The 55,045-nt window shown below is 63.7% G+C and carries 57 protein-coding genes and 2 pseudogenes (1 of these 59 cut by a window edge); 28 read left to right on the top strand and 31 right to left on the bottom strand.

Translation table 11 applies throughout. The features are described 5' to 3' along the window. A protein-coding gene (locus ACFOMF_RS02530) for a CoA pyrophosphatase (protein ID WP_386360888.1) crosses the window boundary here: on the bottom strand, positions 1-116 show its 5' end (the start). The gene continues 496 nt to the left of window position 1, outside the view; the window shows 116 of its 612 coding nt (coding positions 1-116); its start codon is at positions 114-116; its stop codon lies off the left edge, out of view. Positions 117-236: 120 nt separating this feature from the next. Between ACFOMF_RS02530 and ACFOMF_RS02525 the strand changes: the two genes are divergently transcribed. Next, the gene (locus ACFOMF_RS02525; protein ID WP_386360887.1) at positions 237-788 is read left to right on the top strand and encodes an NUDIX hydrolase; all 552 of its coding nucleotides are present in this window, start codon (positions 237-239) and stop codon (positions 786-788) included. A 28-nt stretch (positions 789-816) separates the two neighbouring features. Then, complete coding sequence (locus tag ACFOMF_RS02520) at positions 817-1,323, top strand: L,D-transpeptidase family protein (protein ID WP_386360886.1); 507 nt, start codon at positions 817-819, stop codon at positions 1,321-1,323. A 4-nt stretch (positions 1,324-1,327) separates the two neighbouring features. Here the strand turns inward: ACFOMF_RS02520 and ACFOMF_RS02515 are convergent, their stop codons facing one another. Continuing rightward, entirely contained in the window at positions 1,328-1,705 is a 378-nt protein-coding gene (locus tag ACFOMF_RS02515; protein ID WP_386360885.1) for a hypothetical protein, read from the bottom strand. A 157-nt stretch (positions 1,706-1,862) separates the two neighbouring features. Between ACFOMF_RS02515 and pyk the strand changes: the two genes are divergently transcribed. After that, complete coding sequence (pyk, locus tag ACFOMF_RS02510; RefSeq protein WP_386360884.1) at positions 1,863-3,314, top strand: pyruvate kinase; 1,452 nt, start codon at positions 1,863-1,865, stop codon at positions 3,312-3,314. Between the two features lie 16 nt (positions 3,315-3,330). On the opposite strand, the gene ACFOMF_RS02505 is transcribed toward pyk, so the two are convergent. Beyond that, positions 3,331-4,245, bottom strand: a complete 915-nt coding sequence (locus ACFOMF_RS02505) for an iron-sulfur-binding ferredoxin reductase (protein ID WP_386360883.1) — start codon at positions 4,243-4,245, stop codon at positions 3,331-3,333. 165 nt (positions 4,246-4,410) lie between these two features. Here ACFOMF_RS02505 and ACFOMF_RS02500 point away from each other — a divergent pair, with 165 nt between their 5' ends. After that, positions 4,411-5,934: a fumarate hydratase gene (locus ACFOMF_RS02500; protein ID WP_386360881.1), complete on the top strand. Its 1,524-nt coding sequence runs from the start codon at positions 4,411-4,413 to the stop codon at positions 5,932-5,934. Between the two features lie 84 nt (positions 5,935-6,018). On the opposite strand, the gene ACFOMF_RS02495 is transcribed toward ACFOMF_RS02500, so the two are convergent. From ACFOMF_RS02495 to ACFOMF_RS02485, 3 genes are all read right to left on the bottom strand, one after another. Then, on the bottom strand, positions 6,019-6,384 hold the full coding sequence (locus ACFOMF_RS02495) for a hypothetical protein (RefSeq protein WP_386360879.1): 366 nt from the start codon (positions 6,382-6,384) through the stop codon (positions 6,019-6,021). A 198-nt stretch (positions 6,385-6,582) separates the two neighbouring features. Then, on the bottom strand, positions 6,583-7,461 hold the full coding sequence (locus ACFOMF_RS02490) for a carbon-nitrogen hydrolase family protein (RefSeq protein ID WP_386360877.1): 879 nt from the start codon (positions 7,459-7,461) through the stop codon (positions 6,583-6,585). Continuing rightward, positions 7,458-8,048, bottom strand: coding sequence for a GNAT family N-acetyltransferase (locus tag ACFOMF_RS02485; protein WP_386360875.1), 591 nt, complete (start codon positions 8,046-8,048; stop codon positions 7,458-7,460). The genes ACFOMF_RS02490 and ACFOMF_RS02485 overlap by 4 nt, the downstream gene beginning before the upstream one ends. Before the next feature lie 108 nt (positions 8,049-8,156). On the opposite strand from ACFOMF_RS02485, the gene ACFOMF_RS02480 reads away from it, so the two are divergent. Further along, positions 8,157-8,555: a ketosteroid isomerase-related protein gene (locus ACFOMF_RS02480; protein ID WP_386360873.1), complete on the top strand. Its 399-nt coding sequence runs from the start codon at positions 8,157-8,159 to the stop codon at positions 8,553-8,555. Between the two features lie 190 nt (positions 8,556-8,745). Here ACFOMF_RS02480 and ACFOMF_RS02475 read toward each other — a convergent pair whose 3' ends face one another. The 4 genes from ACFOMF_RS02475 to ACFOMF_RS02460 all read right to left on the bottom strand — a co-directional run bounded on the left by ACFOMF_RS02475 (position 8,746) and on the right by ACFOMF_RS02460 (position 12,019). After that, complete coding sequence (locus ACFOMF_RS02475; RefSeq protein ID WP_386360871.1) at positions 8,746-9,054, bottom strand: ribbon-helix-helix domain-containing protein; 309 nt, start codon at positions 9,052-9,054, stop codon at positions 8,746-8,748. A 59-nt stretch (positions 9,055-9,113) separates the two neighbouring features. Then, positions 9,114-9,695 carry a DJ-1/PfpI family protein gene (locus ACFOMF_RS02470; RefSeq protein ID WP_386360869.1) on the bottom strand — a complete coding sequence of 194 codons (582 nt, stop codon included), beginning with the start codon at positions 9,693-9,695 and terminating at the stop codon, positions 9,114-9,116. 96 nt (positions 9,696-9,791) lie between these two features. After that, the gene (locus ACFOMF_RS02465; protein WP_386360867.1) at positions 9,792-10,949 is read right to left on the bottom strand and encodes a phospholipase D-like domain-containing protein; all 1,158 of its coding nucleotides are present in this window, start codon (positions 10,947-10,949) and stop codon (positions 9,792-9,794) included. 275 nt (positions 10,950-11,224) lie between these two features. Continuing rightward, positions 11,225-12,019, bottom strand: coding sequence for an MBL fold metallo-hydrolase (locus ACFOMF_RS02460; protein ID WP_386360865.1), 795 nt, complete (start codon positions 12,017-12,019; stop codon positions 11,225-11,227). 113 nt (positions 12,020-12,132) lie between these two features. On the opposite strand from ACFOMF_RS02460, the gene ACFOMF_RS02455 reads away from it, so the two are divergent. The 4 genes from ACFOMF_RS02455 to folX all read left to right on the top strand — a co-directional run bounded on the left by ACFOMF_RS02455 (position 12,133) and on the right by folX (position 14,593). After that, positions 12,133-12,723, top strand: coding sequence for an acyl carrier protein phosphodiesterase (locus tag ACFOMF_RS02455; RefSeq protein ID WP_386360863.1), 591 nt, complete (start codon positions 12,133-12,135; stop codon positions 12,721-12,723). A 118-nt stretch (positions 12,724-12,841) separates the two neighbouring features. Continuing rightward, entirely contained in the window at positions 12,842-13,465 is a 624-nt protein-coding gene (locus ACFOMF_RS02450) for a PilZ domain-containing protein (protein ID WP_386360861.1), read from the top strand. A gap of 35 nt (positions 13,466-13,500) precedes the next feature. Next, complete coding sequence (gene folM, locus ACFOMF_RS02445) at positions 13,501-14,205, top strand: dihydromonapterin reductase (RefSeq protein WP_386361014.1); 705 nt, start codon at positions 13,501-13,503, stop codon at positions 14,203-14,205. Between the two features lie 13 nt (positions 14,206-14,218). Then, the gene (folX, locus tag ACFOMF_RS02440) at positions 14,219-14,593 is read left to right on the top strand and encodes a dihydroneopterin triphosphate 2'-epimerase (RefSeq protein ID WP_386360859.1); all 375 of its coding nucleotides are present in this window, start codon (positions 14,219-14,221) and stop codon (positions 14,591-14,593) included. Positions 14,594-14,603: 10 nt separating this feature from the next. On the opposite strand, the gene ACFOMF_RS02435 is transcribed toward folX, so the two are convergent. Then, on the bottom strand, positions 14,604-14,975 hold the full coding sequence (locus ACFOMF_RS02435; protein ID WP_386360857.1) for a sensory rhodopsin transducer: 372 nt from the start codon (positions 14,973-14,975) through the stop codon (positions 14,604-14,606). A gap of 133 nt (positions 14,976-15,108) precedes the next feature. Between ACFOMF_RS02435 and ACFOMF_RS02430 the strand changes: the two genes are divergently transcribed. Beyond that, positions 15,109-15,402: a DUF1244 domain-containing protein gene (locus tag ACFOMF_RS02430; protein WP_386360855.1), complete on the top strand. Its 294-nt coding sequence runs from the start codon at positions 15,109-15,111 to the stop codon at positions 15,400-15,402. Then, positions 15,402-15,743 (top strand): HopJ type III effector protein, encoded by a 342-nt coding sequence (locus tag ACFOMF_RS02425; protein ID WP_386361012.1) that lies wholly within the window; start codon positions 15,402-15,404, stop codon positions 15,741-15,743. The genes ACFOMF_RS02430 and ACFOMF_RS02425 overlap by 1 nt, the downstream gene beginning before the upstream one ends. On the opposite strand, the gene cysZ is transcribed toward ACFOMF_RS02425, so the two are convergent. From cysZ to ACFOMF_RS02410, 3 genes are all read right to left on the bottom strand, one after another. Further along, on the bottom strand, positions 15,744-16,493 hold the full coding sequence (gene cysZ, locus ACFOMF_RS02420) for a sulfate transporter CysZ (RefSeq protein WP_386360853.1): 750 nt from the start codon (positions 16,491-16,493) through the stop codon (positions 15,744-15,746). 95 nt (positions 16,494-16,588) lie between these two features. Further along, complete coding sequence (locus tag ACFOMF_RS02415; protein WP_386360851.1) at positions 16,589-17,074, bottom strand: glutathione peroxidase; 486 nt, start codon at positions 17,072-17,074, stop codon at positions 16,589-16,591. A gap of 53 nt (positions 17,075-17,127) precedes the next feature. Further along, positions 17,128-17,613: an FKBP-type peptidyl-prolyl cis-trans isomerase gene (locus ACFOMF_RS02410; protein ID WP_386360849.1), complete on the bottom strand. Its 486-nt coding sequence runs from the start codon at positions 17,611-17,613 to the stop codon at positions 17,128-17,130. A gap of 319 nt (positions 17,614-17,932) precedes the next feature. Here ACFOMF_RS02410 and ACFOMF_RS02405 point away from each other — a divergent pair, with 319 nt between their 5' ends. Together ACFOMF_RS02405 and pta are read left to right on the top strand one after the other, a co-directional pair. Then, positions 17,933-19,120: an acetate kinase gene (locus tag ACFOMF_RS02405; RefSeq protein WP_386360847.1), complete on the top strand. Its 1,188-nt coding sequence runs from the start codon at positions 17,933-17,935 to the stop codon at positions 19,118-19,120. 117 nt (positions 19,121-19,237) lie between these two features. Further along, positions 19,238-21,346, top strand: a complete 2,109-nt coding sequence (gene pta, locus ACFOMF_RS02400; RefSeq protein ID WP_386360846.1) for a phosphate acetyltransferase — start codon at positions 19,238-19,240, stop codon at positions 21,344-21,346. A gap of 39 nt (positions 21,347-21,385) precedes the next feature. On the opposite strand, the gene ACFOMF_RS02395 is transcribed toward pta, so the two are convergent. From ACFOMF_RS02395 to uraH, 5 genes are all read right to left on the bottom strand, one after another. Beyond that, on the bottom strand, positions 21,386-23,515 hold the full coding sequence (locus tag ACFOMF_RS02395) for a putative bifunctional diguanylate cyclase/phosphodiesterase (RefSeq protein WP_386360844.1): 2,130 nt from the start codon (positions 23,513-23,515) through the stop codon (positions 21,386-21,388). Positions 23,516-23,668: 153 nt separating this feature from the next. Beyond that, on the bottom strand, positions 23,669-27,322 hold the full coding sequence (locus ACFOMF_RS02390; RefSeq protein WP_386360842.1) for a CHASE domain-containing protein: 3,654 nt from the start codon (positions 27,320-27,322) through the stop codon (positions 23,669-23,671). A gap of 128 nt (positions 27,323-27,450) precedes the next feature. After that, the gene (locus ACFOMF_RS02385) at positions 27,451-28,122 is read right to left on the bottom strand and encodes an OmpA family protein (protein ID WP_386360840.1); all 672 of its coding nucleotides are present in this window, start codon (positions 28,120-28,122) and stop codon (positions 27,451-27,453) included. A 179-nt stretch (positions 28,123-28,301) separates the two neighbouring features. Next, entirely contained in the window at positions 28,302-29,015 is a 714-nt protein-coding gene (locus tag ACFOMF_RS02380) for a GntR family transcriptional regulator (protein ID WP_386360839.1), read from the bottom strand. An 82-nt stretch (positions 29,016-29,097) separates the two neighbouring features. Beyond that, the gene (uraH, locus tag ACFOMF_RS02375; RefSeq protein WP_386360837.1) at positions 29,098-29,451 is read right to left on the bottom strand and encodes a hydroxyisourate hydrolase; all 354 of its coding nucleotides are present in this window, start codon (positions 29,449-29,451) and stop codon (positions 29,098-29,100) included. A 226-nt stretch (positions 29,452-29,677) separates the two neighbouring features. Between uraH and puuE the strand changes: the two genes are divergently transcribed. The 6 genes from puuE (at position 29,678) to ACFOMF_RS02345 (ending at position 34,351) form a co-directional block, all read left to right on the top strand. Further along, the gene (gene puuE / locus ACFOMF_RS02370; protein WP_386360835.1) at positions 29,678-30,604 is read left to right on the top strand and encodes an allantoinase PuuE; all 927 of its coding nucleotides are present in this window, start codon (positions 29,678-29,680) and stop codon (positions 30,602-30,604) included. Further along, on the top strand, positions 30,601-31,116 hold the full coding sequence (gene uraD / locus ACFOMF_RS02365) for a 2-oxo-4-hydroxy-4-carboxy-5-ureidoimidazoline decarboxylase (protein ID WP_386360833.1): 516 nt from the start codon (positions 30,601-30,603) through the stop codon (positions 31,114-31,116). Before puuE ends, uraD begins: the two co-directional genes overlap by 4 nt. A gap of 7 nt (positions 31,117-31,123) precedes the next feature. Continuing rightward, entirely contained in the window at positions 31,124-32,128 is a 1,005-nt protein-coding gene (alc, locus tag ACFOMF_RS02360; protein WP_386360832.1) for an allantoicase, read from the top strand. A 123-nt stretch (positions 32,129-32,251) separates the two neighbouring features. Further along, positions 32,252-32,761: an ureidoglycolate lyase gene (locus tag ACFOMF_RS02355; RefSeq protein WP_386360830.1), complete on the top strand. Its 510-nt coding sequence runs from the start codon at positions 32,252-32,254 to the stop codon at positions 32,759-32,761. A gap of 6 nt (positions 32,762-32,767) precedes the next feature. Continuing rightward, entirely contained in the window at positions 32,768-33,958 is a 1,191-nt protein-coding gene (locus ACFOMF_RS02350; RefSeq protein ID WP_386360828.1) for a urate hydroxylase PuuD, read from the top strand. A 222-nt stretch (positions 33,959-34,180) separates the two neighbouring features. Then, a complete protein-coding gene (locus ACFOMF_RS02345; protein ID WP_386360827.1) occupies positions 34,181-34,351 on the top strand; it encodes a con-10 family general stress protein in 171 nt (56 codons plus the stop codon). An 87-nt stretch (positions 34,352-34,438) separates the two neighbouring features. On the opposite strand, the gene ACFOMF_RS02340 is transcribed toward ACFOMF_RS02345, so the two are convergent. After that, the gene (locus ACFOMF_RS02340) at positions 34,439-35,350 is read right to left on the bottom strand and encodes an ATPase (protein WP_386360825.1); all 912 of its coding nucleotides are present in this window, start codon (positions 35,348-35,350) and stop codon (positions 34,439-34,441) included. Between the two features lie 275 nt (positions 35,351-35,625). Between ACFOMF_RS02340 and ACFOMF_RS02335 the strand changes: the two genes are divergently transcribed. From ACFOMF_RS02335 to ACFOMF_RS02325, 3 genes are all read left to right on the top strand, one after another. Continuing rightward, positions 35,626-35,901 (top strand): hypothetical protein, encoded by a 276-nt coding sequence (locus ACFOMF_RS02335; RefSeq protein ID WP_386360823.1) that lies wholly within the window; start codon positions 35,626-35,628, stop codon positions 35,899-35,901. A 261-nt stretch (positions 35,902-36,162) separates the two neighbouring features. Beyond that, the gene (gene sodB, locus ACFOMF_RS02330; RefSeq protein WP_386360821.1) at positions 36,163-36,744 is read left to right on the top strand and encodes a superoxide dismutase [Fe]; all 582 of its coding nucleotides are present in this window, start codon (positions 36,163-36,165) and stop codon (positions 36,742-36,744) included. 225 nt (positions 36,745-36,969) lie between these two features. Next, positions 36,970-39,009, top strand: a complete 2,040-nt coding sequence (locus ACFOMF_RS02325) for a putative bifunctional diguanylate cyclase/phosphodiesterase (protein WP_386360819.1) — start codon at positions 36,970-36,972, stop codon at positions 39,007-39,009. A 7-nt stretch (positions 39,010-39,016) separates the two neighbouring features. On the opposite strand, the pseudogene ACFOMF_RS02320 reads toward ACFOMF_RS02325, so the two are convergent. Further along, positions 39,017-39,549: pseudogene (locus ACFOMF_RS02320) on the bottom strand (GIDE domain-containing protein); the annotation flags it as partial. 62 nt (positions 39,550-39,611) lie between these two features. Next, positions 39,612-40,088: pseudogene (locus ACFOMF_RS02315) on the bottom strand (LemA family protein); the annotation flags it as partial. A gap of 74 nt (positions 40,089-40,162) precedes the next feature. Here ACFOMF_RS02315 and ACFOMF_RS02310 point away from each other — a divergent pair. The 4 genes from ACFOMF_RS02310 to ACFOMF_RS02295 all read left to right on the top strand — a co-directional run bounded on the left by ACFOMF_RS02310 (position 40,163) and on the right by ACFOMF_RS02295 (position 45,286). Next, positions 40,163-41,506: an imelysin family protein gene (locus tag ACFOMF_RS02310; protein WP_386360817.1), complete on the top strand. Its 1,344-nt coding sequence runs from the start codon at positions 40,163-40,165 to the stop codon at positions 41,504-41,506. A 167-nt stretch (positions 41,507-41,673) separates the two neighbouring features. Next, the gene (locus tag ACFOMF_RS02305) at positions 41,674-43,092 is read left to right on the top strand and encodes a di-heme oxidoreductase family protein (protein WP_386360815.1); all 1,419 of its coding nucleotides are present in this window, start codon (positions 41,674-41,676) and stop codon (positions 43,090-43,092) included. A 38-nt stretch (positions 43,093-43,130) separates the two neighbouring features. After that, positions 43,131-44,189 (top strand): imelysin family protein, encoded by a 1,059-nt coding sequence (locus ACFOMF_RS02300; protein WP_386360813.1) that lies wholly within the window; start codon positions 43,131-43,133, stop codon positions 44,187-44,189. A 2-nt stretch (positions 44,190-44,191) separates the two neighbouring features. Further along, a complete protein-coding gene (locus ACFOMF_RS02295) occupies positions 44,192-45,286 on the top strand; it encodes a DUF1513 domain-containing protein (protein WP_386360811.1) in 1,095 nt (364 codons plus the stop codon). Positions 45,287-45,302: 16 nt separating this feature from the next. On the opposite strand, the gene ACFOMF_RS02290 is transcribed toward ACFOMF_RS02295, so the two are convergent. The 9 genes from ACFOMF_RS02290 to ACFOMF_RS02250 all read right to left on the bottom strand — a co-directional run bounded on the left by ACFOMF_RS02290 (position 45,303) and on the right by ACFOMF_RS02250 (position 52,905). After that, the gene (locus tag ACFOMF_RS02290) at positions 45,303-45,512 is read right to left on the bottom strand and encodes a hypothetical protein (RefSeq protein WP_386360809.1); all 210 of its coding nucleotides are present in this window, start codon (positions 45,510-45,512) and stop codon (positions 45,303-45,305) included. 5 nt (positions 45,513-45,517) lie between these two features. Beyond that, on the bottom strand, positions 45,518-46,216 hold the full coding sequence (locus tag ACFOMF_RS02285) for a lipopolysaccharide kinase InaA family protein (protein ID WP_386360808.1): 699 nt from the start codon (positions 46,214-46,216) through the stop codon (positions 45,518-45,520). A 3-nt stretch (positions 46,217-46,219) separates the two neighbouring features. Next, positions 46,220-46,900 carry a class I SAM-dependent methyltransferase gene (locus ACFOMF_RS02280; RefSeq protein ID WP_386360807.1) on the bottom strand — a complete coding sequence of 227 codons (681 nt, stop codon included), beginning with the start codon at positions 46,898-46,900 and terminating at the stop codon, positions 46,220-46,222. An 88-nt stretch (positions 46,901-46,988) separates the two neighbouring features. Beyond that, the gene (locus ACFOMF_RS02275; RefSeq protein WP_386360805.1) at positions 46,989-48,263 is read right to left on the bottom strand and encodes a sensor histidine kinase; all 1,275 of its coding nucleotides are present in this window, start codon (positions 48,261-48,263) and stop codon (positions 46,989-46,991) included. After that, positions 48,260-48,931, bottom strand: a complete 672-nt coding sequence (locus ACFOMF_RS02270) for a response regulator transcription factor (RefSeq protein WP_386360803.1) — start codon at positions 48,929-48,931, stop codon at positions 48,260-48,262. Before ACFOMF_RS02270 ends, ACFOMF_RS02275 begins: the two co-directional genes overlap by 4 nt. Positions 48,932-49,039: 108 nt before the next feature. Next, positions 49,040-50,689: a chaperonin GroEL gene (groL, locus tag ACFOMF_RS02265; protein ID WP_386360801.1), complete on the bottom strand. Its 1,650-nt coding sequence runs from the start codon at positions 50,687-50,689 to the stop codon at positions 49,040-49,042. Positions 50,690-50,736: 47 nt separating this feature from the next. Beyond that, positions 50,737-51,030: a co-chaperone GroES gene (locus ACFOMF_RS02260; protein ID WP_120994547.1), complete on the bottom strand. Its 294-nt coding sequence runs from the start codon at positions 51,028-51,030 to the stop codon at positions 50,737-50,739. Positions 51,031-51,282: 252 nt separating this feature from the next. Beyond that, positions 51,283-51,750, bottom strand: coding sequence for an FxsA family protein (locus ACFOMF_RS02255; protein ID WP_386360799.1), 468 nt, complete (start codon positions 51,748-51,750; stop codon positions 51,283-51,285). 135 nt (positions 51,751-51,885) lie between these two features. Then, positions 51,886-52,905 carry a DUF481 domain-containing protein gene (locus tag ACFOMF_RS02250; protein ID WP_386360798.1) on the bottom strand — a complete coding sequence of 340 codons (1,020 nt, stop codon included), beginning with the start codon at positions 52,903-52,905 and terminating at the stop codon, positions 51,886-51,888. A gap of 162 nt (positions 52,906-53,067) precedes the next feature. Here ACFOMF_RS02250 and ACFOMF_RS02245 point away from each other — a divergent pair, with 162 nt between their 5' ends. Together ACFOMF_RS02245 and ACFOMF_RS02240 are read left to right on the top strand one after the other, a co-directional pair. After that, complete coding sequence (locus ACFOMF_RS02245; RefSeq protein WP_386360796.1) at positions 53,068-53,415, top strand: MGMT family protein; 348 nt, start codon at positions 53,068-53,070, stop codon at positions 53,413-53,415. A 42-nt stretch (positions 53,416-53,457) separates the two neighbouring features. Next, the coding region (locus ACFOMF_RS02240) for an AmpG family muropeptide MFS transporter (RefSeq protein ID WP_386360794.1) at positions 53,458-55,045 on the top strand (1,588 nt) is incomplete at its 3' end.

The raw sequence follows: 55,045 nt of genomic DNA, 5'->3' as shown, positions 1-55,045 counted from the left end.
TCGGGATCGCTGCTCCGGGTGATGGGCATCAACACGGCCGCCTCGGGCAGGCGTGGATCGTGCGGCAACAGGCGCGGCGAGTAACTGCGCACGCGACGGATGATCTCGTCCAGCATGCAATCTCTCGTGTGGGTTTTAGGCATCATGGCATGAAAACGCCGAACCGCCCAACCCCAGCCGCTTGCCGCCTCGGCGAGCGCGAGCCAAGATGAACAGGCGCCTGACGAGGGTAAACCATGAAATTCTGCAACAGGTGTGGAAGCACCGTCAGTTGGCAGGTACCGGACGGCGACAACCGGCCGCGTCATGTCTGCCTTGAATGTGAAACAGTCCATTACGAGAACCCGCGCATCGTCGCCGGTTGCGTCCCGGTTTGGCAGCACGAACAGGTGCTGCTTTGCCGTCGCGCCATCGAACCGCGCCTGGGCTACTGGACCCTGCCGGCCGGCTTCATGGAAAATGGCGAAACCCTGCAGCAGGCTGCCGAGCGCGAGACGTTCGAGGAAGCCTGTGCGCGGGTGCGCGACTTGCAGCTCTATACGCTGTTCGATCTGCCGCACATCAACCAGGTGTACATGTTCTTTCGCGCCGAACTGGCGGACCTGGATTTTGCCGCCGGCAGCGAAAGCCTGGAGGTGCGCCTGTTCCGGCAGGCCGAAATCCCCTGGCCGGAGCTCGCCTTTCCGACTGTCGGTCGCACCCTGGAATGCTTTTTTGCCGATAAACAGGAACAGGTGTTTCCCATCCGTAACGAAGCCCTGACACCGATGGTCAAGTCCACACCCTAGCCCCCCTTTTTCCAGGAAGTCCCCCTTCATGCGCTGCCTGCTCGTCCTGTTGTGCCTGGCATTCGTCCCCTTCGCACAGGCCAGTGCGCCCGCCTCGTCTCTCCAGGGGCGCCTGATCGACAAGGTCCTGGTGATCAAGTCCGAGCGCCAGCTGCATCTGGTCAGCCGCGGTGAGACGCTGAAGAGCTATAGGGTGTCGCTCGGCAAGCAGCCCGTCGGTCACAAGCAGCGCGAAGGAGACCAGCGCACACCGGAAGGCTTCTACTGGCTCGACTGGCGCAAGAAGAGCGAGAACTACAACCTGGCCATGCACATCTCCTACCCCAACGCCCGTGATCGCGAACGGGCACGGGCAGCCGGGGTGAGTCCCGGCAACATGATCATGCTGCACGGCACGCCGGTGGACGATGAGTATCCCGAGTGGTTCTTCCACACCCTGGACTGGACCGAAGGCTGCATCGCCCTGACCAACGCCGACATGCGCGAAGTCTGGTCGCTGGTACGCGACGGCACCCTGATCGAGATTCGCCCCTGACCACTCAACGACCCACAGGATGAGCCAGGGCCGGCGTGCCCTCCTGGTAATGTCCCAGTTGCCGCAGCGTCTCCAGCCGGGCGCGGGCGCGGTATGCGTATTCGGTAGCTGGATAGCGGGACTGGATGAACAGGTAGGTCTGTGCCGCGTCGACATAGAGCATCTGCCGTTCCAGGCAGTGTCCGCGCAGCAATGAAATTTCCGACTGCACCGGATTGCCCGAGCGCAGCATTCGCTCGGCCTGCGACAACGCCAGGGCCGTCTTCTCGCAGTTGTCCGCCGCGTAGTGGCGGTATGCCTCGTCGAGATAACGATCGGCCGCCCCGCGGCCGCTGCAGCCAAGGGTGGACAGGGTAAGGATCAAGATCAGGGGGATGCGCATGTGGGGGTTCCTCCGCTCTCTCGCTATCGACCAGGCGGGGCTTTTCTGAAGGCTCGCCGGTCCCCCGATGAGGCACGCAAAAGAGTAGTGCCCGCGCGGCGATGACTACAGGGATAGGCCGTAGTAGCCTCCGGGCATATCCACAAGGAGTCCCTGCATGACCTCGCGTCGCACCAAGATAGTCGCCACCCTCGGTCCAGCCAGCAACTCGCCCGAGGTGCTGGAAAAGATGATCCTCGCCGGGCTGGATGTGGCCCGCCTCAACTTCTCCCATGGCACGCCAGACGAGCACCGCGCCCGCGCCCAACTGGTGCGCGACCTCGCTGCACGCCATGGCCGCTTCGTCGCCCTGCTCGGTGATCTGCAGGGTCCCAAGATCCGCATCGCCAAGTTCACAGACAAGCGCATCGAACTCAAGGAAGGCGACCACTTCCGCTTTTCGGTCACCCACCCCCGCGAAGCCGGAACCCAGGAAGTCGTGGGGATCGATTACCCCGACCTGGTGAAGGATTGCGGCGTGGGCGACGAACTGCTGCTCGATGATGGCCGGGTGGTGATGCGAGTCGACTCCACCACTGCCGATGAACTGCACTGCACCGTACTGATCGGCGGGCCGCTGTCCGACCACAAGGGCATCAACCGTCGCGGTGGCGGCCTCACGGCGCCTGCCCTGACCACCAAGGACAAGACCGACATCAAGCTGGCCGCCGAACTGGAGCTGGATTACCTCGCGGTATCCTTCCCGCGTGACGCTGCCGACATGGAACTGGCCCGCCGCCTGCGCGACGAAGCCGGGTCGAATGCCTGGCTGGTCGCCAAGATCGAACGCGCCGAGGCGGTCGCCGACGACGAGACCCTCGACGCGCTGATCTGCGCCAGTGACGGCGTCATGGTCGCCCGCGGCGACCTCGGTGTGGAGATCGGCGACGCCGAACTCATCGGCATCCAGAAAAAGATCATTCTTCACTCCCGTCGCAACAACAAGACGGTGATCGTGGCGACCCAGATGATGGAATCAATGATCAGCAGTCCGATGCCGACCCGCGCGGAAGTGTCCGACGTGGCCAACGCGGTGCTGGACAACACCGACGCAGTCATGCTGTCCGCGGAAAGCGCCGCCGGCGAATACCCGGTCGAGGCGATCAAGGCCATGGCGCGGATCTGCCTGGGCGCTGAAAAGCACCCCACCAGCATCAAGTCCAGCCACCGCCTGGGCCATCAGTTCAAGCGCTGCGATGAGTCCGCTGCCCTGGCGGCCATGTACACGGCCAACCACTTCCCGGGCGTCAAGGCGATCATCAGCCTTACCGAGAGCGGCTATACGCCACTGATCATGTCGCGCCTGCGCTCGGCGGTGCCGATCTTCGCCTTCAGCCCGAACCGGGTCACCCAGGCTCGGGTCGCGCTGTTTCGTGGCGTCCAGACCATTCCGTTCAACCCCCTGTCGATGCCGGCCGACAAGGTCAGCCAGGCTGCCGTGGACGAACTGTGCAAGCGCGGCGTTCTGGAAGCGGGCGACTGGGTGGTCCTGACCAAGGGCGACAGCTACCACGGTACCGGTGGCACCAACACCATGAAAATCCTGCGGGTAGGCGACACACTCGTCTGATCGATCCGGCTTGCGTTCAGCTGTCGCCAGCATCATCGGCAAAGGCTTCGACGAATACCTGGCCTCGCGGCACGCCCGCGAGGAACAGGCGTTTCGCACAGGCCTCGGCAAAAGCACGATGCCCGCACACCAGCGCGATGGTCCTCCGCGTCATCCTGAAGCCGGGAGGAAGCTCTTCGCCCTCGAGCAGCTCGACCTGAAGCGTCCCATGCACCTGCGCAAGGTCGGCGAGCGGCTCGGCCAGGTAATGCGCTCCCATTTGCAACAGCCTGATCGGCCCGCTGTGGCCCTGGCGCAGGGCCTCCCGCAGAACGGCCCACAAGGGTGCCAGGCCGATTCCATGGGCAAGCAGCAATAATGGTTGGTCGGTCCAGGTCGGATCGTAATGCAACGCGCCATCGATCAACGCACCCAACTCAAGCCGATCACCAGGTTTCAACCGCCGCGCGCCGTCACAGAAAGCGCCGGCATGCGCACAGGCCAGATGAAACTCCAGCCAGGGTCCCTCGCCGGGCAGGCTGGCCAACGAGCAGGGGCGCGCGGTTTCCCCCAGCCTGAGTACCAGTTGCTGCCCGGCGCGGTACGCCAAGGGTCGTTCCGGCACCAGTCTCAGGCGCAGCACCTCTCCCCCCAGCCAGGTCAGGTCATCTACCCCCGCGGCAGTGCCAGCCTGTTGTGGATCGTCCACTTCGAGATCACCGGACAACCGGCACTGGCAAGCCAGCCGCCAGCCCTGGGCCCGGCGTGCTGCATCCAGGGCCTCGGGTCGGGCATCCTCAGGCACACCGGCCACGCAGCGCACCTGACAGCTCTGGCAGCTTCCGGCGCGACAGCCATAGGGCACCTCGATGCCCGCCTGCAGCAGCGCATCGAGCAGGTTGGCGCCCTGCGGCACCGTCCAGCGGCGCCCCTGACAACTCAACTCAGGCATGAAGACTCCCGATCAGGCACCATGTCCTCCCTTTGGACTAACAGACCAGTACTTTGGCTTTTCGCCCAGGCCAGCCGGGTTATACTGCCGCGCCGATTTTGTCGAGTCAGCGGGCAAACAGGCGCTCGCACTCGCCGTACCAGCCCCGTCAAGAGGACGCGTTGCATGACCGTGATCAAGCAGGAAGACCTGATACAAAGCGTCGCCGATGCTCTCCAGTTCATTTCCTACTACCACCCCGTGGACTTCATTCAGGCGATGCACGAGGCGTACCTGCGCGAGGAATCTCCCGCCGCCCGTGATTCCATGGCCCAGATCCTGATCAACTCGCGGATGTGCGCCACCGGACACCGGCCGATCTGCCAGGACACCGGTATCGTCACCGTTTTCGTCAAGGTCGGCATGGACGTGCGCTGGGAAGGCGCCACCATGAGTCTGGACGACATGATCAACGAAGGCGTGCGTCGCGCCTACAACCTGCCGGAGAACGTCCTGCGCGCCTCGATCCTCGCCGACCCGGCCGGTGCCCGCAAGAATACCAAGGACAATACCCCGGCGGTCATCCACTACTCCATCGTCCCGGGCGACAAGGTGGAAGTGGACGTGGCGGCCAAGGGCGGCGGCTCCGAGAACAAGTCGAAGATGGCCATGTTGAACCCGTCCGACTCCATCGTCGACTGGGTGCTGAAGACCGTGCCGACCATGGGCGCCGGCTGGTGCCCGCCGGGCATGCTTGGCATCGGCATCGGCGGTACGGCCGAGAAGGCCGCGGTGATGGCTAAGGAAGTCCTGATGGAGCCCATCGACATTCATGAACTGAAGGCCCGCGGCCCGCAGAACCGCATCGAGGAGATGCGCCTGGAGCTGTTCGAGAAGGTCAACCAGTTGGGCATCGGCGCCCAGGGCCTGGGCGGCCTGACCACCGTGCTCGACGTGAAGATCATGGACTACCCGACCCACGCAGCCTCCCTGCCGGTGTGCATGATCCCCAACTGCGCCGCCACCCGTCACGCCCACTTCGTCCTTGATGGCTCCGGCCCGGCGTCGCTGGAAGCCCCGCCGCTGGATGCCTACCCGGAAATCGTCTGGGAGGCGGGCCCGAGCGCGCGTCGCGTGGACCTGAACACCGTCACCCCCGAAGAGGTCGCCGCCTGGCAACCGGGCGAGACCCTGCTGCTCAACGGCAAGATGCTCACCGGCCGTGACGCCGCGCACAAGCGCATGGTGGACATGCTGAACCAGGGCGAAGAGCTGCCGGTGGACCTCAAGGGCCGCTTCATCTATTACGTCGGTCCGGTCGATCCGGTGGGCGACGAAGTGGTTGGCCCGGCCGGCCCCACTACCGCCACCCGCATGGACAAGTTCACCCGTCAGATCCTTGAAAGCACGGGCCTGCTGGGCATGATCGGCAAGTCCGAGCGCGGCCCGATCGCCATCGAGGCGATCAGGGACAACAAGGCGGTTTACCTGATGGCCGTCGGCGGCGCTGCTTATCTGGTCGCCCAGGCGATCAAGGCCTCGCAGACCGTCGCCTTCCCTGAACTGGGCATGGAAGCGATCTACGAGTTCGACGTGAAGGACATGCCCGTCACCGTGGCGGTCGATACCAAGGGCGAGTCGGTGCACAACACCGGGCCGGCGATCTGGCAGAAGAAGATTGCCGAAAGCCTGGCGGTGGAAGTGAAATAAACCCACCCGGCGTCATCCCAAAAGCCCGGCCTCACGCCGGGCTTTTTTCATGCCGGTCGGTTTGTCTGAGAAGCCACAGCCGCCCTACGAACGCATCAGGTGAAAGCGCCCGATCAGCGCACCCAGCGCGCTCAGCAGGGTTGCGGCGATTATCACACCCAGAAACACCTCCGGCTCGCTGACCGGCATCCCATCAGGCGGATCGAGGGCGGCAACAATGCCGAACGCCGAGGCGATGCCAATGACCACTCCGGTTACCGCGCCATGCAGCAAGGCCCGGCTCCCCGACAGATGGGAGGCGATGTACCCGGGCACCACCCAGATCAGCGAGTAGGCCATCAACTGGCCCACGCTGGTGGCACCCTGGTGCAGGGTATTCAGCAACACCGCCACCAGGGTGAACAACAGGGAAAAACTCAAAATGCCCGCAATGATTGCTCTGGACCGCATTCGATGTCGCCTCACTCACGATCATCACCGGCGCGCAGGACACGCGTCGGACTGCCCGGCCGCCCCTGCCAGGATCTCCCGTTCCGTCCGGCCTCCAGCCGGCTCCCGCCAGGACGGCAGCCGCTGGCTGCGGCAAGGACGTGAAGCTATGGCAATCCGGGCGAGCACTAGTTGCGCCAGGTCCGACGAGACGCTGTGCTAGAGCGCCAGACGCGAGGGATCGAACTGCTCAGGCCAGTCTCGACGAGTGAAAACCTGCCCCTGTTGATGCACCCGGCGAACCGCGTCCAGATCGAGGTCGGAGATCAGCCATCGACTGTCGCACGGGCAGCCATCAGCGCTAAGGGCCACGACTCCATCGCTGGGCATGCCATAGTCGGGTGGCACGAACAATCCAGCGCGGCCGTGGTTCTCATCCAGCGCGGGTGACCAGGGCGCCAGCCCGACGGTCGGCGACTGCAGCACCGCAAGCTGATTTTCCAGAGCGCGCGCCTGGCAGCCAATACGCACGCGGTGATAACCCGCTTCGGTGTCGGTGCAACTGGGCACCAGAATCAGATCCACGCCCTGCTCTGCCAGCTTGCGGGCGAGCATGGGGAATTCACTGTCGTAGCAAATGAGGATTCCCAGGCGGCCCAGCGGCGTGTCGAACGCGCGCAGGCCGGTGCCGCCCTGGATACACCAGTTCTCGCGCTCGAAGCGGGTCATGATCAACTTGTCCTGATAGCCGAGACAACCATCCGGACCAAACAGCCATGCGCGGTTGCGAAACTCGCCGGCCTTCCTTATCGGAATCGAGCCGGGCTGCAGAACGACACCCCATTGCCGCGCCAACCCCTGGCACAACTCGAACCAGGGCTCCACCAACGCCTGAATGCCTTCGATGGAGCAGAGCAGATCGCTGCGCTGCACGCTGTCCAGCGCCCCGCTGAGCACCAGCCCGGCATATTCGGGCAGCAGCAGCAATTGCGCCCCCTGCTCCACGGCATCCCGACACAGGCGCTCGAGGTGGCAGGCATAAGCGTCGAAGCTCTCGTGCAGCTCGATGGCGTACTGACAGGCGGCCAGACGAATCATGGAGCGAGTTCCTTCAACCAGAACGACATCGGCTTGGCAGTCTCCTCGGTGTGATCGACGTCCTTCCAGCTGAACTCGGTGCGCAAGCCTGGCTGGGGATGATAGCCACGCCTGGCCCAGAAGGCATGCAGCGGCTGATAGCCGGCGGGGCGTAACGGATGGTCGCCCGGGCGCTCCACCGCACAGAAAGCGCACCAGCGAAAGCGACCCAACCGCCGAGCATAACCCTCTCGCGCCTCGAAAAAGCGCACACCCAGACCTCGCCCCCGGTAGGTCGGCAGCAGCACCGACTCACCGAAGTAAAAGACGCTGTCAGCGACATGACCTTGCTCGACGAAAGGTCGCTGGAACGCTTCGGTCTCATCTGCCAGCGGTAACCCGGTGGAGACTCCGATCACACGATCCCCGTCGATCGCCAGAACGAACAGGCTCTCGGCCGAATCGGCATAGGTCGAGAGGTAGCGACGTTCGTACTGCGGATCGCCGTCGTATAGATAGGGAAATTCGCGGAATACCCGGATGCGCAGGTCAGCCAGGGCATTCACGTAGGGCGCGATGGCCGCGCCGTGGACGAGTTCGATCTGCATCGGTCTGCCGTTTTTGCCAATCAAGGAAGTCGCTGGTGGAAGTGCCAGCCTGCAGCCGAAACCCTATCATGCCGAACTGTTTCCCATCCGATCACAGGAGCCGTCCACATGCCTACCCGCGACCTGATCAAGGCCTACTACGATGCTTTCAATGCCGGCGACATGCAGAGGTTTCTCGCCCTGCTCGGCGACGACGTGGTCCATGACATCAACCAGGGCGAGCGCCAGGTCGGCAAAGGAGCCTTCGAGACATTCATGGGGCATATGAACCGTTGCTACCGCGAACGACTGACCGACATGGTCATCATGAGCAATGAGGACGGCAGCCGTGCGGCGGCCGAGTTCGTGGTACACGGCGAGTACCTGGCCGACGACGAAGGGTTGCCTCCCGCCAGCGGCCAGACCTATGTCCTGCCTGCCGGGGCCTTCTTCGAGCTGCGCGACGGGAAGATAGTCAGGGTCAGCAACCACTACAACCTGAACGACTGGATCACGCAGGTCAGCTGAGAGCAGACGCAGCGGCTATCGGCGCCATAGCGATAATCGACTGTTGCGGCGCGCCTCGGGGAACCATCATCGGAGCCAGTCCCAACCCCCAGGAGAACAGCATGTCGATGATCAAACGCCTCGTCAGCGCCGACGCCCCCGCACAACCAGCCACTGAGCCCGCGGAACACCCCAACTTCTGGATGTACCGCTAGGCGCTCGCGCCCGCCACGGCACGCGGGTGGGTCACGACCTTGTCGCGTCGCTGGGCCAGAAAACGTGTGCAGCTCACCCGAAGAAACGAGGCGAAGTTCACGACTTCGCCACGGTACTCCATGACTTCATCGTAGAGTTTGGTGATCAGCTGGTTTGTGCTCATGCCGTCGGTTTCGGCGATCTGCTGCAGGATGTCCCAGAACTGGTTTTCCAGACGCAGCGTGGTCACCACGCCGCGTATGCGCAACGACCGTGAGCGACACTCGTACAGAATAGGGTCGGCCTTGACGTACAACTCACACATGATCGGGGCTCCGTAACAGTCGGCGACGACGGCGGCCAGCCACCGTGTCGCCGTGCGGTTCACAAGGTAATCCTGGTACCCAACAGCACGAGGAAACCCGCCAGCCAGGCCGGATGCGCCGGCCAGGCCGGGGCGGTGACCAGGTTGCCGTCAGTGTGGGCCTGATCGATTGGAACCTCCGCATAGCTGCCCCCGGCAAGCTTCACCTCGGGCGCACAGGCCGGGTAGGCGCTGCACTGGCGACCTTCGAGGATGCCGGCCGCCGCCAGAAGCTGCGGGCCATGACAGACCGCGGCGATCGGTTTCTTGTCGCGGTCGAAGGCCTGCACCAGCGCCAGCACTTCAGGGTTCAGGCGCAGGTACTCCGGCGCTCGGCCGCCCGGCACCAGCAGACCGTCATAGTCCTCGGCGCGCACGTCGCTGAAATCGAAATTCAAGGCGAAATTGTGGCCCGGCTTCTCGCTGTAGGTCTGATCGCCCTCGAAATCGTGAATCGCCGTACGCACGCTGTCGCCGGCCTTCTTGCCCGGGCACACCGCATGAACGGTGTGGCCAACCATCAGCAGGGCCTGAAAGGGCACCATGGTTTCGTAGTCCTCGACATAGTCGCCGACGAGCATCAGGATTTTCTTGGCAGCCATGGGTTTTCTCCTGGATCTGGGGTGAAGGGCCAGCATGCGCCGGGTTCGCCGATGGCGGGTAGCAGCCGGCTATTACAAGCGATCAGCTACAGCCTATCAGCGCCCCATGAAGCTCGAGATGCTGCGGTCGAGCCAGCCCCAGAAGCCATGGTTGACCCGCTTCAACAGTGAACGGGTGCGCCAGTGTTCAAGGGTGATTTCTCGACTCTCGGCGAAGTCGCGGGAAAAGCAGCTTGCCACCTGCGTTGCCAGCTCGGGGTCGACGGCCTCGAGGTTTGCCTCCAGATTCCAGCGTAGATTCCAATGATCGAAGTTGCACGAGCCAAGGCTGACCCAGTCGTCCACCAGGGCCATTTTCATGTGCAGGAAGTGCGGCTGGTATTCATGGATGCGCACGCCGGCGCGCAACAGGCGGGGATAGTGGCGGTGTCCCGCGTAGCGCACTGGCGGGTTGTCGGTGTGGTGACTGGTCAGCAGCAGCCGCACCTCTACGCCCCGCCGCGCCGCGCGCATCAATGCCCGGCGGACCTTGCCCGGCGGAAGAAAGTAAGGCGTGGCCAGATAGATTCGGCGCTTGGCGCGGGTCAGATGCCGCGCCAGGCTGTGCAGGATATCCCGGTGCTGGCGCGCAGCAGCGTAGGCGACCCGGCCCATGCCCTGGCTGCCGAAGGGTACGTCTGGCAGGCGCGGCGGTCGCTGCGGCAGCGGAAAATCCCAGATTGGCCGATGATTGCAATGGGCCCACTGGGCGTCGAACAACCGCTGCCAGTGTTCAAGAATCGGCCCGCGCATGGCGACCATCACGTCGTGCCAGTAGTTGTCCCCGTTGTGCGGGTTCCAGAACTCATCGGTGATGCCGGCACCGCCGGTGAAACCGATACTGTCGTCGACCAACAGGATCTTGCGATGATCGCGGTGCAGGTTGCGAAAGCGCAGACGCCACGCCAGCGGGTTGTAGAAGCGTAGCGCGATACCGCCCTGCACGAGACGGTCCCGTTGCGGCTGGCCCAGCTTGTAGCAACCGAAACCGTCGAACAGGCAGCGCACGCGTACGCCTCGCGCTGCAGCGGCGGTGAGCGCGGCTATCATGCGCTCGGCGCACTCACCATCCTCGACAAGATAGAACTCAAGATCGACACGGTGCCTGGCTTGGCCGATGGCTTCCAGCATGACGGGAAAGAATGCCGGCCCGTCGATGAGCAGCTCATAGCGGTTGCCGCCGCACCAGGGCATAACCGGACCGGCGATTCTCATGCGGACAGCCCTTTGCAGCGGACAGCGGCGAACTCCCCGCAGCCTAGAGAACCGGAGCGTCGCATCAGCGACCCGGCTGGGCCACCGGACACCGACGGAAGAATTCACCCCGAGCCGCCAGAACGACTCGCACAACTGGCATACCGCGCATGTAACCTCCAGAGCTGAATCTCGCTCCCGCGTCTGGCGGGAGTCGGGCAACCTTCGGAGGATGCCTTGCAGCTATAGGCTTTGACAAACCGAGCCGAGTTCCCATCCGGTTTGTCGCAAGACGTTCATGCTCCCAGACGCGGCAGCGTGTAGTCGTCCTGGGTCAGCACGTCCAGGCCGCACTCGAGCGTTTCCACCCAGTCCAGAAACGCGTTGATCATTTCCTTGCCGACAAAGGATCGGCCGTGCTGTGGCACGATCATCTCGACGTCCATCTTGCGCACCATGTTCACCCATAGACGGCAGGCGTTGTTGCTTGCCATGTAGCGGCGATGGAAGCCGTCCATGTACTGGATGTGGCTGCTGAAATCCTTCACGGCCGAGGCGTCGTCCACCAGACTGGCGCCCATGTCCCCGGAGAACAGGATCTTGGAAACCGGATCGTAGAGATGGAAGTTGCCCACCGAGTGCAGGAAGTGCGCCGGCACCGCGCACAGCTTGCTGCGCCCCAGGGGAAAGGTCATGCCGCGGTCAGGCAGGGCGATAACTCGGTCATAGGTGGAGATGCCGTGGCTTACAGCCAGGTAGTTGGCGGTCAGGTGAGGCAGGAATCTGGCCCAGAGCTTGGAGCAGATCACCTTGCAGCGCGTATGCAGGAGCCACTTGTCCAGCGAGGCGATGATGTCCGGGTCCTGGTGCGAGGCGAAGATGTAGGTCAGGTCCTGAACCGGAATATGCTTGGACAACTCCAGGGAAAGCGGCGTATAGGTGAGGTCGCCACCCGGATCGAGCAACAGGTATTGCTCGTTGTCGGTGATCAGGAACTGGTTGGATTGCACCCCGTCGCCGGTAACCAGGTTATCGAACATCACACATTGGTGTGTACCGTTATCGAACAGCACAATCGGATCGCGGCGCATGGGTTGAACCTCACAGGGGAACCGACGCAGTATCCTAATTGTGCAGATCCGGCAGGGTGACGCAGGTCAACTACAAAGACTTAAGCCCTCAATCAACGAAGTCAGGCGTCCGCATGAATTACCTCGCTCACCTGCACCTGGCCGGCCCCGAGCCGGACGCGCAGCTCGGCGGCCTCTACGGAGATTTCGTCAAGGGGCCGCTTCGTGGCGCCTGGCCGGCGCCCATCGAACGGGGTATCCGCCTGCACCGGCGAATCGACGCCTTTACCGATACCCACTCCTTGGTTCTTCATGCCCGCAGCCGCTTTCCTGGCGCTCGCCGCCGCTACGCCGGCATTCTGATCGACCTGTTTTTCGACCACTGCCTGGCCCGCGATTGGGCTGAATACGCTGACGAGCCACTGGGGACCTTCACATCTCGCATGTACCGCCTGCTGCTGGCGCAACCCGCCCTGCCCGGCAAGCTCGCCGACATTGCCCCGCGCATGGCACGTCACGACTGGCTTGGCAGTTACCGGGACTTCAAGGTGCTGGAACAGGTGCTGGCCAACATGAGCCGGCGACTGTCGCGCCCCGAGGCGCTGATCGCTGGAATGGCTGACCTCGAACGACTGTACCTGCCGCTCAGCGAGGATTTCCGTCAGTTCTACCCTGCCCTGATGAGCCATGCGAGGGAGGTGGAATCCTCCGCCTCCAGCGCCTGACGAACCGCTTTGGAAAGGCCGAAGACTGACGGCCTGTAGCACTGATGGCACTTTCCCTTCGCTACCCGGTCCAATCGGGGCAGGCCATAGAGGGCCGCGACTATCGGAGGGAGACGCCATGGTTCCGGACAGTATTCTCACGAGTGAGGAACAGGCTTACCTGGCTGAACTCGCCAACGAGGAGCCTGCCCACAGGCAGAGCAGCAGCCCCAGCTTCAAGATCGAAGGCAACTGGCAAGCCACTGAGTTGCTGGCACGCCTGGCCGCCAACTCGCGGCTGTCGCTCGAAGCCGAAACGGGCCGATTCTGCCTGTCATTTCAATTGCAGCTGGTGGAGGATGAATTCCATAGCCAGCACATCGAACTCTCCGCCCCGACCATCTACGAAACCGGGCCGAAGATGCGCGCCTGGCGGCTCCAACTGAAAAGGCCCCTGCCCCTCCTCGAGGCGGACGGCGGCAAGAGCGCACTGCGCGTCCATGAGCTGTCACCGAACGGCCTGCTGGTCGGCAACCTGCACAACAGCCCACCGGAACACTTCCATCTGCACCTGCCGCTGCCTGACGGCGAAGCGATGCCCATCAGCGCCCACCGGGTACGCGAAACCAAGAGCGGGCTGACCGCCTATGAGGTGGAGTTTTCCGAGGAGCAGGACACCGAGCGCCTGCGTCGCTTCCTGTTTAGCCAGCATCGGCGACTGCATCCGGAACTCGAATCCGAGCTCCCCGAAGATCTGGTGTAAGCTGTCCGGCCACTCTTCTCCGGCACCGTTCGATGATGCAAAGGGCTCCCATTCTGATCACTGGTGCGGCTCGGCGGGCGGGCCTGCACTGCGCCGAGCGGCTGCTGGATGAAGGGCAGCCAATAATCATCAGCTACCGCACCGAGCGCGAAGCCGTACAGCGCCTCCGCCAGCGCGGCGCCATCGCGCTGCAGGCTGACTTTGCCAGCGACCAGGGCGTCCTCGACTTCATCGATGCGCTGAAGGCCAGCACCGACCGGTTGCGGGCGATCGTGCATAACGCCTCCGACTGGATGGCCGAGCCCTGTGCGCCTGACCCCAACACCCTGCACAGCATGATGCAGGTGCATGTCGCCGCGCCCTACCTGATCAACCTGCATTGCGCCGACCTGCTGGGCCACGGCGGGCCGGCGGACATCGTCCACCTGAGCGACGATGTCACCCGCGTCGGCAGCGCCCGGCACATCGCCTATGCCGCAAGCAAGGCGGCGCTGGACAACCTTACCCTGTCGTTCGCCAAGCGATTCGCACCAGGGATCAAGGTGAACGCCATCGCCCCCGCACTGCTCGAGTTCCAGCCCGATGACGGCCAGAGCTACCGGCGCGAGGCGCTGGCCAAGTCCGCCCTGGGCATCGCGCCCGGTTTCGAGGTGCTCTACCAGACGCTGCGCTACCTGCTGGATAATCCCTACATCACCGGCGCCATCCTGCCGCTGAATGGCGGACGCCACCTGATCTGATCCTGGAGACACCATGCCGAGACTGGACCCTGGAATGGCGCGTATCCGCGTCAAGGACCTGAGCCTGCGTACCTACATAGGTATCAAGGAAGAAGAGATAAACAATCGGCAGGACGTGCTGATCAACCTCACCATTCTCTACCCTGCTTCCGATGCGGTGCAGGTCAACGAGATCGAGCACGCCCTCAACTACCGCACCATCACCAAGGCGATCATCCAGCATGTCGAAGGCAATCGCTTCGCCCTGCTCGAGCGCCTCACCCAGGAAATCCTCGATCTGATCATGGTGCATCCGGCAGTCCGCTACGCCGAGGTGGAAGTGGACAAGCCCCACGCGCTGCGCTTCGCCGAATCGGTGTCGATCACCCTGACCGCGCACCGCGATTGAACCGAGCAGGTCAGCTGCTCCAAGCCAGGCTGGTCATCAATGCCAGGTCGGCGGCGCGCGCATCGAGGCGGGTGTGCTGCACCACCACCGGCACGTCTGAAACGAATACGCTGGCGTAATCGGTCTCACGCGGCAGGGGCTCGGGATCTGTCAGATCATCGAAGCGCAGATGCAAGGTACGTCGCGGCGGCACCATGATCCGATAGGGGCCTGCAGGCTCGCGGTCGCTGAAATAGAGCGTGAGTTCGATGCTCGCCTGCTGGTCTCCAGCATTGAGGATGCAAGCCGTCTCGTGGCTGCTGAGCTTCGGGTCGTCTGGGCGTGGACCCTTTTCCGGGATAAAGCCTTCGGCAATCACCCAGTGATGTTTTCCAATCGACATGGCCGTTCCTCGCAGAGTATCGGTTCTCTGCCGAGGGCCAGGACGGGGCAAAAGTTCCTCGAGCTCCGGCGTTGGCCGACCCGGGGCCAACGGTTATGATCGCCGCCACCACCGACCGACCGAGGCCCGACGCATGGACGAGCAACAACGTATCGAACTCGAAGCCGCCGTTTTCCGCCGCCTGGTACAGCATCTGCGCAGTCGACCGGACGTGCAGAACATCGACCTCATGAACCTCTCGGGGTTTTGCCGCAACTGCCTTGCCAAGTGGTACAAGGCTGCCGCCGAGGATCTGGAGCTTGATGTGGACATGAACCAGGCGCGTGACGAGATCTACGGCATGCCCTATGCCGAATGGAAGAGCCGGTACCAGAAGGACGCGCCCCCCGAACAACTTGCCGCTTTCGAAAAAGGCCAGCAGCCATGATCACCCTGACCGACTTTCGCGCCCGCTTGCGCGATCCCGAGCATCCCTTCAGCGACACCCTGGCGTTCATTGCCGACGGCTATGACTACCGTCCCAGCAGCTTTGCCAATGGAGAGCTGCACAACGCCGCAGGCGAGAACGAGGGATCGTGCAAGACCCTCGGCCTGGCGCAGCTCGAAGGCTTTTCCACCGAAGAAGCGCTGCTGGCCTTCGGCGAGCATTACCGTGCGGTAAAGACGAATCCTGGAGGCGAAGACCACCGCAACATCCGTGCGTTGATCGAAAGCGGACTGGAGGGCGTGCGCTTCGAGACCGCTCCGCTGAGCCGCCGGTCTCGGTGATCAATGCACCAGCCGTGGTCGTTGATCATGCTCTTCCATCCACATCAGCGTGGCGGCGGCCACCGCCGCCGGCATGATGAGCAGATTCACCAGCGGCACCAGCAGCGCGGCGTAGGTCACCGCGCCAAAGCCAAGGCTGCGCATGCGCCGCTGGCGTAGCCACCCCATCATCTCGTTCCAGCCCATCTTGTGGTTGTCCGCCGGATAATCGATGTATTGCACCGCCATCATCCAGGCGCCGAACAGCAGCCAGAGGGGGGCCGCCAGGAGGTTGAGCACAGGAATGAACGAGAGCACCAGCAGGGCCGCAGCCCGTGGCAGAAAATAACCGAGCTTGCGGAGCTCGCGGCCAATGGTGCGTGGCAGCATGGCCAGCAGTTCGGCCCAGCGAAACGGCGGCGCCGCGTCGTCGCCGCGCACCATCACCTCGACCTTTTCCGACAGGAAGCCGTTGAAGGGCGCTGCAATCAGATTGGCCACCAGGGTAAAGGTGAAAAATACCATCACCAGAACCAGCAGCACGAACAGGGGCCACAACAGGTATTCGAGAAACGCCAGCCAGGCAGGCAGGCTGGGCATCAACCCTTCCACCCAGCCACGGAACTGGCTGACCGCGAAATACACCAGCCCGGCGAACAACAGCAGGTTGATCGTCACGGGGATGATCACGAAGAGCCGAAGCCCCGGGCTCAGGACCAGCCGCAACCCTTCTCTCAGGTACCGAGGGCCGGACAATACGGGTGGGGACATTGTTGCTTGCTCCACAGTCAGGACATGTCGGCTGCGGCACCCTTGGCGGGTCTTGGCCAGTGCGGAGCGACTCCTGCCCGACCACTCCGAGCCGGTCAGACCAGAGCAGCCTCGATCGCCTCGAGAAGTGCCTGGTCGTCGGGAGAAGTACGGGGCGAGAAACGCGCCAGTACCTTGCCGTCCCGACCGATCAGAAACTTTTCAAAATTCCAGGTGATGTCTCCGGGAAAGGCTGCTCCCTCGCCCGCCAGCCACGCGTAAAGGCCATCGCGATGGACGCCGTTGACTTCGAGCTTGGACGTCATGGGGAAAGTCACCCCATAGTTAACGCTGCAGAACGAGCGGATCTCGTCGTCGTTGCCAGGCTCCTGGCCAGCGAAGTCGTTGCTGGGCACGCCCAGCACCGCAAAACCGCGGTCGCGATAGAGCTGATGCAGTTTTTCCAGACCGGCGTACTGAGGTGTCAGTCCGCAATTGGACGCCACGTTCACCACCAGCACGACCCGGCCACGAAAAGCCTCCATCGACAGGCTCTCGTGGCCACCCAGCGCAGGCAGTCGCATTTCATGAAAGGCTTTCATGCTGACCTCCGCATGCGCTCCACCGGGGAAGCGCATCGAGTGGGTCTGGGCGATCAGTGGTGGTGGCCACCTTCACCATGGATGTGCCCGTGGGCGATTTCCTCTGCATTGGCGTCACGCACCTCGACCACTGTCACGTCGAAGTTCAGGCGCTGGCCCGCCAGCGGATGATTGCCATCGACGATGACATCATCGCCTTCCAGGTCGCGGATGGTCACGATCTGCATGCTGCCGTCCGGAGCGGAGGCATGAAACTGCATCCCGACTTCCAGCTCATCGACCCCTTCGAACATCGCACGATTGAGCGTGGCCACGAGCTCCGGGCTGTATTCACCGTAGGCTTCGGCCGGCTCTACCGACACCTGGACGCGTTCACCGCTGGACTTGCCTTCGAGGGCGCGCTCGAGCCCGGGGATGATGTTACCGGCACCGTGCAGATAGGCCAGCGGGGCTCCACCGGCCGAACTGTCGATCACCTCGCCGGCATCGTTGGTAAGCGTGTAGTCGATCGAGACGGCTTTCTGAGCGGCGATCTGCATGGATTTGCCCTTCGGTTGAATGAATGAGGGAAAAGTGTAACTGCCCACCGTGCTGAACGCGAATCGGCGACCCGATAAGCGGAAAGGGACGCTGAAAAAAGCTGAACGATTTAACCGCACATGTACAACCTTTGGAGGACTTCCAGAGCCCCCGAAAAGTGTAAGAATCCCATCAAATTTGCCCGCATGGCAGTCTGGATGACGTTTTCACGACAGGACACTGTTGCGATTGAGGTGCAGGAGGCACGGACGTTTGACTGCGACGAAGCGGGATGACAAGGACTGATAACAACTTCAATCACCTCTCCAAGGAGCACCGATGCCTAGTCGCAATATTCTGGTGATCAACTGTGGCAGCTCGTCGATCAAGTTCGCGCTGGTAAACGAAGGTCAATCGTCTTTTCCCCTGCAAGGCCTGGCCGAGCGACTGGGTAGCCCTGAAGCCGTCATCCACTTCGAGAGCACGGCAGGCAAAGAGAGTGTCAACGTACCGGATGCCGATCACCAGGCCGCCCTGGCCCAGATTCTGCCGCGCGTCGAAGAAGCCGCGGGCGGTCACCTGGACGGCATCGGTCACCGCGTGGTGCATGGTGGCGAGAAGTTCTTCGCCTCAACCCTGCTCAACGAGGAAACCCTGGCCGGCATCGAAGCCAACATCCAGCTCGCTCCGCTGCACAACCCGGCCAACCTGAGCGGCATCCACGCCGCCATGAACCTGTTCCCGCGCCTGCCGCAGGTCGGCGTGTTCGACACCGCCTTCCACCAGACCATGCCCGAGCACGCCTACCGCTATGCGGTGCCGGACATTCTCTACAAGGAACACGGCGTGCGCCGCTACGGCTTCCACGGCACCAGCCACCGTTTCGTCAGCAAGCGCGCCGCCGAGATGGCCGGCGTGCCAGTGGAAAATTCCAGCTGGCTGGTCGCCCACCTGGGCAACGGCTGCTCCACCTGCGCCGTGGTCAATGGCGAAAGCCGCGACACCAGCATGGGCCTGACCCCGCTGGAAGGCCTGGTGATGGGCACCCGCAGCGGCGACATCGACCCGAGCCTGCACAACTTCCTGCACAACACCCTGGGCTGGGATCTGGCCAAGATCGACAACATGCTCAACAAGGAGAGCGGCCTGAAGGGTCTGTCGGGGCTGTCCAACGACATGCGCACCCTGACCGAAGCCCGCAAGCAAGGCCATGAAGGCGCCATGCTGGCCTTCGAAGTGTTCTGCTACCGCCTGGCCAAGTCGCTGGCCGGTATGGCCTGCGCCCTCGACAAGCTGGACGGCCTCGTCTTCACCGGCGGTATCGGCGAAAACTCCGCCGTGGTTCGCGCGCGCACCCTGGATCACCTCAAGCTGCTCGGCTTCAAGGCCGACGATGAAGCCAATGCCCGCTGCACCCGTGGCGTCGCTGGCGAGATCCAGGCCGTGGGTAGCCCGCGGGTTCTGGTCGTGCCGACCAACGAAGAGCGCCAGATCGCCCTCGACGCCCTGGCCCTGCTCGACGCCTGACGTCCGCATGCCGCTCCGCGCTGAATTGAAACCCGACAGCCTCGCGGCGTCGGGTTTCTTCGTCCCATCGCATCAGGCGGACCGGCCTCGCTCATCGGTTCATTTCCAGGAGACATCATGCATTCGCTTTTTCTGACTCCCACCGGCCACGGCGCCGGTCTCAATTCCGTCAGCCTCGGCCTGATCCGCGCACTGGAAGGTGCCGGGCTCAAGGTTGGTTTCTTCAAGCCCATCGCTCAGCCCCTGCCCATCGACCAGGGCCGCGAGCGCTCCTGCATCCTTGTCGAGAAGACCCTCGGCCAGTCCGCTCCCGAGCCGGTGCCATTGCAGCAGGCCGAGCGCCAGCTGGCCGCCGGTGAGCTGGACCTGCTGCTCGAAGACGTTGTCAGCCGCTATCAGCAGGTGGCGTCCGGCAAGGACGTGGTGATCGTCGAAGGCATGGTGCCGACCCGTGATACCGACTACACCGCCCGCATCAACAACCACTTGGCCAAGAGCCTCGATGCCGAGGTGATCCTCATCGCGGCCCAGGGCAACGACAGCCTGAAGCAGATGGCCGAACGCATCGAGATCCAGGCCCAACTGTTCGGCGGTCCCAGGGATCAGAAGGTGATCGGCGTGATTCTCAACAAGGTCAGGTCCGAGGAGGGTGTCACCGCCTTTGCCGAGCGCCTGAAAGAGCACCTGCCGCTGCTGGGCAGCAACGAGTTCCAGCTGCTCGGCGCGGTGCCTTTCGAGGAAGAGCTGAACGCCCTGCGTACCCGTGACGTGGTCGAGGCGCTCGGTGCCCAGGTGCTCAACGCCGGTGAAGCCGAGCAGCGCCGCGTGAACAAGATCATCCTCTGCGCACGCACCGTGCCGAACATGGTCCACCTGCTTCAGCCTGGCACCCTGGTGGTGACTCCCGCCGATCGCGACGACATCATGCTTGCCGCCGCCCTGGCCTCGCTGAATGGCATCAAGCTGGCCGGTGTGCTGCTGACCGGCGATTTCGAGCCGGACCAGCGCATCCTGGAACTGTGCAAGACAGCGTTCGAAGCCGGCCTGCCGGTGGCCAATGTCAACAGCGGCTCGTTCGATACCGCCACCAGCCTGGCCAACCTGAACCGCGAAACCCCGGCCGATGATATCGAGCGCGCCAGCCGCGTCACCGACTTCATCGCCCGCCACCTGCACCCTGACTATCTGCAGGACCGCTGCAGCGTGCCCCGCGAACTGCGCCTGTCGCCGCCGGCGTTCCGTTACCAACTGGTCAAGCGCGCCCAGGAAGCCAACAAGCGTATCGTCCTGCCCGAAGGCGACGAGCCCCGCACCATTCGCGCCGCGGCCATCTGCCAGGAGCGCGGTATCGCTCGCTGCGTACTTCTGGCCAAGCCCGAGGCTGTCCAGAGCGTTGCTCGCGAACAGGGTATCCAGCTCCCCGCAGGACTTGAGATCCTCGACCCCGATTCGATCGCCAACCGCTATGTCGAACCCATGTGCGAAATGCGCAAGGCCAAGGGACTGTCTCCGGAAGACGCCCGCGAGCAGCTCAAGGACACCGTGGTCCTTGGCACCATGATGCTGGCGCTGGACGAAGTGGACGGCCTGGTGTCCGGCGCCGTGCACACCACCGCCAACACCATCCGCCCTGCCCTGCAACTGATCAAGACCGCCCCAGGCTTCAATCTGGTGTCGTCGGTGTTCTTCATGCTGCTGCCGGATCAGGTTCTCGTCTACGGTGACTGCGCGGTGAACCCGAACCCCAGCGCCGAGGAGCTGGCAGAGATCGCCCTGCAGAGCGCCGAATCCGCCGTTGCCCTGGGCGTCTCGCCGCGAGTGGCCATGATCAGCTACTCCACCGGCAGTTCCGGCAGCGGTGCCGAGGTGGAGAAGGTCAAGGAAGCCACCCGCATCGCCCAGGAACGCCGACCGGACCTGCCGGTCGACGGTCCGCTGCAATACGACGCCGCCTCGGTTCCCAGCGTCGGCAAGCAGAAAGCCCCGGACAGCAAGGTCGCCGGTCAGGCCACCGTGTTCGTGTTCCCGGACCTGAATACCGGCAACACCACCTACAAGGCGGTCCAGCGCAACGCCAACTGCATCAGCGTCGGCCCGATGCTGCAGGGCCTGGCCAAGCCGGTGAACGACCTGTCCCGCGGCGCACTGGTGGACGATATCGTCTTCACCATCGCACTGACCGCGTTGCAGGCCGCGAGCCTGGACAAGAGCCAGACGCTGAACTGATCACCGGCACTCGAAAAGGCGGACCCCGGTCCGCCTTTTTCATGTCTGGCCGAGGCGTTGCCAGTCAACCTGCTTGGGGAAGGCGCAGGCTTGCTCGGCATCGAGCGATGGCGACACCAGGAAACCCTGCATGATCTGGCAGCCGTGCTCGATCAGCCAGTTGCGCTGGCCGAGGGTCTCGACGCCTTCGGCGATCACCTCAAGCCCCAGATTGCGGCCCAGCTCGATGATGGTGCTGACCACCGCAGCGTCACGCGGCGAGTCGAGCATGTTGGTGATGAACAGACGATCGATCTTCAGCGTGTCTATCTCGAAGTGTCGCAGGTAGGCCAGCGACGAGTAGCCGGTGCCGAAATCGTCGATCGCCACCTTGACCCCCAGGCGCCGCAGGCTGTCGAGCTTGGAGCAGCTGTGCTTGAGGTCCTGCATCAGGGTGCCCTCGGTCACCTCCAGCTCAAGCTGGGCGGGCTTGAGACCATGCAGATCGAGCAGTCGGCCCAGGCTGTCGAGCAATCCCTCGCTGGCGAACTGCACCGGACTCACGTTGAGGCTGAAAATCAGCTCGTCGCCAAAGATCGAATGCCAGTCGCGGCAAGTGGCAATGCCCTCGCTGAGCACCCACTGCCCCACCCGGTTGATCAGCCGTGTCTCCTCCAGCAGCGGGATGAAGTCGCACGGCATGATCTCCTCGCCCTTGCGATCCCAGCGCAACAAGGCCTCGAAGCCTCGCAGGGCGCCGTTGCCCAGATAGACCTGAGGCTGGTAGACCAGGCGGAAGTCACCCCGATCGGTGGCGCTGCGCAGATTTTCCTCGAGGATCAGGCGGGCATGGGCCCGGCTGTTCATCTCAGCGGAGAAGAAACGGTACTGCTGACGTCCGGCACGTTTGGCCTCGTACATGGCCATGTCCGCCGCACGCAGCAGATCCTCGACCCGCTCGCCACAGCCGGGAAACGAGGCGATGCCGATGCTCGCGCCCAGGGTCACCTCGGTGCCATCCACCGAATGTCGCACCGAAATGAGCTCGATCAGTTTTTCCGCCACCCGGGCGGCGTCTTCCGGATGATCGAGCGAGTCCAGCAGGGCGGTGAATTCATCACCGCCCATGCGCGCCAGCACATCGTAGGAGCGCATGCAGGTCTCCAGCAGGCGGGCAACCTTGCAGAGAATGGCGTCACCCGCCTCATGACCCAGCGAGTCGTTGATGCGCTTGAATCCGTCCAGGTCGATGTAGAGGATCGCCATGCGCTTGCCGTTCCGATCGACACGCGACAGGGCCGACTCCAGCGCCTGATGGAAGCCGCGACGATTGAGCAGGCCGGTAAGCGAATCGGTGATGGCCTGCGCCTCGAGTTGCGCGTGCAGGTTGCGCACATCGGACATGTCCAGGGCGATCACCACCATCGAGCGCTGCTGGCGCGGCAACGGCGAGCAGGAGAGTGTCACCGGTAGCATGCCGCCGGTGGCCATGCGCAATTGCGCTTCGTGCACACGGTAGGTGGAGCCGCTACGCCAGGCCTGATACATCTCGGTGTCACGCCATCTGGCGGAGATCCGCGGCACCCCCAGATGCGACAGTAGCGGGGTCCCCTGCAGGGCTTCGACGGAGGAGTGCAGCATGTCGGCGATGGCCGGGTTGGCGAAGCTGATCATGCCATCCTCGCCGACCACCAGGATGCCTTCGGCTGCATTGTTCAGCACCGAGGCATTGAATGCCTGGGCACTGTCCAGTTGCTGCGTCAGCAACTGCAAGTTGCGCCTGTTGTGCTCGAGGTTGAGCAAGGTATTGATCTTGTGCTTGAGCACCTGCGGATCGAAGGGCTTGAGAATGAAATCCACTGCGCCTGTGGCGTAGCCCTGCAGCACCGCATCCCGGGTATGGGTGTTCGCCGAGACAAAGATGATCGGGGTGAAACGTGTCTGCGGGTTGCCCCGCATCAGACGCGCCACCTCGAACCCGTCCATGCCGGGCATCTGCACGTCGAGCAGCACCAGCTCGATGTCCAGCTCAAGCAGCGCCTGCAGCGCCGCCTCTCCGGAGCTGACCGTATGTACCTGCCAATCTCCGTCACCCAGTAACGCCTCCATGGCGACGAGATTGGATTCGCGGTCGTCCACGACCAACAGCTTCCGACTGCGCGGCAGCGTCCTCACTTGCGCATTAGCCATATATATCCCTTCACCTATGCCGTTTCCCGAAACACTGCCCTGCAGGCTTAGTCCGGTATGCCAATGCTTTCATAGACCACTCCCATCCCTTCGGAGTGCGCGGCAGAGGCGCTGGAAGGAGAGATACCACACAAAATCACTCCGTTATTTCGTTCAGACGCTCGTTTCGCCACCTTTGCCCAGCCAACGCTGGACTACTGCCTCCAGAGCATCGGTCTGCACCGGCTTGGCGATAACATCGTTGGTACCTTCCACCAGGCTGCCATCGCGCTCCGGCTCCTCCGCCAGGCAGAGAATAGGGACCTGGCAGCCATGTTCGCTGCGCAGTTGACGAACCAGTTCAGGCGCAGCGCCGTCGGCCTGCACCGACATGAGCACCAGGTCGTAGGCCTCGCTCTCGAAGCGCTCGATCGCCTCATCGAGGGTGGTGGCCGCGGTGGCCTGCAAGCCGAGTTCATCGAGCTGGCCCGACAACACGAAAACGCTGCGCACGTCGGGCTCGAACACCAGTACCCGCCGGCCCAGCAGGGGCTGCTCGGAAACGTCCCGGGTCGCTCCCGGACGTGCTGGGGGCTGCTGGCTGAGCAGCGCATCCATTCGATCCTCGCTGTCGCTCCGGGACATGGCTACCGCGCCCTGGTTCTGGAGTCGTTGCAGTCCGGCCTGGGAGAGGGGTTCACGGCTGTAAACGATCACTTTTGTTTCCTTGTTGAAGGGTCGTAGCCGGTTGAGGGCATCGAGCAAGTCCTGACCCCCCCCTTGGGGAAGGTCGAAATCCATGACCAGTGCGCGGTAACCGTGCGCGGCAAACGCCAGGCGCGCATCATCGCTACGGGTCACAAGGGTGACGCTGTAACCGAGTCGTTCGAAGCGCGCCCGAAGCCGCTTGCCCCGCTCGGGTTCAGCCTCTATCAGCAACAGGCGGCTCGAATTGCTCTCGCGTCGCGACACATCGACCAGAAGGCGCTGGAGATCGAGCTTGGACAATGGTTTCGTCAAATAATGCAGCGCCCCGTCTTGCCAGCCCTTGCTCTGTGCCGCGCTTGCCAGCAGGACCACCGGAACCTGGTGATAGGCCGGATTTTCCCGCAGGCGCCGGTAGAACGCCCAACCGTCGAAGTAGGCACTGTCGAGATCCACTATGACCGCCATGAATCGTCGCTCGCTCAAGGCGGCAACGGCCTGCGCCTCGTCCCGGCAGCGAAGCACGCCCAGGCCCTGAGAATGCGCGACCGACAGCACCTGTTCGGCAGCCTCAGAGTCGGCTTCGAGCAGCAGCAGCGATTCGTTGCCCTCGTCCAGCCCGGGCTCGCCTGGCAGATGCCGCACCAGCGGCAATTCGACGGTAAAGCAGGCCCCCTGACCCAGTGCGCTACGCAGGCTGATATGCCCGCCCAGCACCTCCACCAGTTGCCGGGTGATGGCCAGGCCCAGCCCGGTGCCACCATGGTGCCGGCTGATCGACCCATCGATCTGCTGAAAAGCCTGGAAAATCCGCTCCTGCTGGTCTTCGGGGATACCGATGCCGGTGTCATGGACCTGAAACTGCAGCCACTCCTGCCCCGCCGCTTCACAGTGGCAGACGATCAGCTCGACGCTGCCACGCTCGGTGAACTTCAGCGCGTTGGAAAGCAGGTTGCCTAGAATCTGCTGCAGCCGCGCACGATCGGTCACCAGCGCCTGGGGCGTGCCGGGGGTGATCTGGGTGGCGAAACGCAGCCGCTTTTGCGCAGCCTGCGCATGGGCATGGTCTTCGAGCTCCTGCAGCAGCGCGGGGATGTCCACCGATTCGGGCGCGAGTGGCAGACGCCCCGCATCAATGCGCGAGAGGTCGAGCACATCATTGATCAATTGCAACAGCTCGTTGCCGGCGCGATGCATGATGTCGGCGTACTGCACCTGCTTGTCGGTCAGTGTGCCCGTGGCGTTCTGGCGCATCTGGTCGCTGAGCAGCAGTATGCTGTTGAGCGGCGTGCGCAACTCGTGGGACATGTTGGCAAGGAACTCGGATTTGTAACGGCTGGCAATGGCCAGCTGATCGGCCTGATCGCGCAGGCGCAGCTCCGCGGCCTTGCGATGGCTGACATCGATGAGTACCGCCTGAACCAGCACCTCTTCGCCACTGCGCAGCGGTGCCAGGCCGATCTCCAGCGGAATGCGGCTGCCGTCGCGGTGCTGGCCGAAGACCTCGCGGTTGTTGCCGATGCGAATGGCCTCGGGCTGGCGCAGATAGGCCTCGCGGATACGGACGTGATCATCCCGCAGCTCATCCGGCAGCAAACTTTCCACGGGCTGACCGAGCAGTTCCTCCCGGGAATAGCCCAGCAGCATTTCGGTCTGCCGATTGATCATCACGATGCGCCCGTCATGGCCGGTCAGCACGAAGGCGTTGGGCAGACCCTCGACCATGTCGCGGAACCGCTCCTCGGCTCGCTTGAACGCTCGCAGATCGACCAGGTTGAGCACGTAATGCGCCTGATCGAAATGGCTGAAACGGGTCGAGTGCAGCGTTACCGGCACGGGCTCGCCATCTTCGCGATAGGCCAGAATCTCCGGGTCTTCCGGCAACTGCTGGGAGGTGCTCAGCACACCGGGCAGGTAGTAGCTCACCCGACTGCCAAGCAGCCGCTCGACATCCTGATCGAGCAGGGTCGCAGCGCTCTGATTGGCCAACTCGATGCGCCCTCCTTCATCGCACAGCAGCGTGGCCACCGGCAGTTTCTCGATGAGCACCCGAAAGCGGGCTTCCCGCTCGCGCAATTGCAGTGTCAACGCACGGCTGCTGGCCAGGGTTCGCTCGCGCAGATAGAGGTACCCCCCCACCAGCAGGGAAAACAGCAATACCGCCGTCAGCCCGGCGATCAGGCTGAAGGCGCGATTGTCGTCGCCAATGCTTGCCTCGTAGCGAGGCGTACTGGCAACCACCAGGCGCCAGTTTCGGCCATAGACGTAGATCGGACGCTCCTGGCGAAACTCCGCATCCACCCGCTGTGCCTGCGCCGCCAGCAACGGCAGCGCAGGCTCGGCGGCGTCGAACAGCTGGATGTCGAACAGGTCGTAGCGTTCGGTAAGAACCCCTTCCATCAGGTCGTCCAGGCGAAACGCGCCATACAGCGCCCCGATGAAGGCCGCCTGGCGCTCGGCCAGATTGGACTGTGGCATGGTCGGCGCGTACACCGGCAGGAACAACAGCGTTGCAGCCTGGGCGCTGTCGTCGGTTTCCTGGATAAGCCGCAGCGGTCCGGAGAGCGTCGGATAGCCCGTATTGCGCGCCCGGAGGATCGCCTCGCGCCGCACACCCTCGCTGAGCAGGTTAAAGCCAATGACCTTGCGGTTGCTCCACACCGGTGGGTAGGTGTATTGCACCACCACATGCTCTTCCCGATCGCTTGGCGGCCATATCCGCCCACCATCGGTCGAGCCTGTATCGAGCTGGCGCTCCAGGGGAGCGAGCTGCTCATGGGGAGCGAAGCGGGCAAGGTTCAGCGCCTGGATCCCAGGGTAGATTTCCTGCAAACGCAACTGATCGGTGGCCTTCAGCCAGGTCTCCGGGCTGATTTCCTCGCTTGCGGTCATCAGACCCGCAAGGCCGCGCAGGACCATCTCATAGGCCTGCATCCGCTCCCTGAGCCTATGCTCGATGTAATCGACCTCGAAGTTGAAGCGCCGCTCATGCTCGAACAGCGCCCTGTTCTCCAACGTCGACCACTGCCAACCGACCCACCCCCCGAGGCCGGCCAGGAGTGCCAGAGTAACCAGCACGGGAAGCCAGGGCCTGCGGGTCTTCAGAGTGGGGCGATCTTCCATCAGACCTCCCGTACCACTACCGGCTCACAATGAACGTGCTTCTGAGTCGTCAGGGCAGGAGAGGTTCCGCAACATTGCACCCTGATGGCGCAAAAGCGGGGCCGTCGCGGCCCCGCCAGGGGTTTCGCTTACTGGGCGCCCGGCAGCGGGCGGAGATTGATTTCCACGCGGCGGTTCTGCGAGCGACCGGCCTCGGTGTTGTTCGAGGCGATGGGCTGGTCAGGACCGGCGCCGCGGGTGGTGACCCGAGCCGGATTGACGCCTTGCGAAGTCAGGTAGTTCGCCACGCTCTGGGCCCGGCGCTGGGAAAGGGTCTGGTTGTACTGATAAGCCCCGGTGCTGTCGGTATGGCCGACAATCTCGATGCTGTTCTGATCGTATTGGCGGAAGGTATTGGCCAGGTTGTTCAGCGGCGCGTAGAAGTTGCTGGCAATATCCGCCGAATTGGTGGCGAAGGTGATGTTGCCAGGCATGATCAAGGTGATGTCGTCACCCTGGCGCTGGACCTCGACACCGGTACCGGCCATGCGCTGACGCAATTCGGCTTCCTGCTTGTCGGCATAGTAGCCGTAGCCGGCACCTGCCGCGCCCGCCACGGCGGCGCCGATCAGTGCGCCCTTGCCGCGATTGTCATGGTTGATCAGGGCACCGGCGGCGGCACCGGCCAGGGCGCCCACGCCACCGTAGGTCGCAGCGCGGCTGGCACCCTGACCACCAGTATTTTCATAGGGGTTGGTCGCGCAGCCGGCAAGCATCACCAACGCACCGGTGGCCACCCACATCCGGGAAAGTTTCAACATCGAAGTACTACTCCACATTCGGTCCCCTCGATGGGGCACTCATCGTAACTGCGATGTAATTCGGCATCACCGGGTCACGTCGCATCAGCACATTTGCGCCCTTTTCGGTCGCGGCGCCAGACTGCCACGAACAAACTGTGACCGCAGTCGCAGCCGACGGCCGGCAGGCCCTGCAGCTCTCAGCCGCTGCGCGCCTGAACCACCTGGGAAAACACGCTGCGCAGGTCGGTCGAGGAGCGCTCCGCGTCGAGTTGCAGCCTGGCATCGATATGGTCGAGATGATGAGCCATCAGCGCCACCGCCTGCTCGGTGTTACGCGCGGCCAGCGCGTCGAGCAACGCATCGTGTTCCTCGCAGGCACAGTGATCACCGGGCCCCCGCTCGTAACGGGCGATGATCAACGACGTCTGCGATACCAGGCTGCGCTGGAATCCAAGCAAAGGGGCATTGCCCGCGGCTTCGGCCAGGCGCAGATGGAACTCGCCGGACAACCTGATACTGGCGCCACGATCGCCCCGTGCCAGGCAGTCCCGCTCTGCCGCCACCAGCGCTCGCAGCCCGGCCAGATCCTCATGCGTGGCGCGCAGCGCGGCCAGCCGGATGATGGCCAGCTCGACCAGCCGCCGCGCATGCAGGATCTCCACGGCTTCTGCCGCATTGGGGCAGGCAACCACGGCGCCGCGATTGGGCCGCAGCGACACCACCCCCTCGTGGGCCAGACGCGAAAGCGCCCGTCGAATGACCGTGCGGCTGACTCCGAAGATCTCTCCCAGCGCCTCCTCGCTCAGCCGCGTCGCCGGCGCCAGCCGCTGTTCGAGAATGGCATCGAAGATGTGCGCATAGACGATATCGTCCTGGGCGCCGCTGCGCTTCTTGCGGTCAGACTGGTTCATAAAACGCCACACCGGCAGATCAGGCCATCCAGGCAAGCACCACCAAGCGGCATTGCCTGGAGCCAGGCACCGGAACGGAGCACTAGCTACCCCGGTAGGTCGAGTAGCTGTACGGGGAGACCAGCAGCGGTACGTGGTAATGAGACTGCTCAGCCGAGATGCCGAAACGTAGCACCACCACATCGAGAAAGGCCGGATCGCCCAGCGCAACGCCGCGGTCACGGTAGTAATCACCTACACCGAAGTGCAGCTGATAAATGCCCGTGCGATAGGCGTCACCTTCGAGCAAGGGTGTGTCGCAGCGCCCGTCGTCATTGGTGCGGGCCGTGCCCAGCCGAACGAGCTGCTCGCCTTCGACGCGAAAGAGCTCGATGGCAACACCCTGTCCGGGACAGCCATGGGCGGCGTCCAGTACATGCGTAGTCAAACGCCCCATCAGGGTCTCCTCGGTTGGATAAAGGCATCCAGCATAGCCCTGCAAAGGCATGGCAACAAGGTTGTATACAAGTTTGTCCGGATCGTTCCAGGCATGGCGCAATTACTGCTTGTCGATCATACCCGGCGCCTCTCAAGGCCTGCCCGTGGAGCGACGCACCATTTCCTGTTCACATGGTCAGGAAATATTGTATACACTTCATGAATTCAAACGCTCGGATTGCCCTGTGACTCAGTATCCTCGTGACCTGATCGGCTACGCCGGCCAGCCGCCTCATCCGCACTGGCCCGGCGAAGCCAATATCGCCCTCTCTTTCGTGCTCAATTACGAGGAAGGCGGCGAGCGCAACATCCTGCACGGGGACCGGGAATCCGAGGCGTTCCTATCTGAAATGGTCGCTGCCCAGCCCTTGCAGGGCGTGCGCAACATGAGCATGGAATCGCTCTACGAGTACGGCAGCCGTGCCGGGGTCTGGCGAATCCTCAAGCTGTTCGAGCGCCATGGCATTCCGCTGACCGTGTTCGCCGTGGCCATGGCCGCCGAGCGTCATCCGGAGCTGATTCGGGCAATGCACGCCGCCGGCCACGAAATCTGCAGCCACGGCTTGCGCTGGATCGACTACCAGTACATGGACGAGGAGGAAGAACGCGCCCATCTGCAGGAGGCGATCCGCATCCTTACCAGGCTCATCGGCGAACGCCCGCTCGGCTGGTACACCGGTCGCACCAGCCCCAACACCCGTCGGCTGGTACGCGAGGAAGGCGGCTTTCTCTACGACTCCGACACCTATGACGACGACCTGCCCTGGTGGGACCCGCAAGGCACTCCCGACAGGCCGCACCTGGTGATCCCCTACACCCTGGACACCAACGACATGCGCTTCACCCAGGTGCAGGGCTTCAATAGCGGCGATGACTTCTACAACTACCTGAAGGATGCCTTCGACGTGCTCTACGCTGAAGGCGAGGCCGGCGCGCCGAAGATGCTTTCGATCGGCATGCACTGCCGGCTGCTCGGCCGCCCTGCGCGACTGGCCTCGCTGGCCCGCTTCATCGACTACGTGAAAGGCCACCAGCGTGTCTGGTTCGCCCGCCGCGTCGACATCGCCCGCCACTGGCACGCCACCCACCCCTTCACCGGACGCCCCGCATGACCCGTTTCGCCACGCTCACCCCCTCGACACTGGACCGCGATGCCTTCGTCGCCACCTTCGCCGACATCTACGAGCATTCCCCCTGGATCGCCGAGCGCGCCTTCGATGCCGGGGTGAGCGCCGCCGATGACGAGGTCGAGCACCTGCATGCACGGCTGATGGCGGTCCTGCGCGCGGCCAGCCACGATGAACAGCTGGCGCTGATCAACGCCCACCCGGATCTGGCCGGCCGCGCCGCGATCGCAGGCGAGCTGACCGCCTCGAGCACCTCGGAGCAGGCCGGCGCCGGCATTCACTTGTGCACGCCGGAGGAGTTCGCCCGTTTCACCGAGCTGAACGCGGCCTACAAGGCGAAGTTCGGCTTTCCCTTCATCATGGCGGTCAAGGGCAGCGACCGGCACCAGATCCTCGCCGCCTTCGCCGAACGCATCCACCATACGCCCGAGCAGGAATTCGCCCGGGCGCTCACCGAAATCAACAGGATCGCCCTGTTCCGCCTGCAGGCGCTCTGAGACCGACATGAAACGCACCTACGCCGCCCCCTTCGAGAAGTACCTGAACCTGGCCGACGCCCGCCTCGGCACCCGCGCCATTTCCGTCACTGACGACTGGTTTGCCACCGTCGACCGCATGCTCCAGCCCCACGAGCCGGTGTGGAAGGAAGGCGTCTACGACGACAATGGCAAGTGGATGGACGGCTGGGAGTCGCGCCGCAAACGGTTCGAAGGTTACGACCATGCGGTGATCCGCCTCGGCGTGCCCGGCGTCATCAAGGGCGTGGACATCGATACCCGCTACTTCACCGGCAACTACCCGCCCTCGGCCTCGCTGGAAGCGTGCTTCGTCGAAGACGGCGGCGACCCGGACAGCAGCACCCGCTGGATCGAGGTGCTGCCGGCGGCGGACCTCTCGGGCAACAGCCACCACTACCATGCGGTGAGCGACGAGGGCCCCTGGACCCACCTGCGGCTGAACATCTACCCCGACGGCGGCGTGGCGCGCCTGCGGGTCTACGGCATCCCGTACCGCAACTGGTCACGGCAGCCGGCGGACGAGCTGATCGACCTGGCCGCGGCGCTCAACGGCGGCCGGGCGCTGGCGTGCTCCGACGAGCATTTCGGCCGAATGGGCAATATCCTCAACCCGGACCGCGGGGTGAACATGGGCGACGGCTGGGAAACCGCCCGGCGCCGCACCCCGGGCAACGACTGGGTGATCGTCGCCCTCGGCCATCCGGGCGAGATCGAGCGCATCGTGGTCGATACCCTGCACTTCAAGGGCAACTACCCGGACAGCTGCTCGATCCAGGCGGCTTATGTGGAAGGCGGCACCGACAGCCAGATCGAGACCCGCAGCCTGTTCTGGCGCGAGCTGCTACCGAGCCGGAAGCTCTCGATGCATCAGGAGCACGCGTTCAGCGAGGAAATCATCCCGCTGGGGCCGATCAGCCATGTGCGCCTGAACATCTTTCCCGACGGCGGTGTCAGCCGGCTGCGGCTGTATGGCCGGCTGGCGCGACCCTGAGCCGCGATCGACCTCAACAGGACTCCATCATTTCGTAGGAGCGAGCCTGCTCGCGAACCTGTCGCGCCGCGTTTCGCGAGCAAGCTCGCTCCTACGGTACGCCCACCTGAATCGAGAGCCCCTATGCGCACCCTCCCGATCGAACCGCTGACCAGAGAACGCTTCGCCCCCTTTGGCGACGTCATCGAAACCGAGGGCCGCGAGCACTTTCTCATCAACAATGGCTCCACCCGCCGCTACCACGCGCTGGCGACGGTGGAGACCGACGACCGTGCGATCCTCAGCATCTTCGCCGCCGAAGCGCTGGAGATGCCGCTAATGATCCGCATGCTCGAGCGCCATCCGCTGGGCAGCCAGGCCTTCGTGCCGCTGCTCGGCCACCCTTTCCTGATCGTGGTGGCGCCGCCCGGCGACCGTCCCGACCCGGAGCATGTCCGCGCCTTCATCAGCGATGGCAGGCAGGGCGTCAACTACCACCGCGGCGTGTGGCACCATCCGGTGCTCTGCGTCGAAAAGCGGGATGAATTCCTGGTGGTCGACCGCAGCGGGCCCGGCCCCAACTGCGACGAACATTTCTTCGCCGAGGCAGAGCAATGGCTGCTCGACCCGGCCCAACAGGCCCGCATGAGGTAACCCGTCTTGGAAGCACACCTGACCGAATGGCTGAACCTGACCATTCGCTGGATTCACCTGATCGTCGGCATCGCCTGGATCGGCGCATCCTTCTATTTCGTCTGGCTGGAAAACCACCTGGACCGGCGCAATCCCGAAGCGGGCCTGTCCGGCGATCTTTGGGCGATCCACGGCGGCGGCATCTACCACCTGCGCAAGTACAAGCTGGCGCCGGAAAAGATGCCGGAGACGCTGCACTGGTTCAAATGGGAAGCCTATGCCACCTGGCTCTCCGGCGTGGCGCTGCTCACCGTGGTGTACTACCTGAACCCTGGCCTGTATCTGGTCGCGCCCGGGAGCGATCTCGCGCCCGCCGCTGCCGTACTCATCGGTCTCGGCTCACTGCTCGCGGGCTGGTTCGTTTACGACGGGCTGTGCAATTCACCCCTCGGCAAGCGCCCGGCCCTGCTCGCCGCGGCACTGTTTCTGCTCTCGGTGGCGGCGGCCTGGGGCTACAGCCAGATCTTCAGCGGGCGCGCCGCTTACATCCATGTCGGCGCCCTGCTCGGCACCCTCATGGTGGGCAACGTGTTCCGGGTCATCATGCCGGCCCAGCGTGCGCTGGTAGCGGCGATTCAGGCCAACCGCGAACCCGACCCGCTGCTGCCGGCCCGCGGCCTGCTGCGCTCGCGGCACAACAATTACTTCACCCTGCCGGTGCTGTTCATCATGATCAGCAACCACTTCCCCAGCACCTACGGCAGCGCCTGGAACTGGGCGATCCTCGCCGCGATATCGGCGCTGGCCGTGCTGGTACGGCATTATTTCAACACCCGCCACGACAGCCATCGCTTCGCCTGGGCCCTGCCCGCTGCCGCACTGGGGATGATTTGCCTGGCCTTCGTGACCTCACCCCAGCGGGCGAGCACACCACCAACCGAGCCGGCGGCTGCCCAGGTCGGCTTTGTCGAGGCCCGCCAGCTGATGGATACCCATTGCACCGTATGCCATGCCGCAAAGCCCACCAGCCCTCTTTTCAGCAGTGCCCCGGGCGGGGTGATGTTCGATACGCCGCAGCAGATGCAACAGATGGCGCATCGTATCCACGCCCAGGCGGTAGCTACCCATGCGATGCCCCTGGGCAACATCACGGGTATGACCCAGCCCGAGCGCGACCGACTCGGGCAATGGATCAGCCAGGGCGCACCCATTGAATAGCGAGACATTAACGAAGCGGGATAATCCTGAGTAATAACCAAACCTCAGAAGTCTCGCTTCGTTGTACTACCACCAAGCCATAGTTACACAGGCCATAGGGAAAACCACTCGTCGTTACATGTCGTACGACCTGAACTCGCAAGTCAGGCCCACCTCTGATTCCTTGAAGGCTGAGACTCTTTTCCCAGCCCCAGGTCTATTATTCCAAGAGGAGAAAGAGACATGGTCAACAAGAATCCGGGCAACTTCGCCAATGATCGCGAGAAAGCCTCCGAGGCAGGACGCAAGGGCGGCCATAACAGCGGTGGCAACTTTGCAAACGATCGCGAGAAAGCCTCCGAGGCAGGCCGTAAAGGCGGCCAGAACAGCCACGGCGGTGGACGCAGTAGTTAAGCAATCAGGAAATAAAAAGGCGAAGAGCTCCGTTCTTCGCCTTTTTATTTCTCGGGATCTTATGCGGGCGCCTTCTTATTCCGGCGCTTATTGCTGGCGAGCATTTATCTGAGCCTGCAAGTTGGCAACCTGACTTTGCAATGTATTGATATTGCGCGCCATCTGGGCTCGGAACGCATCGAACTCCAAGGAGCTTGTCGGGGTCGCGGGCCTTGCATCCAGCTCACTGCGCAGAACCAGTACTTCCTGTTCGAGACGCTCCAGTACCTGTCTTGGCACCGCCGCTTTCTCCAACGCCGTGATCTCCTGCCTCAGGGTATCCAGCGAGGCGTCGAGCGTGCCCTGTGCCAAGTTACCCTCGAGTAATTTCGATTGCTCCGCGGCCAAGGCATCCGCCCGTCGATCCAGGGCATCCAACGCCGCCTGCTGTGACTGGAACGCCTGACCCAGCTGGTCCAGTCTCTGTCCCTGCTCACTGGACCGTCGGCCTTGTTCGTCCAGGCGACCCATCTGCTCTTCCAACCGCCGCGTCTGCCCGCCCTGCTGGTCAGCAAGGGACTCCTGCTGACTCAACAGCAACTGCTGACGCCGTTCGAAGTCCGCACCCTGCCGCTCCAGCTGGGCGATGCGCAGCTTCACGGCCTCGCTTTCGCTGGTGACGGTGGATTCCGCTGCCACCACCTGACCGGTAATGGCACTCAGCCGACCCGCCGCGTCCTCACTGATCCGCGCAAAGCTGTCCTGGGTGGCGACGAGCTGGGTTTCGAGCAAGGCGATCTGCCGCGATGTCCACCACCCCTGGAGGCCCAGCGCAACGCCGAGCAATAGTACAAGCGCCCAAAGCAAGCCCGTGCTGCCTCGCCGCCGCCGGTCTCGGGGCTGTCGCAGCTCCGGCGCCTGGCGATGATGCTCGAACTCCGGTGCGGGGTAAGGCCGATCGCTCTCGCGAACGCTCAGGCTGGGCACGCGGTCGGGGTCATCGTTGGCATCGTTACGCATGGCGGCACCTGAGCTTCTAAGCGAAAGCGAGGAGTATACCGGTAGAGCAGCAACCGCTTCGATGCACCAATTGCAGGCAACCGACGGCCGTGCAGGCGTGCCGGGGTGTCATTAGGCCGCACGCGCGCGCCCCAGGTCGCAGACAGAAGGATGGAACCGCGCCCTACTGCAGGCCCAGCGACGTTTAATATAAATGGCACAGATACTGCTTGGTAGTATTTGAAAGTCGAGCCGCCGAACTCGCGTGGCGTGGCGCGAAACAGGAGGATAAGGAAATGGAACTCAACAAGGCCGTTCTCGATTGCATGCAAAGCCTCAGACGCAAGCTGCGGGCAGAGCAGAATCTTGTGATCAGGCTGAGCCAACCCGACGCCATCGCCACCATGATCGCCGCCTGCCAGCAATCCAGCGACCCGGAAACCCGTGCGTTAGGGCAACGACTGGCCGAGCACAGCCACCATGAGGAGCGTCCCACCATCACACCGCCTGCCCGGTCTTCACCGGACCACGGACCGGTGCTGATCTACCGGGGCCAGCGTATCCACACCTGAAGGGGAACAGCTTCGCGCGCTAACGGTCCATTGCCCGAGCAGCCGGGAGCATCCTTTCAGAACGGCCCTGGCGCGTGGTTTTGCTGCAGGCCCGGTGCTATGATCGACCCCTTGTGCAGCCGGGCCCGCCTGGTTGCCGGTTCGGCCGAGGTGATGGCCACGTCCATGCAACGTGACCGGGCCTGCTGGCCCTGGCCATCCCCAAGCAGTACGACCTGACCTTATCTAGCTGACCGTACAGTACCCCTGAGGAGAATAACCATGGCTTTCGAATTGCCGCCGCTGCCCTACGAAAAGAACGCCCTTGAGCCGCACATCTCCGCCGAGACCCTCGAATTCCACCACGGCAAGCATCACCAGACCTACGTGACCAACCTGAACAACCTGGTGCCGGGCACCGAGTTCGAAGGCAAGGACCTGGAAACCATCATCAAGACCTCGTCCGGTGGCGTGTTCAACAATGCCGCCCAGGTCTGGAACCACACCTTCTTCTGGAACTGCATGGCGCCCAACGGCGGCGGCGAGCCCACCGGCGAACTGGCCGAGGCCATCAATGCTGCGTTCGGCTCTTTCGACAAGTTCAAGGAAGAGTTCAGCAAGACTGCCGTCACCACCTTCGGCTCCGGCTGGGCCTGGCTGGTGAAGAAGTCGGACGGCACCGTCGGCCTGGTCAGCACCAGCAATGCCGGAACCCCCATGACCTCCGGCGACAAGGCTCTGCTGACCTGCGATGTCTGGGAGCATGCCTACTACATCGACTACCGCAACGCGCGTCCGAAATTCGTCGAGGCGTTCTGGAACGTGGTCAACTGGGACTTCGTGGCGAAGAACTTCGCCGGCTGAGTACCCGGGCGAGGCCCTGCCTCGCCGCTGCGCCGCTGCCCGTGCCCCCTTGGGACACGGGCTTTTTTATCGATAGCCGAAACAGCTAACCAAACACGGCCAGCCAGGCACGATGATATTGCCAGCAGGCCTGCCAGCTGCTAACAAGGGGGTCGTACACGCCCCTCCAAAGGGGCGTTTCATCGGCTTCTGCCAAACACGGCGGGCGACTCAAGGAAAAGACGAGTGAAGCAGCAGTTGCGAAACCGCTTGTCATTGAAGCTGTTGCGCGTGGTATTGCTCGCCACCCTCTCGGTGGGCTTCGTCCTGAGCCTGGCGCAGATCGTCTTCGATTCCTACCAGACCCACCAGCTCATCGAGGCGGACGCCCAGCGCATCCTGCGCATGGCCCGTGGCCCTGCAACCCAGGCCATCTACAGCCTCGACCGGGAAATGGGTACACAGGTCATGGAAGGCCTGTTCGAGCATGAAGCGATGCGCTATGCCGCTATCGGCCACCCTGACGAGGAGTCGCTGGCGGAAAAGATACGCCCGCTGGCCAACCTGCCGGCCCGCTGGCTGACCGACCCGATCCTGGCCCAGGAGCGAACATTCTCCATCGCCCTCATCGGCCGTGAGCCGAAGAGCGAATACTACGGCGATCTGGACATCACCCTCGACACCGCCGTGTACGGCGAGGCCTTCCTTCATCACTCGCTGGTCATCGTTGTCGTGGGGGTGGCCAGGGCGCTGATCCTCGGACTGATTCTCTACCTCATCTACCAATGGCTGCTGACACGCCCGCTGCAGCATCTGGTCGAGCATCTGGTGCGCATCAACCCGGACCACCCCAGCCAGCACAAGCTGCCCTTGTTCAAGGGCCATGAAGACAACGAGCTGGGCCTCTGGGTCAAGACCGCAAACGGCCTGCTGGCCTCCATCGAGCGTAACCTGCGGCTGCGCCGGGAAGCGGAAGACGATCTCCAGCGCATGTCCCAGTACGATCTGTTGACCGGGTTGCCGAACCGGCAGCAGTTGCAGGAACGCCTGGCGCCTGTGCTAACCGAATGTCGCAAGCAACAGCAACGTATCGCCGTGCTCTGTATCGGTCTGGATGACTTCAAGGGTATCAACGAACGCTTCAGCTACCTGTTCGGCGACCAGCTGCTGGTCGCCCTGACCGAACGACTGCGGGTCCAGGGCGGGCAGCAGATGATGCTGGCACGGCTTGGTGGAGATGAGTTCGCGCTGGTCCAGCCGGGCATCGCGCAGCCCTACGAAGCGGCAGAGCTGGCCGATCGCATCCTCGAACACCTTGAGACACCCTTTGTGTTGCAGCAGCGGACAGTACGCTTGCGCGCCACCATCGGCATCACCCTGTTCCCGGAGGACGGCGAGACCGCCGAGAAGTTGCTGCAGAAGGCCGAGCAGACCATGACGCTGGCCAAACAGCGTTCACGCAGCCGCTACCAGTTCTATGTGGCCGACCTCGACAGCCGGATTCGCCAGCGCCGCGAACTGCAGGAAGAACTCGCCGAGGCACTGACCCGCCAGCAGTTTCACCTGGTCTATCAGCCGCAGCTGGATCTGGCGCAGCAGCGCATCGTAGGAGTCGAAGCCTTGTTGCGCTGGCGCTTGCCGCACAAGGGGCTGATACCACCAGACCTTTTCATCCCCCTGGCCGAAGAAAACGGCAGCATCATCCGCATCGGCGAATGGGTACTCGACCAGGCCTGCAGACAGCTACGCCGGTGGCACGACGACGGCCTGACGGGGCTACGCATGGCAGTCAACCTGTCGACGGTGCAGCTCTACCATGAGTCCACCCCGAAGCTGATTGGCGATCTGCTGCGCCGCTACGGGCTGCCGGCGGAAAGTCTGGAAGTCGAGGTCACCGAAACCGTGCTGATGGAAGACATCGACAGCGCGGCCACCATCCTCCATCGCCTGCGCGACGCAGGTGCGCTGATAGCCATCGATGACTTCGGGACAGGTTATTCCTCGCTGAGTTATCTCAAGAGCCTGCCGGTGGACAAGATCAAGATCGACAAGAGCTTCGTCCGCGATCTCAGCGAGGATGAGGACGACTCCAGTATCGTGCGGGCAGTCATTCAGCTCGGCACCAGCCTGGGCATGCGAGTGGTGGCCGAGGGCGTGGAAAGCAGGGACCAGGAACGCTTCCTCATCGCCCAGGGCTGTCACGAGGTACAGGGCTACCTGTACAGCAAACCACTACCGAGCGAAGAGCTCGAAGCGCTGCTACAACCGACCACGCAGATCGGCTGAGGCCGCACAGCAGGCCAGCGAAATCACCTTTCCACTCACGGATGATGTCGCGCTTGGCCGCCTGCAGATCGAATGCCTCGCGCGCACCGCCAAGGCTGCGGAACTCACCGATGGCGTAGAGTGGGTCGTCGACCTGCAGGCGTTCCTCGGTGTAACGGTAGCGCTGGCCGAACCGGTACCAGAGGAGTGACCGCCAGGGTGACGTGACTGGCCGGTCCACACCTGCTTTTGCGCAGGTAGCACCTCGGCCCCCTGCGGATCGATGAGGCATTCGCCGGCGCCATCGGTGAAGCGCAGCAAGGCATCGCTGCTACCGCGCTCGAGGGTCCGCCAGGCGCGGCTCCTGCCGCTCGAGCGGTACTCCTCGATGCGATAGCGCCACCAGACGCACGCCTTGCCGGTCAGCGGGGCAAGGAGCTCCCCTTCGGGTCCCGACAGCAGCATACCGTTGAGCTCCACGTAGCCCTGCGCGGCCGAGCGTATCCGCGATGTGGGCGTATCGAGCAGGTGCCTCGCGCGCGACACTCGGCGAATGCTCATCCAGCCGGCAAACAGACAGGTCGCGCCGGAGGCCGCAACCTGCAGCAGGACCGAGCCAAGGATCAACCGAAGACTGCCTTGAGGTTCACGCCCGCCCTTTCCGCCTCGCTGAACTGCAGCAGGGGCACCGGGCCAAAGCCAAACGCGCGGGCCAGCAGCACATCGGGAAACTGTTCGATGCGTACGTTGTTCAGACTGACCGCCTCGTTGTACAGCTCGCGGCGGTCGGCGATTCCGCTTTCCAACCCGCTGATCCGCTGCTGTAGGTGCTGGAAGCTGTCGCTCGCCCTGAGCTGAGGATAATTCTCGGCCACCGCGAACAACTGACCAAGCCCGGCACGCAACGCCGTTTCGGCCTGCCCCACGGCCGTCACATCACCTCGCGCACGCGCACTGGCAACCGCACCACGAGCAGCGGTCACCCCCTCCAGGGTGACACTTTCGTAGGTCATGTACTGCTTGCAGGTTTCCACCAGATGTGATGGCAGTTTAACTTTACCCTGCTGCGAGACCGCGATTCTTTTCACACCGCTTTTCAATGATGCAAATCTTTCGCATTATGCTTTGCAGCAGTTATCGTTCGAATCGCCTGTAACGCACAAGGAATATGCCAATGCTTCGTACCCCTCACTGGGCCAGCGCCAGTCTGCTCGCCGCCGCCATTACCCTCGCCGGCTGCGGTGACGACACGGAAGTCACCGGCCAGACTGCAGCCCCGCAGACGTCCGCCGCACAGCCGGGCGAGCCTGCACAGACCGCCGCGAATGTCGACGAGGCCGCCGCCGAGGCGGTGGTGGCTCACTATGCCGACCTTGCCCTGGCGGCCTTCAGCGACGCCCACCAGATGGGCCTGCTGCTGCAGGAAGCCATCGACAACCTGCTCGCCGAGCCGACCGAGGCAACGCTGCTGGCGGCACGTGAAGCCTGGATCAGCGCTCGCGTTCCCTACATGCAGACCGAAGTGTTCCGCTTCGGCAACCCGGTGGTGGACGATTGGGAAGGCCAGGTCAATGCCTGGCCTCTCGACGAAGGCCTTATCGACTACGTGGCCGAGGATTACGACCATGCCCTCGGCAACCCTGGTGCCACCGCGAACATCATCGCCAACAGGCAGATCCAGATCGGCGAGGAGCAGATCGACGTCAGCGAACTCACAGGCGAACTGCTTGCCAGCCTGAACGAGCTGGCCGGTTCGGAGGCCAACGTCACCACCGGCTACCACGCCATCGAATTTCTGCTCTGGGGCCAGGACCTCAATGGCACCGGACCTGGCGCCGGTGAGCGTCCGGCCACTGACTATGTCGTCGGCGACGGCTGCACCGGTGGCAACTGCGACCGCCGCCGCACCTATCTCAAGGTCGTCACCGACCTGCTGATCGACGATCTGGCGGAAATGGTCGGGCAATGGCAACCCGATGTCGACGACAACTATCGCGCCTCGCTCATCGCTGAGCCGGCCGACAACGGACTGCGCAAGGTACTTTTTGGCATGGGCAGCCTGTCGCTCGGCGAACTTGCCGGCGAGCGCATGAAGGTAGCCCTGGAAGCGAATTCGACCGAAGACGAGCATGACTGCTTCAGCGACAACACCCATAACGCGCACTTCTACAATGGCCGCGGCATTCGCAACGTTTACCTCGGCGAGTACCAGCGAGTGGACGGCTCTGTGCTGACCGGCGCCAGCCTGTCTTCCCTGGTGGCTGCCGCCGACCCGGCGGTGGACGCGCAGATCCGCTCCGATCTGGAAACCACCGAAGCGCGTCTCCAGGCCCTGGTGGACAGTGCCGAGGACGGCCAGGCCTTCGATCAATTGATTGCCCCGGAAAACACCGAAGGCCACGCGCTGATCCGCGAAGCCATCGCGGCGCTCGTGGCGCAGACCGCGTCGATCGAGCGCGCAGCAGGCAGCCTCGGTATCAACGATCTGAATCCCGACACGGCTGAGCACACATTCTGACCTGGCCCTGAGGTGCGGCGCCTTGCCGCGCTTTTGCAAAGGCAGAGCGAAAGCCCCGCATGCCGGGGCTTTCGCCATTCCAGAGAGCGGTTATCAAATGAAAATTCCTCTTATTGAACCGAGGCTGCGCTGTTACCATTGAGCTTTCCCAGGGAAAGGTGAGTTTCATGTCCCGGCCGCTCCGCCGCCTGTTGTCGCTGCTGCCGATGGCATTGCTGGCAGCCTGTAGCGAGGACATACCAGACTTCACCGCCGCCGAGCCCGGCGAAGCGCTGTCGGCGGGCAGTGCAACGGTGATGAAGTTCGACCAGAACGCGTTCTCCATGCCCGCCGCCAATCTTTCACCGAGCCGACGGCTCGATTTTGCAGTGGGCAACAGCTTCTTTCGCAACCCCTGGGTGATTGCCCCGTCCAGCACCACGGCGAGGGATGGCCTTGGCCCCCTGCTGAACACCAATGCCTGCCAGAACTGCCATCTGAAGGACGGACGCGGTCACCCGCCTGGGCCGGACGCCCTTAATGCCGTCTCGATGCTGGTGCGTCTGTCGATCCCTGCCGGACCGGAGGATGCCGAACAGCTGCACAGACATGGCGTTGTCGGCGAACCGGTCTATGGCACCCAGTTCCAGGACATGGCGATCCCCGGCGTGGCGCCCGAAGGGCGTGTACGCCTGAGCTACAGCACCGAGCGGGTGAGCTTTGCCGACGGTACCGAAGTGGAGCTGCGCAAGCCCCATCTGCAACTCGATCGGCTGGGCTACGGCGAGATGCATCCCGATACCCGTTTTTCACTGCGTATCGCGCCCCCCATGATTGGCCTGGGCCTGCTGGAGGCGATTCCCGAGTCGGCGATCCTGGCCAATGCCGACCCTGAAGACCGCGACGGAGACGGCATCTCCGGCCGCCCCAATCGCGTCTTCGACCACGCCACTGGAACCACCGCGCTGGGCCGTTTCGGCTGGAAGGCCGGACAACCGACGCTCAACCAGCAGAACGCGGACGCCTTCCTCAACGATATGGGGCTGTCCACTACCCTGCTGCCGGGGACCAACTGCACCATCCACCAAAGTGACTGCCTGCAGGCAGTCGACGGCGGGACGCCCGAAGTCAGCGACCAGATCCTTGCCCAGGTGCTTTTCTATACCCGCCACCTGGGCGTGCCCGCGCGCCGCCAGGTGGATGACCCTCAGGTTCTGGCAGGCAAGACACTGTTTCACCGCGCGGGCTGCCAGAAGTGCCACACGCCGTCGTTCGTCACCTCGGACGACGCGGCCGAGCCGGAATTGGCCGGACAGCTGATTCGCCCCTACACCGATCTGCTGCTGCATGACATGGGTGACGGCCTGGCCGATGACCGCAGCGAGTTCGAAGCCAGCGGCCGCGAATGGCGAACCGCGCCGCTGTGGGGCATCGGCCTCACCCGGACGGTGAACGGCCATACTCAGTTCCTGCACGACGGCCGCGCGCGAAACCTGCTGGAGGCGATCCTCTGGCACGGCGGCGAAGCCGAAACCGCCCGGCAAGCCGTGCTCCAGTTCGACCGTCAGCAGCGCGAAGCTCTGCTGGCCTTTCTTGAATCCCTGTGACCCAGCCCCGGGCGAAGCGCCGGTTGTGGAGGAAGTCGATGTTTGCGAAGAACACCCGTTTGATGCTGGGTATTGGCGGGCTGGCCCTGCTCGTCAGCGCCTGTGGCCGTGATGAGCCCGGGGTCGAAACCAGTGCTGCGCTGGCTGACGGGGTGCTGCTGCCGGCGTATGCCCAGTGGCACCAGAGCAACCAGCGCCTGGCAATGAGCGGAGCAGCCTTCTGTGATGGAGCAGAGGATCTGGCCGCGCTGCGCCAGGGCTTCGTCGAGGCACAGACCGCCTGGTCTCGGCTGCAGGCAATGATGGTCGGCCCGCTCGGGGAGGGCAATCTGGCCTGGCAGGTGCAGTTCTGGCCCGACAAGAAGAACCTGGTGGCACGCCAGGTCCGCACCCTACTGCAGAACCCGGCGCAACCGCTCGACATCGAAAAGGGCAGTGTCGTGGTGCAGGGCTTGACGGCCTATGAATATGTGGTCTACGACCCTGAAATCGATCTCCAGGACAGTGACACCCGTGTGCGCTACTGCCCGCTGATCGTCGCCATCGGCGAGCATCAGCAAGCGCTGTCCGGGCGCATTCTCGAACAGTGGCAGGCAGACGGCATGACCGCGCAGCTCAGCCGCTTTCCCAACGAGCGCTACGCCGATGGCGACGAGGCCCTGGGTGACGTGATGCGGGTACAGGTCACGGCCCTCGACGGGTTGAAGAAAAAGCTCGGCCAGCCCCTAGGTCGGCCGGGCCAGGGCATTCCCCAACCCTATCAGGCCGAAGCCTGGCGTAGTGGCCGCTCTCTGGCCAGCATCGGCGCAACGGTGGAGGGCGCTCGTGCACTCTGGCAAGGTGCCAATGGGGACGGGCTGCGCAGCCGACTGGAAGACCAGGCCCTGGCCGAGCGCATCGATGCCGCCTATGGCGCCGTCTCCGAGCGCCTGGCGAAGCTGCAGGCACCGCTCTCGGAACTACTCGCCACTGAGGACGGTCGCGAAAGGCTCAATGCACTCTACGACGAGCTCAACGTGCTGCACCGGCTGCACCAGGGTGAGCTCGCCAGAGCGTTGGGCATCCAGATAGGCTTCAATGCCCACGACGGAGACTGACCATGCAACGTCGAGTTTTTCTGGCATTGAGCGCCACCCTGGCCGCCGGGGCTGCATTGGGTGGATTGACCTACAGCAACCGCAACAATCAGCCGCTGCTGCTCTCGGCGCGTGACGACGCTGCGGGAAATCATTACGCGGTGGGCTACCGCCTGGACGGCACACAGGTATTCGCCACCCGCGTCGACGCCCGCTGCCACGACATCCACATGCATCCCGAGCGCCCGCTCGCAGTGTTCGTCGGACGCCGCCCGGGACGCGAAAGCTACCTGATCGACACCCGCGATGGCTCGCTGTTGCAGGTGCTGCACTCGCCCGCCGAACGCCACTTCTACGGGCATGGTGTGTTTCACCACAGCGGCGAATGGTTTTACGCCACCGAGAATGACACTCGGGATGCCGGCCGTGGGCTGGTCGGCGTCTACCGGGTGCGCGACGATCGCCTGCAACGGGTCGACGAGTTCCCGACCCACGGCATCGGCCCGCATCAATTGCTCTGGATGCCCGATGGCGACAGCCTGGTGATCGCCAACGGTGGAATACGCACCGAGGCCGACAGCCGCGAGATGATGAACCTCGAGCGCATGGAGCCAAGCCTGGTGCTCATGCATCGCAGCGGCAGGCTGCTCAGCAAGGAGCAGCTCCCGCAATCCATGAACAGCGTGCGCCACCTCGCGGTCGCGCGGGACGGCACCATCGTCTCCGGGCAGCAATACGAAGGTGATCCCCACCACGCTGCCCCGCTGCTGGCGATCAAGCGTCCCGGCGAAGCGTTCCAGCCCTTCCCGCTGGGAGAGGCGCAGCGTGAGGTGATGCGCCAGTACACCGCGAGCGTCGCCATCAATGATGCGCTGCGCCTCGTCGCAGTCACCGCTCCCCGCGGTAACCGCTTCTTTGTCTGGGATCTGGACACCGCGGAGCTGAGGGTGGACGTGCCCCTGGCCGACTGCGCCGGCGTCGCGGCGATCGAGCAAGGCTTCGTCGTCAGCTCTGGCCAGGGCCGCTGCCGCCTCTATGATTGCCGCTCAGGCGCGCTCGTCAGCCAGCCGCTGAGCCTGCCCGCGGGCCTCTGGGACAATCACCTCAGGCTGGCCTGAGACCAGGCGATGCAACCTAGCCACGCTGCTGCATCACCCCCAGCAACAGCAGCAATTGCTGGGGGTGGATATCCGGAACCGGGGTATTGGCGGCCGGTGCTGGCGTCCAGCCGGTGTTGTCACGGATGACCAGGGCCCTGGGCTCGGTCCAGCTCAGGAAAGCAATCATCAACAGGCCCAGCGCCGCTGTGCCGAACAGCATTCGTCCAATGACCCTGGTCTGCATGGTTGTTACCCCTCGAATGGCTGGCCGGTGATTTCGCGATAACCCGCTTCCAGGTTGCCCCATTCCAGCGCGCCCCAATCGGCATGCCGGCGTAGTTGGCGAAGGTCGTGTCGTGCCGCCAGGCCGCGACTGAGTCGGCGGCGACTCTTCTCGAGATCGAGCAGCGCCACCTCGGCCGCACGACCTTCGTCGACCCGGACGAAGATATGCTTTGGATACAAGCATCCATGCTGCCAGCGCGCCAGATGCAGGCGTGCCAGGACAGCACCTATCCGACGAAAGACCTCCGCGTGCCGCTCCCCACCCCAGTCCGCCGGCGCTTGCCTGGCATAGCAACTTTCCAGGCTGTCGAATCCTGCCAGCGCCTCAGTGACCAGCAAGGCTTCGCGGCCTGCCAGCCCGCGCCGGGTGCCGCAATAGACCAGCGCCGGCACCCGTACTCCGAGCGCAGCGAAGGCCTCGAAAGCGCGCGCCTCGCGAAGGATGGTCGGTTCGCCGAAGGGGTGGCGCCAGTCGCGGTAGCAGTGTTCGACCTGCTGCTTGCGGTAGCGCAGCCGTCCGTCGCTACCCTGTAGGCGTTGCACCCCACTGAGGCCGCCGCGGCGCTGGTTGGGTGCCTCGACCCATTCACCAGGGCAGCCCAGCCAGCGGTCGAAGGAATCCGGCATGGCGCTATCGGCCACGCCCCGCACAAGACCGTCCATGCCTCACACCTTGCGCAGCAGATAGACCCGCCACAGGGCGTAGCCGGGGATGAAATCGTAGTGTCTATCGATGCGAAAGCCGGCCGAGACGAACTCTCGCTCGATGCTGGCGCGGGGTACCACGAAACGGTTCTGGTACCCCTCGTTTTCGCCCCGCGCCTGCCGCCGACGCTCCAGGCGTCGACGCTTCCAGGCCTTGTAGTTGCCGTCCACCCACAGTGACAGGATCATCGAGTCCCGGGTGACACGGTGGAATTCGCGCAGCATCTGCGCACGGTCCAGCGTATCGCCCACATGGTGCAACAGGCGCATGCAGAACAGCGAATCCACCGCATTGTCCGGCAGGTCGATGGCGAACGCCGAGGTCTGGAAGGTCTGCACCCGCTGTACCACCTCGGCCGGCTGCGCGGCACAGGCGATTTGCAGCATGTGTTCGGAATTGTCCGCAGCAAGGATCACCCGGTTGCGCTTTTCCGCCAGCATCGGCCAGAACCGACCGGCGCCGCAGGGCAGGTCCAGTACCAGGCCGGGATCCCCGGCATCCTTCAGCGCCCGTCGCGCGAGCTGCAGGTCCCGCCAATGGGACAGCCTGCGGAACAGGCCGTGCTGGTGCTTTTCGAGATACTGCCGGGCGTGGTCAGCGTCGTACTTGCGGGAGAATTCCAGTTCGATGGGCTGTGACATACGGGAGCCTTGCTGTGGAGACGGCAAGATCCTAGGGCTTGGCCTGTCATGGCTCTGTCAAACGCCGGTGAAAAAAATGTCAAAAGCGTCAGATCAGCCTGACCTCGAAACGACAGCCGTGCGGTGCCACCGGAAGCAGCCGGATGTCCCACCCTTCGTGCGCACAGATCCGCTGCACCAGCGACAAGCCCAGGCCAAGGCCATCTCCGCGCTCGCGCTCGCCGCGCACGAACGGCTCGAAGACTGCTTCGCGGAATGACTCGGGGATACCCGCGCCGCTGTCCTCGACAACAAACCCCACCGCCGTGAGCGTCAGACAGATACGCCCGCTGTCGCTGTAATGCCAGGCGTTACGCAGCAGGTTGCCGAGCACCGCGCGCAGGAAAGGCGCGTTGTACAGCCCCGGAGGCATGGCATCGGCATGATAGTCGAAGCGCAGCCCCTTGCTCTCGATCGGTTCCCGCCAGTGCTCGACCAGCTCGCCGGCGACCTCGGCAAGATCTGCCTGAGGCGACAGGGCGCGCTGACCGGTTTCCACCCGGGCGAGCTGGATGAAGGTCTGCACCAGGTCGCGCATATCGGTACTGGCCCGCGCGATCCGCAGGACCTGCTTGCGTGCTCGCGGGTCCAGGGCCGGGTTTTCCAACAACAGCTCGGCGGAACTGGCCAGCACCATCAGCGGGGTGCGCAGTTCGTGGCTGACGTCACTGGTGAACAGCTGCTCGCGCTTGAGCGCCTGGCGCAACTGGGTGAGGGTCTGGTCGAAAGCCGCCGCCAGCTCTCCCACCTCGTCCGGGGCGTAATCGGGTGCCAGCGGCGGCGCCAGGGCCAACAACTGGTCGCGATGGCGCACCTGCCGCGCCAGGCGCATCACCGGCGCCAGGACCTTCCGCGCCAGCAGCCAGCCGAGCAGGGCTGCCAGCACCAGACTGAGCACCAGCCCGGTGAAGACCACCGCATACATCAATGTCTCGCGACGGCGAAAATCGCTCTGATCCTGCAGCAACGCGTAACGACGGCCGTCCACTTCCCGCACCATGGCGTGAAAGGCCTGGTCGCCCCGGAACAGCTCGTGAAAGCCCTGCGGAAGGCGCACGACGTCATCGGGTACGGCAAAGGGGCCAGGACCGCCGTCGAAATGGAAGTACTGGTCGGGACGCGGCTGATGCCGCCAGTCGTCCATGCTGTCCATCAGCAGCAACTGATCGAGATCACCGCCCAGCTCGGTGGACAGCAGCCGCTCTTCGAGAAAATGGACGGTAAGCACCGTACCCACGGCGAAGGTACCGGCCACGGTCAGCGACATGAGAAAAAACGCAATGATGATGCGCTGGGCCAGGCTCGGCCTGAAACCTTTTCTCATTCGCCACCCAGGCGGTAGCCAAGCCCATGCACCGTCTGTAGCAAGGGCCGCTCGAACGGCTTGTCGATCACCTGACGCAGCTGGTGAATATGGCTGCGAAGGCTGTCGCTATCCGGGCAGTCGTCTCCCCACAGGGCGTCTTCCAGGGCCTCACGGCGCACCAGATGCGGGCTCTTCTGCATCAGCACCGCGAGCAGCTTCAGGCCGATGGGGTTGAGCTTGAGCGGCTTGCCGGCGCGGGCCACCGTGAGGGTATCGAGATCGTAGGTGAGGTCGTCGACCTTCAGTTCGCGCTTGCCGCCGCCCTGGGCGCGGCGCATCACCGCCTCGATTCGTGCGGCCAGCTCCGACAGCGCGAACGGCTTGAGCAGGTAGTCGTCGGCACCGGAGCGAAAGCCCTGCAGTCGATCATCCAGCGCATCTCGAGCGGTGAGCATGATCACCGGCGTGCTCTTGCGCGCCTCTTCCCTGAGTCGCTGGCACAGACTGTAGCCATCCAGGCCAGGCAGCATCACATCCAGTACCAGCAGGTCGTATTCCTGAGTGACCGCCAGATGCAGCCCGCTCAGACCGTCCTGGGCACAGTCGACCGTATAACCCTTGAGTTCCAGGTAATCGACCAGATTGGCCAGGATGTCCCGGTTGTCTTCCACCAGAAGGATGCGCACATTCCTCTCCTCCATCGTGAACGCCACGCCCTGCCGATGGACAGGACGCCAAGAAAAAAAAGCCCCGCGCAAGGCGGGGCTTTCCGTACAGCGGGGCTTGGGGTCAGCTTACATCATGCCGCCCATGCCACCCATACCACCCATGCCGCCCATGTCAGGCATGCCGCCAGCGCCCTTCTCTTCCGGCACTTCGGCAACCATCGCCTCGGTGGTGACCATCAGGCCGCCAATCGAAGCTGCAGCCTGCAGCGCCGAACGGGTAACCTTGGCCGGATCGAGAATACCCATCTCGATCATGTCACCGTACTCGCTGGTGGCAGCGTTGTAGCCGTAGTTGCCCGAACCCTGCTTGACCTTGTCGACCACCACGCTCGGCTCGTCACCGGAGTTGGCGACGATCTGGCGCAGCGGGGACTCGACGGCGCGACGCAGCAACGCGATACCGACGTTCTGGTCTTCGTTGGCACCCTGGAGCTCGGAAATGGCCTGCAGGGCGCGCACCAGGGCAACACCGCCGCCAGGCACCACGCCTTCTTCGACCGCAGCACGGGTCGCGTGCAGGGCGTCTTCGACGCGGGCCTTCTTCTCTTTCATCTCGACTTCGGTACCGGCGCCGACCTTGATCACTGCCACGCCACCGGCCAGCTTGGCCAGGCGCTCCTGCAGCTTTTCCTTGTCGTAGTCGGAGGTGGTGTCTTCGACCTGCTTGCGAATCTGGGCAACACGCGCCTCGATGTCGCCCTGAGAACCGGCGCCGTCGATGATGGTGGTGTTTTCCTTGTTCAGCACGACGCGCTTGGCGTTACCCAGGTGCTCCAGGGTAGCGGTTTCCAGCGACAGGCCGATTTCCTCGGAAATCACGGTACCGCCGGTGAGCACGGCGATGTCCTGCAGCATGGCCTTGCGGCGATCGCCGAAGCCCGGCGCCTTGACCGCAGCGACCTTGACGATGCCACGCATGTTGTTCACCACCAGAGTGGCCAGGGCTTCGCCCTCGACATCCTCGGCCACGATCAGCAGCGGACGGCCAGCCTTGGCGACGCCTTCCAGCACCGGCAGCAGCTCGCGGATGTTGGAGATCTTCTTGTCGACCAGCAGCAGCAGCGGGCTGTCCAGCTCGGCCACCATGGTGTCCGGCTTGTTGATGAAGTAGGGCGACAGGTAGCCGCGGTCGAACTGCATGCCTTCGACGACCGACAGTTCGTTCTCCAGGCCCGAGCCTTCCTCGACGGTAATGACGCCTTCCTTGCCGACCTTCTCCATCGCTTCAGCGATGATCTGGCCAATGGACTCGTCGGAGTTGGCGGAGATGGTGCCAACCTGAGCGATGGCCTTGTAGTCGGCGCAGGGCTTGGACAGGTTCTTCAGCTCGGCGACGATGGCGATGGTGGCCTTGTCGATACCGCGCTTGAGGTCCATCGGGTTCATGCCGGCAGCGACGGCCTTCAGGCCTTCGTTGACGATGGCCTGGGCCAGAACGGTAGCGGTGGTGGTGCCGTCACCGGCGGCGTCGTTGGCCTTGGAAGCCACGTCCTTCACCAGTTGGGCGCCCATGTTCTCGAAGCGATCCTTCAGCTCGATTTCCTTGGCAACGGAGACGCCATCCTTGGTGATGGTCGGAGCACCGAAGCTCTTTTCCAGCACCACGTTGCGGCCTTTCGGGCCGAGGGTGGCCTTGACCGCGTCGGCCAGGACGTTCACGCCAACCAGCATCTTCTTGCGGGCGGAGTCGCCGAATTTGACTTCTTTAGCTGCCATTTTGATCGTTCCTCAATCTTGTCGGATGAATTCGGAGATTGCTGTAATCAGGCTTCGACGACGGCGAGGATTTCGCTCTCGCCCATCACCAGCAGGTCTTCGCCGTCAACTTTGACGGTGTTGCTGCCCGAATAGGGGCCGAACACGACCTGGTCACCAACCTTGACTGCCAGTGGGCGCACTTCGCCGTTGTCCAGCACGCGACCCGTGCCCACAGCGACGACTTCGCCACGGTTCGGCTTTTCGGCAGCGGAGCCCGGCAGCACGATGCCGCCTGCGGTCTTGGTTTCTTCTTCGCTGCGACGAATCACGACGCGGTCATGCAGAGGACGAAGCTTCATTGTCGATCTCTCCTAACTGAGTGTTTCCATACCGATGGCTCTCCATCGGCGGGTTGGCAATTCCGGCAGTGCCGGGTGCGGCTCGCTTGCGCGCGCCGCGTAAGACGGACTGTTCGCTTTGCGACAGCGACCTTTCGGTGTCCCGTAGATGCGGCCGGCAAAGTGGATTTCAAGGGCGCGTGAAAATTTTTTTGTTGGTTTCAGAGCAAAAAAAGGCACGCCGAGGCGTGCCTTGATGACCCACGGGGTGGCTTACTTGTCGCGACGCTCCCACTCGCCTTCGATCACGTCCGGGCGCTGGGGTCGTTGCGGGTGCGGAGGCGTGTTGTTCTCGAAGTCCTGGCGAAAGGCACGCTGGCGCTGGACCTGCAGCTCGACCTTGCGCTGCAGCAGGCCCAGCATCATGCGCCGGGTGGGCGGAAACAGCACCAGCAGTCCCAGCAGGTCGCTGAGAAAGCCTGGAAGGAAGATCAGGCCGCCCCCAATGACCATCACCAGGCCCTGCAGCATCTCCCGCTCCGGCAGCTCACCCCGGGCGATCCGCTCGCGCGCGCGCCAGGCCGTGGAAAATCCTGCCAGGCGCATCAACAGCACGCCGATTACTCCGCCCAGCACCAGCAGGCCAAGCGTGGGCAAAACGCCAATGGCGCTGCCCACACGGATCAGCAGCGCCAGTTCGGCCAGTGGAAACAGCAGGAACAGCAAGAAGAAGAATCGCATCGTGGGTCCTCGGAAGAAGGGCTTCCGGCAGAAGCAAGGTGACGCCGCCGACGGGCGAATTCAAGCCCGCCTCGCGCGTGCCCTGTAACTCCAGGCTTCAACAAGCCCGTTCCGTCAGGCCGGCCGGTCAGGCGACTACCATCCCATGCCGAAGCCAATGGTGTAGCGCGTCTCGTCCAGAGTACCCTGAGAGCCGGATATCAGGTCCTTGTCCGCCCGCATGTGCAGCGAGGCCCAGTCGGTGACCTTGTAGCGCAGGCCGATGGCCCCGTCGAAGGTGTAGTCGGCTACATTGGACAACGGCTTGCCGATCTCGCCAAGACTGAACAACTCGAAGGTCTTGCCGACCAGATAACGGTTGTAGTTCCACTTGAGGGCGAACAGCTGGAAGTTGTCGCGATCGCCATCGGCATACTCATAGACGCTGTGGTTCAACAGCGAGGCCAGCGAGAAAGCGCCCAGCTCGTTGTCCCAGAACTGATAACCGGGACCCGTACCTATGGTGCGCTGGCGACGTACATCCTCGACCTGATCATGTCGATAGTCCAGGCGCCCCTGCCAGAACCAGTGCTCATCGATGAAGCGGTCGAGCGCGTACTCCGACTGCCAGTTGTCGGTCACCGTCACACCGTCATTGTATTCGCGGTGGTAACGGGCCCGCAGGTTGTGACGCCACGGACCATGGCGCGCCCCGGTGTCGAGCAGCACGCGATAATTGTCGGTATCGGTTTCGGCGCGCTTGTAATCCAGCCCCACATCGATGTTGCCCTCCCAGCGCAGGTCGGGCACCACTGGTTTGGGGCGCATGATCTGGTCGATGCTGGCGAGTGCAACCGCCTGGGCCTGTTCACCGGACACCAGCAGGACCTGCCCCGACTCGGAGGATCGCAGCGAATACAGCTGGTCGTCGGCGATGCCGTCGCGCTGGACGCGCATGGGGCGGTCAGCCTCGAGAGTAGCGATCTGGCTCCATTGCAGAGGAATCGAGCCGCCATACTTCGTCTCGATCAGCAGGCGTCCACCGTCGAGCAGCGTGACCTTGCCGGTCAGGCGATCGCCATTTTTCATCCAGACCGTATCGGCAAGAGCAGAGGTGGTACATACAGAGGCGGTACATACAGTGAACAGCAGGCACAGCAGCGGGCGGGTCGACATGGGAAAGGCAGAGCAACCTGGTAGAAAACGAAGCGGCCATTATCTCCGAGGAATGCCGACAGGCAAGCGACGGCACAAGCCCCTGCATGCTGGCAGATGGGGCAGTTCCCTTCCCGGCCAGCCTGCTCCAGAGCCCGCTCGGACTGGAGCGCGGGGCGATTCATGACAGCCAGCGCTGGCTTCAATTCACCCGACGAACGGGAGCAAGCACTCTTCACCACCCTGGCCCGGCTGCCCGCCGGTTCCGTGGTAGGTTACGGCCAACTGGCACGTCTGGCCGGCTTGGGCAATGCCGCGCGCTGGGTGGGCCGGGCGCTCGGGCGGCTGCCCGCAGACAGCACCTTGCCCTGGCATCGGGTAGTGGGCGCCGACGGGCGCCTCGCCCTCGCCGCCGGAACGCCGGCAGGCGAGCGGCAGCGGGCGCGCCTGCGGAAAGAAGGTGTGCAGTTGGTCAATGACCGGGTGAACATGCGCGTCCACGGCTGGCTTTCCGCGGAGCGCAACGGTTAGAGTGCAGCCCCTGTATTTGTAGTTTCAGACCGGCTTTTCCCTATGCCCGATCGTTCTTGGCGCGAGGCGCTGGCCGCCTATGCCAGCCCGGCCTCGATGGCCCTGCTGCTGCTCGGCTTTGCTGCCGGCCTGCCCGCCGTCCTGGTGTTTTCCACGCTGTCGGTCTGGTTGCGCGAAGCGGGTGTGTCACGCGAGGCGATCGGCTTCGCCAGTTGGATAAGCCTGGCGTATGCCTTCAAATGGGTCTGGTCGCCGATGCTCGATCAGTGGCGGCTCCCCGGGCTCGGGCGCCTCGGACGGCGACGCTCCTGGCTGGTGTTCTCGCAGATTTCGATCGCCCTTGGCCTGGTCGGCATGGCCCTGTGCGACCCGCAGTTGAACCTGACCCTGATGATCGCCTTCGCGGTCGTGGTGGCCTTCTCCTCGGCGACCCAGGACATCGCCATCGACGCCTACCGGCTGGAAATCGCCGAGGACCATCTGCAGGCCACCCTGGCGGCCACCTACATGACCGGCTACCGGGTCGCGATGCTGCTGGCCAGCGCAGGGGCGCTGTTTCTGGCGGAGTGGCTGGGTTCCACAGGGCTGGACTATGATGCGGGCGCCTGGACCCTCACTTATCTGGCCTTCGCCCTGCTGATCGTACCGGGGCTGATCACCAGCCTGGTCATTCGCGAGCCGCAGGCGTCACCTCAGGTGGTCAACGCCCCGGTGCACAGCTTCAACCTGCAACTGGCCTCCATCGGCCTGCTGTTGGTGCTGCTGATCTCGGTGCCGGCGATGATCAACGCGCTGATCGCCCAGGCCTGGCCACGGGCCCTGCTCTATGCCCTGTTCATCGCCGGCTCGCTGTCGCCTGCCGGCCGCTCGCTGCTGGTGCCGGTCCGACACATCCTCAAGGACGCCCGCCTGCGCCAGAAGCCGACCCAGACCGACTTCGCGCACCAGGCTGTCTCGGTGATCGTGCTGATCATCCTGCTGGTGGCCACCACAGGCATGTTCCAGTCCTACTGGGGTGGTTACTGGCCGCGCGGCACCATGTACCTGCTGATCAGCACCGCATGCCTGTCGGCGCCGGGCCGCGTACTCATGTCACCCGTGATGACACCGATCAGCGACTTCATCGTGCGCTATCGCTGGCAGGCGCTGATCCTGCTCGGACTGATCGCCACCTATCGCATGTCCGATACGGTTATGGGGGTGATGGCCAACGTCTTCTATATCGACCAGGGATTCACCAAGGACGAGATCGCCAGCGTCAGCAAGCTGTTCGGCCTGGTGATGACCCTGCTCGGAGCGGCCGCCGGTGGCCTGCTGATCGTGCGTTTCAGCATCCTGCCGATTCTCTTTCTTGGCGGCTTCGCGTCGGCGGCAACCAACCTGCTGTTCATGATCCTGGCCGGCCGCGGTGCCGACCTGCAGATGCTGGTCCTGACCATATCCTTCGACAATTTCAGCGCCGGGCTAGCCTCGACCGCGTTCGTGGCCTATCTCTCCAGCCTGACCAACCTGAAGTTCTCCGCGACCCAGTACGCTCTGCTCAGCTCGCTGATGATGCTCTTGCCGAGGGTGCTCGGCGGCTACTCGGGGGTCATGGTGGAGCATATGGGATACAGCCAGTTCTTCCTGC

It is taken from the genome of Stutzerimonas tarimensis, assembly GCF_042648805.1.
GTDB lineage: Bacteria > Pseudomonadota > Gammaproteobacteria > Pseudomonadales > Pseudomonadaceae > Azomonas > Azomonas tarimensis.
Note: the sequence above shows the minus strand (reverse complement) of the source record. Positions and strands in the feature narration are given on the sequence as shown.

Bases quoted from the DNA above. Each gene is read 5' to 3' on its own strand.
- ACFOMF_RS02525 (WP_386360887.1), top strand. From the start codon at position 237: ATGAAATTCTGCAACAGGTGTGGAAGCACCGTCAGTTGGCAGGTACCG.
- ACFOMF_RS02520 (WP_386360886.1), top strand. From the start codon at position 817: ATGCGCTGCCTGCTCGTCCTGTTGTGCCTGGCATTCGTCCCCTTCGCA.
- ACFOMF_RS02515 (WP_386360885.1), bottom strand. From the start codon at position 1,705: ATGCGCATCCCCCTGATCTTGATCCTTACCCTGTCCACCCTTGGCTGC.
- pyk (WP_386360884.1), top strand. From the start codon at position 1,863: ATGACCTCGCGTCGCACCAAGATAGTCGCCACCCTCGGTCCAGCCAGC.
- ACFOMF_RS02505 (WP_386360883.1), bottom strand. From the start codon at position 4,245: ATGCCTGAGTTGAGTTGTCAGGGGCGCCGCTGGACGGTGCCGCAGGGC.
- ACFOMF_RS02500 (WP_386360881.1), top strand. From the start codon at position 4,411: ATGACCGTGATCAAGCAGGAAGACCTGATACAAAGCGTCGCCGATGCT.
- ACFOMF_RS02495 (WP_386360879.1), bottom strand. From the start codon at position 6,384: ATGCGGTCCAGAGCAATCATTGCGGGCATTTTGAGTTTTTCCCTGTTG.
- ACFOMF_RS02490 (WP_386360877.1), bottom strand. From the start codon at position 7,461: ATGATTCGTCTGGCCGCCTGTCAGTACGCCATCGAGCTGCACGAGAGC.
- ACFOMF_RS02485 (WP_386360875.1), bottom strand. From the start codon at position 8,048: ATGCAGATCGAACTCGTCCACGGCGCGGCCATCGCGCCCTACGTGAAT.
- ACFOMF_RS02480 (WP_386360873.1), top strand. From the start codon at position 8,157: ATGCCTACCCGCGACCTGATCAAGGCCTACTACGATGCTTTCAATGCC.
- ACFOMF_RS02475 (WP_386360871.1), bottom strand. From the start codon at position 9,054: ATGTGTGAGTTGTACGTCAAGGCCGACCCTATTCTGTACGAGTGTCGC.
- ACFOMF_RS02470 (WP_386360869.1), bottom strand. From the start codon at position 9,695: ATGGCTGCCAAGAAAATCCTGATGCTCGTCGGCGACTATGTCGAGGAC.
- ACFOMF_RS02465 (WP_386360867.1), bottom strand. From the start codon at position 10,949: ATGAGAATCGCCGGTCCGGTTATGCCCTGGTGCGGCGGCAACCGCTAT.
- ACFOMF_RS02460 (WP_386360865.1), bottom strand. From the start codon at position 12,019: ATGCGCCGCGATCCGATTGTGCTGTTCGATAACGGTACACACCAATGT.
- ACFOMF_RS02455 (WP_386360863.1), top strand. From the start codon at position 12,133: ATGAATTACCTCGCTCACCTGCACCTGGCCGGCCCCGAGCCGGACGCG.
- ACFOMF_RS02450 (WP_386360861.1), top strand. From the start codon at position 12,842: ATGGTTCCGGACAGTATTCTCACGAGTGAGGAACAGGCTTACCTGGCT.
- folM (WP_386361014.1), top strand. From the start codon at position 13,501: ATGCAAAGGGCTCCCATTCTGATCACTGGTGCGGCTCGGCGGGCGGGC.
- folX (WP_386360859.1), top strand. From the start codon at position 14,219: ATGCCGAGACTGGACCCTGGAATGGCGCGTATCCGCGTCAAGGACCTG.
- ACFOMF_RS02435 (WP_386360857.1), bottom strand. From the start codon at position 14,975: ATGTCGATTGGAAAACATCACTGGGTGATTGCCGAAGGCTTTATCCCG.
- ACFOMF_RS02430 (WP_386360855.1), top strand. From the start codon at position 15,109: ATGGACGAGCAACAACGTATCGAACTCGAAGCCGCCGTTTTCCGCCGC.
- cysZ (WP_386360853.1), bottom strand. From the start codon at position 16,493: ATGTCCCCACCCGTATTGTCCGGCCCTCGGTACCTGAGAGAAGGGTTG.
- ACFOMF_RS02415 (WP_386360851.1), bottom strand. From the start codon at position 17,074: ATGAAAGCCTTTCATGAAATGCGACTGCCTGCGCTGGGTGGCCACGAG.
- ACFOMF_RS02410 (WP_386360849.1), bottom strand. From the start codon at position 17,613: ATGCAGATCGCCGCTCAGAAAGCCGTCTCGATCGACTACACGCTTACC.
- ACFOMF_RS02405 (WP_386360847.1), top strand. From the start codon at position 17,933: ATGCCTAGTCGCAATATTCTGGTGATCAACTGTGGCAGCTCGTCGATC.
- pta (WP_386360846.1), top strand. From the start codon at position 19,238: ATGCATTCGCTTTTTCTGACTCCCACCGGCCACGGCGCCGGTCTCAAT.
- ACFOMF_RS02395 (WP_386360844.1), bottom strand. From the start codon at position 23,515: ATGGCTAATGCGCAAGTGAGGACGCTGCCGCGCAGTCGGAAGCTGTTG.
- ACFOMF_RS02390 (WP_386360842.1), bottom strand. From the start codon at position 27,322: ATGGAAGATCGCCCCACTCTGAAGACCCGCAGGCCCTGGCTTCCCGTG.
- ACFOMF_RS02385 (WP_386360840.1), bottom strand. From the start codon at position 28,122: ATGTTGAAACTTTCCCGGATGTGGGTGGCCACCGGTGCGTTGGTGATG.
- ACFOMF_RS02380 (WP_386360839.1), bottom strand. From the start codon at position 29,015: ATGAACCAGTCTGACCGCAAGAAGCGCAGCGGCGCCCAGGACGATATC.
- uraH (WP_386360837.1), bottom strand. From the start codon at position 29,451: ATGGGGCGTTTGACTACGCATGTACTGGACGCCGCCCATGGCTGTCCC.
- uraD (WP_386360833.1), top strand. From the start codon at position 30,601: ATGACCCGTTTCGCCACGCTCACCCCCTCGACACTGGACCGCGATGCC.
- alc (WP_386360832.1), top strand. From the start codon at position 31,124: ATGAAACGCACCTACGCCGCCCCCTTCGAGAAGTACCTGAACCTGGCC.
- ACFOMF_RS02355 (WP_386360830.1), top strand. From the start codon at position 32,252: ATGCGCACCCTCCCGATCGAACCGCTGACCAGAGAACGCTTCGCCCCC.
- ACFOMF_RS02345 (WP_386360827.1), top strand. From the start codon at position 34,181: ATGGTCAACAAGAATCCGGGCAACTTCGCCAATGATCGCGAGAAAGCC.
- ACFOMF_RS02340 (WP_386360825.1), bottom strand. From the start codon at position 35,350: ATGCGTAACGATGCCAACGATGACCCCGACCGCGTGCCCAGCCTGAGC.
- ACFOMF_RS02335 (WP_386360823.1), top strand. From the start codon at position 35,626: ATGGAACTCAACAAGGCCGTTCTCGATTGCATGCAAAGCCTCAGACGC.
- sodB (WP_386360821.1), top strand. From the start codon at position 36,163: ATGGCTTTCGAATTGCCGCCGCTGCCCTACGAAAAGAACGCCCTTGAG.
- ACFOMF_RS02310 (WP_386360817.1), top strand. From the start codon at position 40,163: ATGCTTCGTACCCCTCACTGGGCCAGCGCCAGTCTGCTCGCCGCCGCC.
- ACFOMF_RS02305 (WP_386360815.1), top strand. From the start codon at position 41,674: ATGTCCCGGCCGCTCCGCCGCCTGTTGTCGCTGCTGCCGATGGCATTG.
- ACFOMF_RS02300 (WP_386360813.1), top strand. From the start codon at position 43,131: ATGTTTGCGAAGAACACCCGTTTGATGCTGGGTATTGGCGGGCTGGCC.
- ACFOMF_RS02295 (WP_386360811.1), top strand. From the start codon at position 44,192: ATGCAACGTCGAGTTTTTCTGGCATTGAGCGCCACCCTGGCCGCCGGG.
- ACFOMF_RS02290 (WP_386360809.1), bottom strand. From the start codon at position 45,512: ATGCAGACCAGGGTCATTGGACGAATGCTGTTCGGCACAGCGGCGCTG.
- ACFOMF_RS02285 (WP_386360808.1), bottom strand. From the start codon at position 46,216: ATGGACGGTCTTGTGCGGGGCGTGGCCGATAGCGCCATGCCGGATTCC.
- ACFOMF_RS02280 (WP_386360807.1), bottom strand. From the start codon at position 46,900: ATGTCACAGCCCATCGAACTGGAATTCTCCCGCAAGTACGACGCTGAC.
- ACFOMF_RS02275 (WP_386360805.1), bottom strand. From the start codon at position 48,263: ATGAGAAAAGGTTTCAGGCCGAGCCTGGCCCAGCGCATCATCATTGCG.
- groL (WP_386360801.1), bottom strand. From the start codon at position 50,689: ATGGCAGCTAAAGAAGTCAAATTCGGCGACTCCGCCCGCAAGAAGATG.
- ACFOMF_RS02260 (WP_120994547.1), bottom strand. From the start codon at position 51,030: ATGAAGCTTCGTCCTCTGCATGACCGCGTCGTGATTCGTCGCAGCGAA.
- ACFOMF_RS02255 (WP_386360799.1), bottom strand. From the start codon at position 51,750: ATGCGATTCTTCTTCTTGCTGTTCCTGCTGTTTCCACTGGCCGAACTG.
- ACFOMF_RS02250 (WP_386360798.1), bottom strand. From the start codon at position 52,905: ATGTCGACCCGCCCGCTGCTGTGCCTGCTGTTCACTGTATGTACCGCC.
- ACFOMF_RS02245 (WP_386360796.1), top strand. From the start codon at position 53,068: ATGACAGCCAGCGCTGGCTTCAATTCACCCGACGAACGGGAGCAAGCA.